The sequence below is a fragment of the Klebsiella sp. AqSCr genome (genome assembly GCF_008452795.1).
In the GTDB taxonomy this organism is placed as follows: Bacteria; Pseudomonadota; Gammaproteobacteria; order Enterobacterales; family Enterobacteriaceae; genus Klebsiella; species Klebsiella pneumoniae.
In genome coordinates this window covers 1510349-1568019 of sequence record NZ_MJDM01000005.1, presented here as the reverse complement: position 1 = coordinate 1568019, position 57671 = coordinate 1510349, and the positions used below count along the sequence as shown (strand labels likewise).

At 58.7% G+C, this 57671-nt stretch carries 50 protein-coding genes and 1 pseudogene (2 of these 51 running past the window's edge); 37 read left to right on the top strand and 14 right to left on the bottom strand.

Annotated features, from left to right (window positions below; all coding sequences use genetic code 11):
• A protein-coding gene (yfcG, locus tag BHE81_RS11560) for a GSH-dependent disulfide bond oxidoreductase (RefSeq protein WP_004174988.1) crosses the window boundary here: on the bottom strand, window positions 1-174 show its beginning. Its footprint begins 456 nt before the window's first position; 174 of the gene's 630 nt are visible here — the first part of the coding sequence; its start codon is at window positions 172-174; the stop codon falls past the left edge of the window.
• 180 nt (window positions 175-354) lie between these two features.
• Between yfcG and yfcF the strand changes: the two genes are divergently transcribed.
• The 3 genes from yfcF (at window position 355) to yfcD (ending at window position 2216) form a co-directional block, all read left to right on the top strand.
• Window positions 355-993 (top strand): glutathione transferase, encoded by a 639-nt coding sequence (gene yfcF / locus BHE81_RS11555; RefSeq protein WP_004174989.1) that lies wholly within the window; start codon window positions 355-357, stop codon window positions 991-993.
• A gap of 62 nt (window positions 994-1055) precedes the next feature.
• Complete coding sequence (gene yfcE, locus BHE81_RS11550; RefSeq protein WP_004174991.1) at window positions 1056-1607, top strand: phosphodiesterase; 552 nt, start codon at window positions 1056-1058, stop codon at window positions 1605-1607.
• A gap of 57 nt (window positions 1608-1664) precedes the next feature.
• Entirely contained in the window at window positions 1665-2216 is a 552-nt protein-coding gene (yfcD, locus tag BHE81_RS11545) for an NUDIX hydrolase YfcD (protein ID WP_002913197.1), read from the top strand.
• Window positions 2217-2308: 92 nt separating this feature from the next.
• Here yfcD and pta read toward each other — a convergent pair whose 3' ends face one another.
• Window positions 2309-4456, bottom strand: a complete 2148-nt coding sequence (gene pta, locus BHE81_RS11540; RefSeq protein WP_002913196.1) for a phosphate acetyltransferase — start codon at window positions 4454-4456, stop codon at window positions 2309-2311.
• 200 nt (window positions 4457-4656) lie between these two features.
• Window positions 4657-5859, bottom strand: coding sequence for an acetate kinase (gene ackA / locus BHE81_RS11535; protein ID WP_002913195.1), 1203 nt, complete (start codon window positions 5857-5859; stop codon window positions 4657-4659).
• Window positions 5860-6196: 337 nt separating this feature from the next.
• Here ackA and yfbV point away from each other — a divergent pair, with 337 nt between their 5' ends.
• The 4 genes from yfbV to BHE81_RS11515 all read left to right on the top strand — a co-directional run bounded on the left by yfbV (window position 6197) and on the right by BHE81_RS11515 (window position 9814).
• Window positions 6197-6652, top strand: coding sequence for a terminus macrodomain insulation protein YfbV (yfbV, locus tag BHE81_RS11530; protein ID WP_002913194.1), 456 nt, complete (start codon window positions 6197-6199; stop codon window positions 6650-6652).
• Between the two features lie 87 nt (window positions 6653-6739).
• Window positions 6740-7234, top strand: coding sequence for a YfbU family protein (locus BHE81_RS11525; protein ID WP_002913193.1), 495 nt, complete (start codon window positions 6740-6742; stop codon window positions 7232-7234).
• A gap of 11 nt (window positions 7235-7245) precedes the next feature.
• Entirely contained in the window at window positions 7246-7905 is a 660-nt protein-coding gene (locus tag BHE81_RS11520) for a sugar phosphatase (protein ID WP_004174996.1), read from the top strand.
• 76 nt (window positions 7906-7981) lie between these two features.
• Entirely contained in the window at window positions 7982-9814 is a 1833-nt protein-coding gene (locus BHE81_RS11515) for an SLC13 family permease (RefSeq protein ID WP_004149189.1), read from the top strand.
• A gap of 44 nt (window positions 9815-9858) precedes the next feature.
• Here BHE81_RS11515 and yfbR read toward each other — a convergent pair whose 3' ends face one another.
• Window positions 9859-10458 (bottom strand): 5'-deoxynucleotidase, encoded by a 600-nt coding sequence (gene yfbR, locus BHE81_RS11510; protein WP_002913188.1) that lies wholly within the window; start codon window positions 10456-10458, stop codon window positions 9859-9861.
• Between the two features lie 81 nt (window positions 10459-10539).
• Window positions 10540-11757 carry an alanine transaminase AlaA gene (alaA, locus tag BHE81_RS11505; protein WP_110246491.1) on the bottom strand — a complete coding sequence of 406 codons (1218 nt, stop codon included), beginning with the start codon at window positions 11755-11757 and terminating at the stop codon, window positions 10540-10542.
• Between the two features lie 872 nt (window positions 11758-12629).
• On the opposite strand from alaA, the gene BHE81_RS11500 reads away from it, so the two are divergent.
• The 14 genes from BHE81_RS11500 (at window position 12630) to nuoN (ending at window position 29232) form a co-directional block, all read left to right on the top strand.
• Window positions 12630-13556 (top strand): LysR family transcriptional regulator, encoded by a 927-nt coding sequence (locus tag BHE81_RS11500; RefSeq protein ID WP_023301697.1) that lies wholly within the window; start codon window positions 12630-12632, stop codon window positions 13554-13556.
• Window positions 13557-14207: 651 nt separating this feature from the next.
• On the top strand, window positions 14208-14654 hold the full coding sequence (gene nuoA, locus BHE81_RS11490) for an NADH-quinone oxidoreductase subunit NuoA (protein WP_002913181.1): 447 nt from the start codon (window positions 14208-14210) through the stop codon (window positions 14652-14654).
• 15 nt (window positions 14655-14669) lie between these two features.
• Complete coding sequence (nuoB, locus tag BHE81_RS11485; protein ID WP_002913178.1) at window positions 14670-15344, top strand: NADH-quinone oxidoreductase subunit NuoB; 675 nt, start codon at window positions 14670-14672, stop codon at window positions 15342-15344.
• An 86-nt stretch (window positions 15345-15430) separates the two neighbouring features.
• The gene (gene nuoC / locus BHE81_RS11480; RefSeq protein ID WP_002913162.1) at window positions 15431-17239 is read left to right on the top strand and encodes an NADH-quinone oxidoreductase subunit C/D; all 1809 of its coding nucleotides are present in this window, start codon (window positions 15431-15433) and stop codon (window positions 17237-17239) included.
• A 2-nt stretch (window positions 17240-17241) separates the two neighbouring features.
• Entirely contained in the window at window positions 17242-17742 is a 501-nt protein-coding gene (gene nuoE / locus BHE81_RS11475) for an NADH-quinone oxidoreductase subunit NuoE (RefSeq protein ID WP_002913160.1), read from the top strand.
• Window positions 17739-19076 carry an NADH-quinone oxidoreductase subunit NuoF gene (nuoF, locus tag BHE81_RS11470; RefSeq protein ID WP_002913158.1) on the top strand — a complete coding sequence of 446 codons (1338 nt, stop codon included), beginning with the start codon at window positions 17739-17741 and terminating at the stop codon, window positions 19074-19076. Before nuoE ends, nuoF begins: the two co-directional genes overlap by 4 nt.
• Window positions 19077-19108: 32 nt before the next feature.
• Complete coding sequence (nuoG, locus tag BHE81_RS11465) at window positions 19109-21835, top strand: NADH-quinone oxidoreductase subunit NuoG (RefSeq protein WP_023301698.1); 2727 nt, start codon at window positions 19109-19111, stop codon at window positions 21833-21835.
• Window positions 21832-22809: an NADH-quinone oxidoreductase subunit NuoH gene (nuoH, locus tag BHE81_RS11460; RefSeq protein WP_002913156.1), complete on the top strand. Its 978-nt coding sequence runs from the start codon at window positions 21832-21834 to the stop codon at window positions 22807-22809. The genes nuoG and nuoH overlap by 4 nt, the downstream gene beginning before the upstream one ends.
• Window positions 22810-22823: 14 nt before the next feature.
• On the top strand, window positions 22824-23366 hold the full coding sequence (gene nuoI / locus BHE81_RS11455; RefSeq protein ID WP_002913152.1) for an NADH-quinone oxidoreductase subunit NuoI: 543 nt from the start codon (window positions 22824-22826) through the stop codon (window positions 23364-23366).
• A gap of 11 nt (window positions 23367-23377) precedes the next feature.
• Window positions 23378-23932 (top strand): NADH-quinone oxidoreductase subunit J, encoded by a 555-nt coding sequence (nuoJ, locus tag BHE81_RS11450; RefSeq protein ID WP_002913150.1) that lies wholly within the window; start codon window positions 23378-23380, stop codon window positions 23930-23932.
• Window positions 23929-24231: an NADH-quinone oxidoreductase subunit NuoK gene (gene nuoK, locus BHE81_RS11445; protein ID WP_002913148.1), complete on the top strand. Its 303-nt coding sequence runs from the start codon at window positions 23929-23931 to the stop codon at window positions 24229-24231. The genes nuoJ and nuoK overlap by 4 nt, the downstream gene beginning before the upstream one ends.
• Entirely contained in the window at window positions 24228-26069 is a 1842-nt protein-coding gene (nuoL, locus tag BHE81_RS11440; RefSeq protein WP_004140895.1) for an NADH-quinone oxidoreductase subunit L, read from the top strand. The genes nuoK and nuoL overlap by 4 nt, the downstream gene beginning before the upstream one ends.
• Window positions 26070-26238: 169 nt before the next feature.
• A complete protein-coding gene (nuoM, locus tag BHE81_RS11435; protein ID WP_002913146.1) occupies window positions 26239-27768 on the top strand; it encodes an NADH-quinone oxidoreductase subunit M in 1530 nt (509 codons plus the stop codon).
• Window positions 27769-27774: 6 nt separating this feature from the next.
• Window positions 27775-29232, top strand: a complete 1458-nt coding sequence (gene nuoN / locus BHE81_RS11430) for an NADH-quinone oxidoreductase subunit NuoN (RefSeq protein WP_004151107.1) — start codon at window positions 27775-27777, stop codon at window positions 29230-29232.
• A 54-nt stretch (window positions 29233-29286) separates the two neighbouring features.
• Here nuoN and rnz read toward each other — a convergent pair whose 3' ends face one another.
• Window positions 29287-30207, bottom strand: coding sequence for a ribonuclease Z (gene rnz, locus BHE81_RS11425; protein ID WP_004214593.1), 921 nt, complete (start codon window positions 30205-30207; stop codon window positions 29287-29289).
• 57 nt (window positions 30208-30264) lie between these two features.
• Here rnz and BHE81_RS11420 point away from each other — a divergent pair, with 57 nt between their 5' ends.
• From BHE81_RS11420 to menE, 7 genes are all read left to right on the top strand, one after another.
• A complete protein-coding gene (locus BHE81_RS11420) occupies window positions 30265-30726 on the top strand; it encodes a GNAT family N-acetyltransferase (protein WP_004184987.1) in 462 nt (153 codons plus the stop codon).
• Between the two features lie 135 nt (window positions 30727-30861).
• Complete coding sequence (menF, locus tag BHE81_RS11415) at window positions 30862-32151, top strand: isochorismate synthase MenF (protein ID WP_004184985.1); 1290 nt, start codon at window positions 30862-30864, stop codon at window positions 32149-32151.
• Window positions 32152-32233: 82 nt separating this feature from the next.
• Window positions 32234-33904: a 2-succinyl-5-enolpyruvyl-6-hydroxy-3-cyclohexene-1-carboxylic-acid synthase gene (gene menD, locus BHE81_RS11410; RefSeq protein ID WP_023301699.1), complete on the top strand. Its 1671-nt coding sequence runs from the start codon at window positions 32234-32236 to the stop codon at window positions 33902-33904.
• Window positions 33901-34659 (top strand): 2-succinyl-6-hydroxy-2,4-cyclohexadiene-1-carboxylate synthase, encoded by a 759-nt coding sequence (gene menH, locus BHE81_RS11405; RefSeq protein ID WP_015958756.1) that lies wholly within the window; start codon window positions 33901-33903, stop codon window positions 34657-34659. Before menD ends, menH begins: the two co-directional genes overlap by 4 nt.
• Before the next feature lie 14 nt (window positions 34660-34673).
• The gene (gene menB, locus BHE81_RS11400) at window positions 34674-35531 is read left to right on the top strand and encodes a 1,4-dihydroxy-2-naphthoyl-CoA synthase (protein WP_110246494.1); all 858 of its coding nucleotides are present in this window, start codon (window positions 34674-34676) and stop codon (window positions 35529-35531) included.
• Window positions 35531-36496, top strand: a complete 966-nt coding sequence (menC, locus tag BHE81_RS11395; protein WP_015958755.1) for an o-succinylbenzoate synthase — start codon at window positions 35531-35533, stop codon at window positions 36494-36496. The genes menB and menC overlap by 1 nt, the downstream gene beginning before the upstream one ends.
• Window positions 36493-37869 (top strand): o-succinylbenzoate--CoA ligase, encoded by a 1377-nt coding sequence (gene menE / locus BHE81_RS11390; RefSeq protein ID WP_149888803.1) that lies wholly within the window; start codon window positions 36493-36495, stop codon window positions 37867-37869. Before menC ends, menE begins: the two co-directional genes overlap by 4 nt.
• A 55-nt stretch (window positions 37870-37924) precedes the next feature.
• On the opposite strand, the gene nudI is transcribed toward menE, so the two are convergent.
• Complete coding sequence (nudI, locus tag BHE81_RS11385) at window positions 37925-38350, bottom strand: nucleoside triphosphatase NudI (RefSeq protein ID WP_004184975.1); 426 nt, start codon at window positions 38348-38350, stop codon at window positions 37925-37927.
• 137 nt (window positions 38351-38487) lie between these two features.
• On the opposite strand from nudI, the gene BHE81_RS11380 reads away from it, so the two are divergent.
• The 7 genes from BHE81_RS11380 (at window position 38488) to yfaU (ending at window position 45901) form a co-directional block, all read left to right on the top strand.
• Window positions 38488-39429 carry an Rpn family recombination-promoting nuclease/putative transposase gene (locus BHE81_RS11380; RefSeq protein WP_004180717.1) on the top strand — a complete coding sequence of 314 codons (942 nt, stop codon included), beginning with the start codon at window positions 38488-38490 and terminating at the stop codon, window positions 39427-39429.
• A 274-nt stretch (window positions 39430-39703) separates the two neighbouring features.
• Window positions 39704-40246, top strand: coding sequence for a YfaZ family outer membrane protein (locus BHE81_RS11375; protein WP_002913070.1), 543 nt, complete (start codon window positions 39704-39706; stop codon window positions 40244-40246).
• A 102-nt stretch (window positions 40247-40348) separates the two neighbouring features.
• The gene (locus BHE81_RS11370) at window positions 40349-41545 is read left to right on the top strand and encodes a nicotinamide mononucleotide deamidase-related protein YfaY (protein ID WP_023301702.1); all 1197 of its coding nucleotides are present in this window, start codon (window positions 40349-40351) and stop codon (window positions 41543-41545) included.
• 204 nt (window positions 41546-41749) lie between these two features.
• The gene (locus BHE81_RS11365) at window positions 41750-42535 is read left to right on the top strand and encodes an IclR family transcriptional regulator (RefSeq protein WP_002913046.1); all 786 of its coding nucleotides are present in this window, start codon (window positions 41750-41752) and stop codon (window positions 42533-42535) included.
• A 10-nt stretch (window positions 42536-42545) separates the two neighbouring features.
• On the top strand, window positions 42546-43751 hold the full coding sequence (gene rhmD, locus BHE81_RS11360) for an L-rhamnonate dehydratase (protein ID WP_004175029.1): 1206 nt from the start codon (window positions 42546-42548) through the stop codon (window positions 43749-43751).
• Window positions 43752-43793: 42 nt separating this feature from the next.
• On the top strand, window positions 43794-45083 hold the full coding sequence (locus tag BHE81_RS11355) for an MFS transporter (RefSeq protein WP_002913045.1): 1290 nt from the start codon (window positions 43794-43796) through the stop codon (window positions 45081-45083).
• A 14-nt stretch (window positions 45084-45097) separates the two neighbouring features.
• The gene (yfaU, locus tag BHE81_RS11350; RefSeq protein ID WP_004899554.1) at window positions 45098-45901 is read left to right on the top strand and encodes a 2-keto-3-deoxy-L-rhamnonate aldolase; all 804 of its coding nucleotides are present in this window, start codon (window positions 45098-45100) and stop codon (window positions 45899-45901) included.
• Between the two features lie 21 nt (window positions 45902-45922).
• Here the strand turns inward: yfaU and glpC are convergent, their stop codons facing one another.
• The 3 genes from glpC to glpA are packed head-to-tail and all read right to left on the bottom strand — an operon-like array spanning window position 45923 to window position 49969.
• Complete coding sequence (glpC, locus tag BHE81_RS11345; protein ID WP_002913041.1) at window positions 45923-47101, bottom strand: anaerobic glycerol-3-phosphate dehydrogenase subunit GlpC; 1179 nt, start codon at window positions 47099-47101, stop codon at window positions 45923-45925.
• On the bottom strand, window positions 47098-48357 hold the full coding sequence (glpB, locus tag BHE81_RS11340; protein ID WP_023342671.1) for a glycerol-3-phosphate dehydrogenase subunit GlpB: 1260 nt from the start codon (window positions 48355-48357) through the stop codon (window positions 47098-47100). Before glpB ends, glpC begins: the two co-directional genes overlap by 4 nt.
• Window positions 48347-49969 carry an anaerobic glycerol-3-phosphate dehydrogenase subunit A gene (gene glpA / locus BHE81_RS11335; RefSeq protein ID WP_004214634.1) on the bottom strand — a complete coding sequence of 541 codons (1623 nt, stop codon included), beginning with the start codon at window positions 49967-49969 and terminating at the stop codon, window positions 48347-48349. Before glpA ends, glpB begins: the two co-directional genes overlap by 11 nt.
• Before the next feature lie 271 nt (window positions 49970-50240).
• Between glpA and glpT the strand changes: the two are divergent.
• Window positions 50241-51587: pseudogene (gene glpT, locus BHE81_RS11330) on the top strand (glycerol-3-phosphate transporter).
• 9 nt (window positions 51588-51596) lie between these two features.
• Window positions 51597-52667 (top strand): glycerophosphodiester phosphodiesterase, encoded by a 1071-nt coding sequence (gene glpQ / locus BHE81_RS11325; RefSeq protein WP_014907172.1) that lies wholly within the window; start codon window positions 51597-51599, stop codon window positions 52665-52667.
• A 463-nt stretch (window positions 52668-53130) separates the two neighbouring features.
• Here glpQ and yfaE read toward each other — a convergent pair whose 3' ends face one another.
• The 4 genes from yfaE to ubiG all read right to left on the bottom strand — a co-directional run.
• On the bottom strand, window positions 53131-53385 hold the full coding sequence (yfaE, locus tag BHE81_RS11320) for a class I ribonucleotide reductase maintenance protein YfaE (RefSeq protein WP_004140836.1): 255 nt from the start codon (window positions 53383-53385) through the stop codon (window positions 53131-53133).
• The gene (gene nrdB / locus BHE81_RS11315; RefSeq protein ID WP_004140835.1) at window positions 53385-54515 is read right to left on the bottom strand and encodes a class Ia ribonucleoside-diphosphate reductase subunit beta; all 1131 of its coding nucleotides are present in this window, start codon (window positions 54513-54515) and stop codon (window positions 53385-53387) included. Before nrdB ends, yfaE begins: the two co-directional genes overlap by 1 nt.
• Before the next feature lie 101 nt (window positions 54516-54616).
• Window positions 54617-56902 (bottom strand): class 1a ribonucleoside-diphosphate reductase subunit alpha, encoded by a 2286-nt coding sequence (gene nrdA / locus BHE81_RS11310; protein WP_002913016.1) that lies wholly within the window; start codon window positions 56900-56902, stop codon window positions 54617-54619.
• Between the two features lie 343 nt (window positions 56903-57245).
• On the bottom strand, window positions 57246-57671 hold the 3' portion of the coding sequence (gene ubiG, locus BHE81_RS11305) for a bifunctional 2-polyprenyl-6-hydroxyphenol methylase/3-demethylubiquinol 3-O-methyltransferase UbiG (protein ID WP_002913014.1). 303 nt of this gene lie beyond the right edge of the window; only the last 426 of its 729 coding nucleotides appear in the window; its start codon lies off the right edge, out of view; its stop codon occupies window positions 57246-57248.

Genomic DNA, 57671 nt, shown 5'->3' with positions numbered 1-57671 from the left:
GTGGTCGACGATAGCCGGAACTTTATTATTCGGCGAAATCGCCAGAAACTGCGGATGAAATTGTTCCCCTTTGCCGATATCGACCCGAATTAGCCGATAGGCTAGCTCCGCCTCTTCGAGGAACAGGGTGATTTTGTGGCCGTTTGGGGTGGGTGCATAGTAAAGATCGATCATAATATTTCCCGCCGTCGTGGGTCGCAAACTGTTCGAGTATAGGTGAAGCTGCGCCACCCGGGAGAAATTCCGCAAGCGACCCGGCAGCCAGGCGACAAGTCGTCCGCGCTCGAGCAGTGACATCGCCTGTAAGACAGGCTATGTTGGCTTATTGTCCTGTCTACCACCCTTGAGGAAGCTATGAGCCAGCCTGTCATTACCCTGTGGTCCGATGCCGATTTTTTCTCACCGTACGTGATGTCTGTCTATGTCGCTCTGCAGGAAAAAAGCCTGCCTTTTACCCTTAAAACCGTCGACCTGAACCGCGGCGAACATCTGCAGGCGGGCTGGACAGGCTATGCCGCCACCCGTCGCGTACCGCTGCTGGAGGTTGATGATTTCGCGCTAAGTGAGTCTTCGGCGATTACTGAGTATCTGGATGAGCGTTTCGCGCCGCCGGAGTGGGAGCGCATCTACCCGCATGATCTGCAAAAACGAGCCCGCGCCCGGCAGATCCAGGCCTGGCTGCGCAGCGATCTGATGCCAATTCGTGAAGAGCGATCCACCGCCGTGGTGTTTGACGGGGCGAAAATGCCGGACCTCAGCGAGGCCGGCAGGCAATCTGCGGAAAAGCTGTTTGCCACCGCCACCACGCTACTGGCCCACGGCGGGAAAAATTTATTTGGCGAATGGTCTATTGCCGACGCAGACCTGGCGCTGATGCTCAATCGCCTGGTTCTCAATGGCGATAAGGTACCGGAGGCGCTGGCTGATTATGCGTCTTTCCAGTGGCAGCGGGCCTCAATCCAGCGTTACGTGGCGCTTTCCGCCAAACGCTGAGGCTGATAACCCGCCGCGCTTCCGCTATCATAGAGGCATCGTAACCAGTGGAGATGGAACCTATGAAGCTGATGTTTGCCTCCGATATTCATGGTTCGCTGCCCGCCACGGAACGCGTGCTTGAACGGTTCGCGCAAAGCGGCGCCAGGTGGCTGATCATACTCGGCGATGTGCTCAATCACGGTCCGCGTAACGCGCTGCCTGAGGGGTATGCGCCGGGTGAGGTGGCGGAGCGGTTGAACAGCGTGGCGGAACGCATTGTTGCCGTTCGCGGCAACTGCGACAGCGAAGTGGATCAGATGCTGCTTCGTTTTCCAATGACCGCGCCCTGGCAGCAGGTGCTTAGCGAACGCTATCGCCTGTTTCTGACCCACGGGCATCTCTATAGTCCGGATAATCTGCCGCCGCTGGCCGCTGGCGATGTCCTGGCATATGGCCATACTCATATACCGGTCGCGGAAAAACGCGGCGCAATTTACCTCTTTAATCCCGGCTCAGTGAGTATCCCGAAAGGGGGATATTCCGCCAGCTATGGGCTGCTGGATCAGGGGCGGCTGCAGGTTTTAGCACTCAATGATAATCAGGTTATTGCAGAGGTTGCAATTTACCCGTAATTTAGCCCTCAATCATAAAGACGCGCCGCGAGAGCGCATTTAAAGTAAGGTTTCCTGATGGCGGAACAGAATCATTTGGCAAGCACAGAATGGGTCGATATTGTTAATGAAAACAATGAGGTGATAGCTCAGTCCAGCCGCGAGCAAATGCGCGCGCAGTGCCTGCGCCACCGGGCGACCTATATCGTCGTTCATGACGGAATGGGGAAAATTCTGGTGCAGCGACGCACCGAGACAAAAGACTTTCATCCGGGCATGCTGGATGCCACCGCTGGCGGCGTCGTGCAGGCTGATGAGCAGCTGCTGGAATCGGCCCGTCGCGAGGCGGAAGAGGAGTTAGGCATCGCCGGGGTGCCGTTTGCCGATCACGGCCAGTTTTATTACGAAGACAAATTCTGCCGCGTCTGGGGAAGTCTGTTTAGCTGCGTCTCCCACGGGCCGTTCGCCCTGCAGGAAGAAGAGGTCAGCGAGGTGTGCTGGTTAACGCCGGAAGAGATCACCGCCCGCTGCGATGAGTTCACGCCGGACTCCCTGAAAGCGCTGGCGCTGTGGATGACCCGCAACGCCGGTAATGAGTATGATGATGCGGAAGAGAGCGAGCGCGAATAAAGATCGCAAACGCGCGACAGCAATCGTCGCTCGCCTCCTGACGACAAAAAGGCAGCCATTCGGCTGCCTTTTGCTTTGACCACAGCGGCAGATTACTTCTGCTGCTGAGCCGATTGGATCGCGGTCAGTGCGATGGTATAGACGATATCGTCTACCAGCGCGCCACGGGACAGGTCGTTGACCGGCTTGCGCATACCCTGCAGCATCGGCCCGATGGAGATCAGGTCGGCAGAGCGCTGTACCGCTTTGTACGTGGTGTTACCGGTGTTCAGATCCGGGAAGATGAACACGGTCGCGCGGCCAGCTACCGGTGAGTTCGGCGCTTTGGACTTCGCTACGTCAGCCATCACCGCGGCGTCATACTGCAGCGGGCCGTCGATCATCAGGTCAGGACGTTTTTCCTGGGCCAGACGGGTCGCTTCGCGGACTTTCTCGACATCGCTACCCGCGCCGGAGGTACCGGTGGAGTAGGAGAGCATCGCCACGCGCGGCTCGATGCCGAAGGCAATCGCGGATTCAGCGGACTGAATAGCGATTTCCGCCAGCTGCTCGGCGGTCGGGTCCGGGTTGATCGCGCAGTCGCCGTAAACGTAAACCTGTTCCGGCAGCAGCATGAAGAACACGGAGGAGACCAGCGAGCTGCCCGGCGCGGTTTTGATCAGCTGCAGCGGCGGACGAATGGTGTTGGCAGTGGTGTGAACCGCGCCGGATACCAGACCGTCGACTTCGTCCTGTTCCAGCATCAGGGTGCCGAGAACCACGTTGTCTTCCAGCTGCTCACGCGCGACCGCTTCGGTCATGCCTTTGTTCTTACGCAGTTCGACCAGGCGACCCACATAGCTTTCGCGAACCACTTCCGGATCGACGATTTCAATGCCGGCGCCAAGCTCAACGCCCTGGGCCGCGGCTACGCGGTTGATCTCATCCGGGTTACCCAGCAGGACGCAGGTGGCGATCCCGCGTTCAGCGCAAATCGCCGCCGCTTTCACGGTACGCGGTTCGTCGCCTTCCGGCAGAACGACACGTTTGCCGGCTTTGCGCGCCAGCTCGGTCAGCTGGTAGCGGAAGGCTGGCGGAGAGAGACGGCGGCTGCGCTCGGATGTCGCGGTCAGCGATTCGATCCAGTCGGCGTTGATGTAGTTGGCCACGTATTCCTGAACTTTCTCGATACGCTCGTGATCGTCAACAGGTACTTCGAGGTTAAAGCTCTGCAGGCTCAGGGAGGTCTGCCAGGTGTTGGTGTTGACCATGAATACCGGCAGGCCGGTCGCGAAAGCGCGTTCACACAGCTTGCTGATGCGCGCGTCCATTTCATAGCCGCCGGTCAGCAGAATGGCGCCGATTTCCACGCCGTTCATTGCCGCCAGGCAGGCCGCAACCAGCACGTCAGGACGGTCTGCGGAGGTAACCAGCAGAGAACCAGGGCGGAAGTGTTCCAGCATGTGCGGGATGCTGCGCGCGCAGAAAGTCACGGATTTCACGCGGCGGGTATTGATATCGCCTTCGTTAATGATGGTCGCATTCAGATGGTGAGCCATGTCGATCGCGCGGGTCGCGATCAGATCGAAGCTCCATGGCACTGCGCCCAGCACCGGCAGCGTACTGCCTTTCTGCAGCTGAGCCGGGTCAATCTTCACGATTTTTGCTTTCGACGAGTCGTCGAAAATTTCCGACAGGTCAGGACGGGTACGGCCCTGATCGTCGACAGGGGCATTCAGTTTGTTGACGATAACGCCGGTGATGCTGGTATTTTTGGCGCCGCCAAAGCTGTTACGGGTCAGTTCGATACGCTCGTTCAGCTGTTCTGGCGTGTCGGTGCCCTGAGACATCACGAAGACGATTTCAGCGTTCAGCGTTTTGGCGATTTCAAAGTTCAGCGCCTGGGCGAACTGATGCTTACGGGTCGGTACCAGGCCTTCCACCAGCACCACTTCCGCGTCCTGAGTATTCGCGTGGTAGTTGGCAATGATCTCTTCCATCAGCACATCTTTCTGATTGCTGGAGAGCAGAGACTCAACATGGCTCATCTTCAGCGGTTCAGCGGCGGTGGTGGTGGAGGAGCTGGCGCGAACGATGGTGGTGGTCTGGTCTGGGGCATCGCCACCGGAACGCGGCTGGGCGATAGGTTTAAAGACGCTCAGACGAACGCCTTTGCGTTCCATAGCGCGGATCACACCGAGGCTGACGCTGGTCAGACCTACGCTGGTACCGGTAGGAATTAACATGATAGTACGGGACACGGTATATCCTCTTTCGTTACCGCCAGTATCAGGCGGGATACAAAACAGCACCGCCAGCTATCCGTCATATTTCAAGTTGCACGTGCGTTGGCTCTACTTGCTCACCCCGGTGGCGTACGCGCTGTACGCGGCCGGGGTTTTGCTGTGTCGCCGCCTTCCTGCAGCTCGAATTATTGCGGGTCAGGGCTGGCGATGTGGAATTATGCGGTCAGACGGCTGGCGTCTTGCGCGATGACCAGCTCTTCGTTGGTCGGGATAACCACGGCAGGACGGGTGCCTTCTTTGTTGATGAAGCCAGACTTGCCGAAGCGGGCAGCAAGGTTACGCTCATGGTCAACTTCAAAGCCCAGTACGCCCAGTTTACCCAGCGACAGCTCACGCACCATCGCGGCGTTTTCACCGATACCACCGGTGAAAATAACGGCGTCAAGACGGCCGTCCATCAGCGCGGTGTAGGAACCGATGTATTTCGCCAGGCGGTGGCAGTAAACGTCCATCGCGCGTTTAGCGTCGGCTTTTTCCTGATAGTTGTCTTCCACGTAGCGGCAGTCGCTGGTGACTTCGGTCAGACCCAGCAGGCCGGACTCTTTGGTCAGCATTTTGTTGATCGCGTCAACGCTCATGCCCAGGGTGTCGTGCAGATGGAAGATGATGGCCGGATCGATGTCACCGGAGCGGGTACCCATCACCAGGCCTTCCAGCGGGGTCAGACCCATGGAGGTGTCAACGCATTTACCGTTACGGATAGCGGAAACAGAACCACCGTTGCCGAGGTGGCAGGTGATGATGTTCAGCTCTTCCACCGGCTTGTTGAGGATCTTAGCGGCTTCCTGAGTCACGTAGAAGTGGCTGGTGCCGTGCGCGCCGTAACGACGAACGCCGTGCTCTTTGTACAGGCTGTACGGCAGGGCGTAGAGATAGGATTCTTCCGGCATGGTCTGATGGAACGCCGTATCGAATACAGCCACGTTTTTGTCTTTCAGGTGCGGGAAGGATTTCAGCGCTTCAGCGATGCCGATCAGGTGTGCCGGGTTGTGCAGCGGTGCGAAAGACGCGGCGTCTTTAATACCCTGAATTACGGACTCGTCGATCACCACGGAGCTGGTGTATTTTTCACCGCCGTGTACGATACGGTGGCCGATTGCGGTCAGCTGAGCAGACAGTTCTGGTTTTTGTGCCAGAATAGTGTTAACGATAAAGTTCAGCGCTTCACTGTGCGCGGCGCCCGCGCCTAACTCGGCTTCTTGTTTGCTGCCGTCCATTTTCCATTTGATACGGGCTTCCGGCAGGTGGAAGCATTCCGCTAAACCGGACAGATATTCGTCGCCGTTCACGGCGTCAAGGATAGCAAATTTCAGAGAGGAGCTACCGCAGTTCAGAACCAGTACTAACTTACTCGACATGGAAGTACCTTTTTATGATACGTGGCTAAAAAAACGTCAGTGTGTCATTAGCGTAGCGCAGGATGACCTCGACATTTATGATTAACATCATGCCTTGTTCTGTTTTCGGGCACGATGAGAGAAGTACATTTGATTTTATGCCATTTTGCATAATTTTCAGCCAATGGCAGAATATGCGATAATTTGACTAGCCTGGCAAAGAGTCTAACCGCCCTTTCAGGCGGGCACAGGATACCTGATTGCGGCATCCTTTGCCAAAATCTTTTGAACGATGTCATGCATAGTTGGTGTTTTGCACGAATTTTTTAAGTTTTATATGTAAAGTTGAGGTAAAGCCATGTCGACCCCTGAGAAACGCCCCGTTAGCTTCTTTAGCTTGTTCAACCGCGGGCAGCATTACGCAAAGACCTGGCCTCTCGACAAGCGCCTCGCACCGGTGTTTATTGAAAACCGCATTATTCGTGCCACCCGCTATGCCATCCGCATCATGCCGCCAATCGCCATTTTTACCCTCTGCTGGCAGATAGCTCTTGGCGGCCAGCTGGGCCCCGCCGTCGCTACCGCGCTGTTTGCGCTGAGCCTGCCGATGCAGGGACTCTGGTGGTTGGGTAAGCGTTCGGTGACGCCGCTGCCGCCCTCCATTCTTAACTGGTTCTATGAAGTGCGCGGTAAACTGCAGGAGGCGGGGCAGGCGCTGGCACCGGTCGAAGGCAAGCCCGATTATCAGGCGCTGGCTGACACGCTTAAGCGCGCCTTCAAACAACTGGATAAAACTTTCCTTGATGATTTGTAATTCACTACGGAAAACGCATATAAAAGAAGGCGCATGATTTATGCGCCTTCTTTATTTCACGCCCTACCGTGCTACAGGAGTCACAACATGGAAATGACCAATGCGCAGCGTCTGATTTTATCCAATCAGTACAAAATGATGACGATGCTCGACCCGGATAATGCGGAACGCTACCGTCGTCTGCAAACCATCATAGAGCGAGGGTATGGGCTACAGATGCGTGAACTGGACCGCGAGTTTGGCCAGTTGACGGAAGAAACCTGCCGTACCGTTATTGATATCATGGAGATGTACCACGCGCTGCACGTCTCCTGGACCAACCTGAAAGACGCGGCGGGTATCGATGAACGCCGGGTCACCTTCCTCGGATTTGATGCCGCCACCGAAGCGCGTTATCTCGGCTATGTGCGTTTTATGGTCAACGTTGAAGGCCGCTACAGCCATTTTGACGCCGGTACCCATGGCTTTAACTCGCAGACTCCGATGTGGGAGAAATATCAGCGGATGCTGAGCGTCTGGCACGCTTGCCCGCGCCAGTATCATCTGAGCAGTAATGAAATTAATCAAATTATCAACGCCTGAGGGAGGTGCCCGTGCAGTGTAAAGGTTTCCTGTTCGATTTAGACGGGACGCTGGTGGATTCCTTGCCGGTGGTGGAGCGTTCATGGTGCAAGTGGGGGGATCGTTTCGCCATTGACCATGATGAAATTCTCAGTTTTATTCACGGCAAGCAGGCCATTACCTCCATTCGCCATTTTATGCCGGGGCGCAGCGAGGAGGATATCCAGGCCGAATTTCGCTACCTCGAGCAGATAGAAGCCACTGATATTGAGGGTATCGTCGCGCTGCCGGGGGCATTAGCCCTGCTGAATACGCTCAATGAGGCCGGGATCCCGTGGGCGATTGTCACCTCCGGCTCGATTCCGGTTGCCCACGCGCGTCACCGCGCGGCGGGCCTGCCGATGCCTGAGGTGTTCGTCACCGCCGAGCAGGTGAAACACGGCAAACCGGCGCCGGACGCCTATCTGCTGGGCGCCGAGCGGCTGGGTCTGCCTGCCGGGGAGTGCGCGGTGGTGGAAGATGCGCCGGCGGGGCTCCTCTCCGGACTGGCGGCCGGCTGTCGCACTATCGCGGTCAACGTGCCCGCCGATGCCCCTCGCCTGGATGAAGCCGACCTCGTGCTGAGCAGCCTGGAAGATCTGGTGGTTGAACGCCAGACTGACGGCGTGGTAAATGTGCGTCTTAAAGCGTAAACCCATGATTTCGCCCCGCGTCGTCGGGGCTTTTTTATGCCACTATGTCGACTCCCACTTGTGACAAGGAAACGTTGTGAACGGTGAATTGATTTGGGTTTTATCCCTCCTGGCCATCGCGGTTGTGCTGTTTGCTACCGGCAAGGTGCGCATGGATGCTATCGCCCTGATGGTCATTGTCGCCTTTGTCCTCAGCGGAACGCTGACGTTAAATGAAGCTTTTTCCGGATTCAGCGATCCTAACGTGATCCTGATTGCCGCCCTGTTTATTATCGGCGATGGCCTGGTGCGCACCGGAGTCGCCACCAAAATGGGGGCATGGCTGGTGAGCGTGGCGGGGAACAGCGAAACCAAAATGCTGATCTACCTGATGCTCACCGTCGCCGGTCTGGGCGCGTTTATGAGCTCCACCGGGGTGGTCGCCATTTTCATCCCGGTGGTACTTAGCGTCTCGGCGCGGATGAATACCTCGCCATCGCGGCTGATGATGCCGCTGAGCTTCGCCGGGCTTATCAGCGGGATGATGACCCTGGTGGCGACGCCGCCCAACCTGGTGGTCAACAGTGAATTGCTGCGCGAGGGACTGCACGGCTTCAGCTTTTTCAGCGTCACGCCGATTGGCCTGGTGGTGCTGATCCTGGGCATCGTCTATATGCTGGCGGTGCGCTTTATGCTGAAGACGGATAATGGCGACTCCGCACGCGATGGGCGAAAAAGAAGCACCTTCCGCGATTTGATCCGCGAGTATCACCTCACCGGCCGCGCTCGCCGGCTGGCCATCCGCCCGGGTTCGCCGATGATCGGTCAGCGGCTGGATGATTTAAAGCTGCGTGAGCGCTACTGCGCCAACGTGATCGGCGTTGAACGCTGGCGGCGGTTCCGCCGGGTAATTGTCAACGTCAACGGGGTATCGGAATTTCGCGCCCGCGACGTCCTGCTGATCGATATGTCCGCCTCCGATGTCGATTTACGCCAGTTCTGCGGCGAGCAAATGCTTGAGCCGATGGTATTGCGCGGCGAGTATTTTGCCGATCAGGCGCTGGATGTGGGGATGGCGGAGGTGGCGCTGATCCCGGATTCAGAGATGATTGGCAAAACGGTGCGTGAGATAGCCTTCCGCACCCGGTTTGGTCTCAATATCGTCGGCATGAAGCGCGATGGCAAAGCGATGGATGGTTCGGTGGTCGATGAGCCGCTGCAGCTCGGCGATATCCTGCTGGTGGTCGGCAACTGGCGGCAAATTGCCCTGCTGGCGAAGCGCGGCCGGGATTTCGTGGTACTCAATATGCCGGTTGAGGTCGATGACGCTTCGCCGGCCCACAGCCAGGCTCCGCATGCGATTTTCTGCCTGGTGCTGATGGTAGCCCTGATGCTCACCGATGAAATTCCCAACCCGATTGCCGCGATTATCGCCTGTCTGCTGATGGGCAAATTCCGCTGCATCAATGCCGAAAGCGCCTACAAGGCGATCCACTGGCCGAGCATTATTTTGATTGTTGGGATGATGCCGTTTGCCCTGGCGCTGCAAAAAACCGGCGGGGTGGATCTGGTGGTGAAGGGACTGATGGATGTCGCCGGAGGCGAGGGGCCTTATCTGATGCTCGGCTGCCTGTTCATGATGTGCGCGGCGATTGGGCTGTTTATCTCAAACACCGCCACGGCGGTGCTGATGGCGCCTATTGCCTTAGCGGCGGCGAAGTCAATGGGCGTCTCTCCCTATCCTTTTGCCATGGTGGTGGCGATGGCGGCTTCGGCGGCGTTTATGACCCCGGTCTCCTCGCCGGTTAACACCCTGGTGCTTGGCCCGGGCAAGTACTCATTTAGCGATTTTGTCAAAATAGGCGTGCCCTTTACCATACTGGTGATGGTGGTCTGCGTCCTGCTGATCCCGGTACTGTTTCCGTTTTAAGATATTCTGGCCGGGTAGAGCACAACCGCCGCCCGGCCAGAACCTTACAGCGGCGAATCCTGGCTAATTTCGTCCAGCGACAGCTGGAAGCTTGGGACGAACACTTGCATAAAGTAATCCATCTCCGCGCTGCGCCGCGATGCCAGGGTCTTTTCCAGCCGACCTTTGGCCAGCAGAAATTCGTTATTGCCTGCAGACAGCTCTTCGAGGCACTTCAGGTAAGCGCAGAGGGCGTCAGCCTGTTTAACGATCGACTGCTCTTCCTCACTGTAGTGATGCTCATCAATCAGCGGCTCGAAAATATCGCGCAGCTCGTCAGGGACCATATCCACCAGCTTTTGCTGAGCAATTTTCTCAATCGCCTTATATTCCTGGGCAATCTGCGAATTGAAATATTTCACCGGAGTAGGGAGGTCGCCAGTTAGTACTTCCGAGGCATCATGGTACATCGCCAGCAGGGCGATACGCTCGGCGTTGACCTGGCCGCCAAATTTGCGGTTTTTAATCGCCGCCAGCGCGTGGGCGACCATCGCCACCTGCAGGCTGTGTTCGGAGACATTTTCGGTGCGCACGTTGCGCATCAGCGGCCAGCGGTTAATCAGTTTCAGGCGGGAGAGGTGGGCAAAGAAATGACTCTGACTCATAGGGACCCTTAATCAGTGACAACATCGGGTTCCATTGTGCGCAGGGATCGCCGCCGGATGCAAATGCCGGCGGCGGCGCGATTAAAGCTGATGGTAGCCGGAGAGGAAGCGGCCAAAGCGGGAGATAGCCATCTCCAGGTCGTCTTCGCGCGGCAGGGTCACGATGCGTACGTGATCCGGCCACGGCCAGTTAAAGGCGGTGCCCTGCACCAGCAGGACTTTCTCCTGCAGCAGGAAGTCGAGCACCATTTTCTGGTCGTCATGAATATTGAAGCGTTTGGCGTCGATTTTCGGGAACATATACAGCGCGCCTTTTGGCTTCACGCAGGAGACGCCCGGAATATCGTTGATAAGCTCCCAGGCGCGGTTGCGTTGTTCATACAGGCGTCCGCCGGGGATGATGAATTCGCTGATGCTCTGATAGCCGCCCAGCGCCGTCTGGATAGCATGCTGGGCCGGCACGTTGGCGCAAAGACGCATTGAAGCCAGCATCTCCAGCCCTTCGATATAGCCCTTCGCGTGTTTTTTCGGGCCATTCAACACCATCCAGCCCTGACGGAAGCCGGCAACGCGGTAGGTTTTCGACAATCCGTTAAAGGTCACCGTCAGCAGGTCCGGCGCCAGGGCGGCAATAGAGTGATGCTGGGCTTCGTCGTAGAGGATCTTGTCGTAAATTTCATCGGCGAAAATGATCAGATTATGCTGACGAGCGATCTCCACGATCTCCTGCAGCAATTCTTTGGAATAGACCGCGCCGGTGGGGTTGTTAGGGTTAATGATCACGATCCCGCGGGTGCGCGGTGTGATTTTTGCGCGGATGTCGTCCAGATCCGGAAACCAGTCAGAGGATTCGTCACACAGATAGTGCACCGCTTTGCCGCTGGAAAGCGACACCGCCGCCGTCCACAGCGGGTAGTCCGGGGCGGGAACCAGCATCTCATCGCCGCTGTTTAACAGCGCCTGCATCGCCTGCACAATCAGCTCGGACACGCCGTTGCCGATATAGATGTCTTCCACCGTGACATCGCGCATACCCCGGGCCTGGTAATGCTGCATGATAGCTTTACGCGCCGAGTACAATCCTTTCGAATCGCAGTAACCCTGGGCGGTAGGCAAATTGCGGATGACGTCGACGAGGATCTCGTCAGGGGCCTCGAAGCCGAATGGCGCCGGGTTGCCGATGTTCAGTTTCAGAACCTTATTGCCTTCTTCTTCAAGACGTTTGGCTTCTATCAGAACCGGGCCGCGGATGTCATAACAGACGTTCTCTAACTTGCTGGATTTTTCGATGGGGGACATGAATCTTGACCTTTTAGCTGTTATCGCCACTCCCTGCCGTGGAAGTCAGCACGGAACAATGTACTCCCCCTCCCCGCTGTTTTGAAGGCTTTGCAGGAGAAGATTTTGCTAACGCCGGATTTTAAGTGCAATTGATTTATCTACCGATTGCGGATTTGGTCTGTAGCTTATGCCTTTTTATGTCTATTTTTTGGTCTTAAATATAGATTTAATAGCGATTTTGCCATCATTTATCTCGTTTGTTTGCCCGGTAATATGGGGAGGGAGAAGGGGGAGTCGCTAAAAAACGCTATCCTGCATACAAGCGCGATTGGCTTGTAATTTTGATGTTAAATAATTTTAATAAAAAACAGCGTGCGACCACATTATTATTATTTTTAGCGGGTAATAATCTGAGGTTTGTTAATTAATATAAAATGTTGAAAAAAATTTAAAATTGTCTCAGTTAATCCTTATTAAGGCTTATAAAAAGGAGGGGGATAGGTTAGAATATCACCGTTAATATCCGTGTTAACCGCCAAGAACTGCGGTTGCATTGAGAATTAATATATTGTTATTACAGGATTTTATTGTTCCTTTTCTGCCGGAAAGCTACGCCAGAAGAGCGATTTTCTCAGCATCACTGACCGGGTTCCCGCGGCGACGTATGGCGCCTGGCTGGTCGTGGTAATAAATAATAATGAGAAATACGAACAATATATTACTCCGCAGTTCTGCGCATTTGCCCAGACGAGTACTTTGGCATGTAATAACGTTCGTCCAGTTGTTTATCCGCCGTCAGACGGTGAGCACGAGGCTCAGGGAATAGCCGGAAACCTGGCGTAAAGCATCAACAAGGCAGGTCAGCGTTAGCCACCTGTAAGTGAAGAAAGATGATTAATACAACTCGTCCCATACTCAACCTCGATCTCGATCTGCTGCGTACCTTTGTCGCGGTCGCTGATTTGAACACTTTTGCCGCCGCCGCCGCCGCAGTGTGTCGTACTCAGTCCGCGGTCAGTCAGCAAATGCAACGCCTGGAACAGCTGGTGGGCAAAGAGCTTTTCGCCCGCCACGGCCGCAATAAGCTGCTGACCGAGCAGGGGATCCAGCTGCTGGGCTATGCCCGCAAAATTCTCCGTTTTAACGATGAAGCCTGTATGTCGCTGATGTATGGCAGCCTGCAGGGGGCTCTGAGCATCGGCGCGTCAGAAGAAACGGCTGACACCATCCTGCCGTTTTTGTTAAACCGCATCGGCTGTTTCTATCCCAGAATGACGTTGGAGATCAAAGTTCACCCCCATGCCGCCATCATGGAGATGCTGGCCGAGGGGCTGGTCGATCTGGCGTTGACCACCCATCAGCCTCCCGGCTTTACCTCTTTCACCCTGAGAACATCACCTACTCTCTGGTATTGTGCAGCGGAATATGTGCTGGCGAAGGGGGAATCTATCCCCCTGATCCTGCTCGAAGAGCCAAGTCCATTCCGCCAGGATATTATCGCCGCGCTGGAAACTGCTCGCATCAGTTGGCATCTGGCCCACGGAGCTTCCTCGCTATCGGGCGTGAAAGCGGCGGTGAAGGCCGGGCTGGGCGTGACGGCACGCCCGGTCGAAATGATGAGCCCGGATCTACGCGTGGCTGGCATCAGTGAGGGGTTACCGGCGTTGCCGGACACCCGGTACGTCGTCAGCTGCAATCCGCGGACGGTGAGCGAACTGCCGCAGGCGATTTTTCAGTCTCTGAGCCAGGAGATCCATCCCTGGGAAACGGGCACAGCACTTACTCCGGAAGAGGGAGGGAATACCTTGGTTTTGTAAGGGTATTCTTGCTAACAAAGATCACAAAAACTGGTAACAGAATGTAAGTGCCCAAAAAGAGCCTCAGGAGTTGGTTTCCCGCCTGGCGGCTCTTTTTTTTGCACTCTTATTGATGTTTTGAATCTTTTTTGTATTTCTTTGCAGAAAAATCAGCGTATTGGCGTGACAAGGCGCTCAGCTTGTCGACTTTTCCCTGCACTTTCAACACTTCCTGCTAATGTTAAAAAAACGGATGGATTGTTGCCGATTTCCTGGGGTAATTAACAAAACCGTGTCGCAGATCAAGAAAATACCCCTCTTTGGGGGGAGGAATCGAGGCTAAATCCTGTCAAAATAGAAGGGATTTTTGATTTACGACGGAAACGGACACGATTCAACAACACTAAAACCGAACAGTATGCAAGGTTATTTCGCAGAAAAGGGCATTTAATGTTAATGAAAAGATTCCAATGTAAATTAATGTTATGAAAACTTTTGTTAAAGTTGACAAAAGGTTAAAGAAAGGGGTAAAAAGCCACGGCATCTGGGCTTCTCACATCGACCAGGGACGCTTTTTTGCACGGTTATTTTTTATTCCTCCCGTGAAACGCTGTGGCGTTCATCTGCCAGTAAGAGCAGAGGGTTTTGGCGCTACACTTTTTTGGTTAAGCAATGCGTATGTCAACATCCACTGAAGTCATCGCTCATCATTGGGCATTCGCTATATTTCTCATCATCGCTATCGGCCTGTGCTGCCTCATGCTCGTCGGCGGCTGGTACCTTGGCGGTCGCGCGCGCGCGCGTAGTAAAAACACGCCGTTTGAATCGGGGATCGACTCCGTCGGTTCGGCCCGCTTACGTCTTTCTGCGAAGTTTTATCTGGTTGCCATGTTCTTCGTTATCTTCGACGTGGAAGCCCTGTATCTCTACGCATGGTCGACCTCTATCCGCGAGAGCGGCTGGGTCGGCTTTGTGGAAGCCGCAATTTTCATTTTAGTGCTACTGGCTGGTCTGGTTTATCTCGTTCGCATCGGCGCACTGGACTGGACGCCTGCGCGTTCCCGTCGCACGCTGGTTAACCCGGAAACAGACAGTCCCACTAACCGTCATATGCAGTAAAAGCGAGGCAATAAGATGGATTATACGCTCACCCGCATAGATCCTAACGGTGAGAACGACCGTTACCCCCTGCAGAAACAGGAGATCGTTACCGATCCTCTGGAGCAGGAAGTCAATAAAAGCGTGTATATGGGGAAACTCGAACACGCGCTGCATGACATGGTGAACTGGGGCCGTAAGAACTCAATTTGGCCGTACAACTTCGGCCTTTCTTGCTGTTATGTGGAAATGGTGACGTCATTCACTGCGGTGCATGACGTTGCGCGTTTTGGGGCAGAAGTTCTGCGCGCCTCTCCGCGTCAGGCGGACCTGATGGTGGTCGCGGGAACCTGCTTTACCAAAATGGCGCCGGTTATTCAGCGTCTCTACGATCAGATGCTGGAGCCGAAGTGGGTGATCTCCATGGGCGCCTGCGCCAACTCAGGCGGGATGTACGACATCTATTCCGTCGTCCAGGGCGTGGATAAATTCATTCCGGTCGATGTGTACATCCCGGGCTGCCCGCCGCGTCCGGAGGCCTATATGCAGGCGCTGATGCTGCTGCAGGAGTCCATTGGTAAAGAACGTCGTCCGCTCTCATGGGTGGTTGGCGATCAGGGCGTTTATCGCGCCAATATGCAGTCGGAACGCGAGCGTAAACGCGGCGAACGTATTGCAGTGACCAATCTGCGGACGCCGGACGAGATTTAATTTGCGCCTGCGGGCGGGAGAACCACTTCGCAAATCAATCTACAACAGCGCGAAGTCTCGCCGGCAGTCACCACGGACCTTTTGCAATGGTGAACAATATGACCGATTTAACCGCGCATGACGCCGCACCAGCCTGGCAAACCCGCGATCACCTTGATGACCCGGTGATTGGCGAACTGCGCAACCGCTTTGGGCCGGATGCCTTTACCGTTCAGCCAACCCGTACCGGCGTACCGGTGGTATGGGTGAAGCGTGAACAGCTGCTGGAGGTGGGTGATTTCCTGAAGAAATTGCCGAAGCCTTACGTGATGCTGTTTGACCTGCACGGCATGGACGAACGTCTGCGCACGCACCGCGATGGCCTGCCCGCCGCGGATTTTTCCGTTTTCTATCACCTGATCTCCATCGATCGCAACCGCGACATCATGCTCAAGGTGGCGCTGTCGGAAAACGATCTGCATCTGCCGACCTTCACCAAACTGTTCCCCAACGCCAACTGGTATGAGCGTGAAACCTGGGAAATGTTTGGCATTACCTTCGATGGTCACCCGAACCTGCGTCGCATCATGATGCCGCCGACCTGGGAAGGTCACCCGCTGCGTAAAGATTATCCGGCGCGTGCCACCGAGTTCGACCCGTTTGAGCTGACCAAAGCCAAACAGGATCTGGAGATGGAGGCGCTGACCTTTAAACCGGAAGAGTGGGGCATGAAGCGCGGCACCGACAACGAGGACTTCATGTTCCTCAACCTCGGTCCGAACCATCCATCGGCGCATGGTGCGTTCCGCATTATTCTGCAACTGGACGGCGAAGAGATCGTCGACTGCGTACCGGATATCGGTTATCACCACCGCGGCGCCGAGAAGATGGGCGAGCGTCAGTCCTGGCACAGCTACATCCCGTATACCGACCGTATTGAATATCTCGGCGGCTGCGTCAACGAGATGCCGTACGTGCTGGCGGTGGAAAAACTGGCTGGGATCACCGTACCGGATCGCGTGAACGTGATCCGCGTGATGCTCTCCGAGCTGTTCCGCATCAACAGCCACCTGCTGTATATCTCGACCTTTATTCAGGACGTCGGCGCGATGACGCCGGTCTTCTTCGCCTTTACCGATCGGCAGAAAATTTACGATCTGGTGGAAGCGATTACCGGGTTCCGTATGCACCCGGCGTGGTTCCGCATCGGCGGCGTCGCGCACGATCTGCCGCGTGGCTGGGATCGCCTGCTGCGTGAGTTCCTCGAGTGGATGCCGAAGCGTCTGGACTCCTATGAGAAGGCCGCCCTGCGCAACACCATTCTGAAAGGCCGTTCCGTCGGCGTGGCAGCCTATACCGCCAAAGAGGCGCTGGAGTGGGGCACCACCGGCGCAGGCCTGCGCGCCACCGGTATCGACTTCGACGTGCGTAAATGGCGTCCTTACTCTGGCTATGAAAACTTCGACTTCGAAGTCCCGACCGGGGGGGGCGTCTCAGACTGCTACACCCGCGTGATGCTGAAAGTAGAAGAGCTGCGCCAGAGTCTGCGCATTCTTCAGCAGTGCCTCGATAACATGCCGGAAGGCCCGTTCAAAGCGGATCACCCGCTGACCACGCCGCCGCCGAAAGAGCGCACGCTGCAGCATATCGAAACCCTGATCACCCACTTCCTGCAGGTATCGTGGGGCCCGGTGATGCCGGCCAACGAATCTTTCCAGATGATTGAGGCGACCAAAGGGATCAACAGTTACTACCTGACCAGCGACGGCAGCACCATGAGCTACCGTACCCGCGTGCGTACGCCGAGCTTTGCGCACCTGCAGCAGATCCCGTCGGCGATCCGCGGCAGCCTGGTATCCGACCTGATCGTCTATCTGGGTAGTATCGATTTTGTTATGTCAGACGTGGACCGCTAATTATGCACGAGAATCAACAACCACAAACCGAGGCTTTTGAGCTGAGTGCGGCAGAGCGTGAGGCTATTGAGCACGAGAAGCACCACTACGAAGACCCGCGTGCGGCGTCCATCGAAGCGCTGAAAATCGTTCAGAAACAGCGCGGCTGGGTGCCGGATGGCGCGATCTACGCCATCGCCGATGTGCTGGGGATCCCGGCCAGCGACGTGGAAGGCGTGGCGACGTTCTACAGCCAGATTTTCCGCCAGCCGGTTGGCCGTCACGTGATCCGCTACTGCGACAGCGTGGTATGCCACATCACCGGCTATCAGGGTATTCAGGCCGCCATTGAGAAGAAACTGAATATCAAGCCGGGGCAGACCACCTTTGATGGCCGCTTTACCCTGCTGCCGACCTGCTGCCTGGGTAACTGCGACAAGGGACCGACCATGATGATTGATGAGGATACTCACAGCCATCTGACGCCGGAGGCAATTCCTGACCTGCTGGAGCAGTACAAATGAAAACCGTAATTCGTACTGCGGAAACGCATCCGCTCACCTGGCGCCTGCGCGACGACAAGCAGCCGGTGTGGCTGGACGAGTATCGCAGTAAAAATGGCTATGAAGGGGCGCGTAAAGCCCTGACCGGGATGGCCCCGGATGAGATTGTCACGGCGGTAAAAGACGCTGGCCTGAAAGGGCGCGGCGGCGCGGGCTTCTCCACTGGTCTGAAGTGGAGCCTGATGCCGAAAGACGAATCCATGAACATCCGTTACCTGCTGTGTAACGCCGATGAAATGGAGCCGGGCACCTATAAAGACCGCCTGCTGATGGAGCAGCTGCCGCACCTGCTGGTGGAAGGCATGCTGATCTCCGCGTTTGCGCTGAAAGCGTACCGCGGCTACATCTTCCTGCGCGGGGAATATATTGAAGCGGCCCAGCATCTGCGTCGCGCGATTGCTGAAGCCACCGAAGCGGGTCTGTTGGGGAAAAACATCCTCGGCACCGGGTTTGACTTCGAGCTGTTCGTGCACACCGGGGCAGGGCGCTATATCTGCGGCGAAGAGACGGCGCTGATCAACTCCCTGGAAGGCCGCCGCGCCAACCCGCGATCCAAGCCGCCGTTCCCGGCGAGCTCCGGCGTCTGGGGCAAGCCGACCTGCGTCAACAACGTAGAAACCCTGTGCAACGTGCCAGCGATCCTCGCCAACGGCGTCGAGTGGTACCAGAACATTTCCACCAGCAAAGATGCTGGCACCAAGCTGATGGGCTTCTCCGGCCGGGTAAAGAATCCGGGCGTCTGGGAGCTGCCGTTCGGCACCACTGCCCGCGAGATCCTCGAAGATTACGCCGGCGGTATGCGCGATGGCCTGAAGTTTAAAGCCTGGCAACCGGGCGGAGCAGGGACCGACTTCCTCACCGAAGCGCACCTCGATCTGCCGATGGAATTCGAAAGCATTGGTAAAGCGGGCAGCCGTCTGGGCACCTCGCTGGCGATGGCCGTTGACCACGAGATCAACATGGTCTCGCTGGTGCGCAACCTTGAAGAGTTCTTTGCCCGCGAGTCCTGCGGCTGGTGTACGCCGTGCCGCGATGGTCTGCCGTGGAGCGTGAAGATCCTGCGCGCCCTGGAGCGCGGCGAAGGCCAGCCTGGCGATATCGAAACCCTTGAGCAACTGTGTCGATTCCTGGGCCCGGGTAAAACCTTCTGCGCGCACGCGCCGGGCGCGGTCGAGCCGCTACAGAGCGCGATTAAATATTTCCGCGAAGAATTCGAGGCTGGCATTAAGCAGCAGTTCAGCAATACCCATGCAATCAACGGGATTCAGCCGAACCTGCTTAAGACGCGCTGGTAATCTAAAGGTTTTTTATTTTTGGAAGCACGCAAATGGCTACGATTCATGTAGACGGCAAAGAATACGAGGTCAACGGGGCGGACAACCTGCTAGAGGCTTGTCTCTCTCTTGGTCTTGATATTCCCTACTTTTGCTGGCACCCGGCGCTAGGGAGCGTCGGTGCTTGCCGCCAGTGTGCGGTGAAGCAATATCAGAACGCGGAAGACACGCGTGGTCGCCTGGTGATGTCCTGTATGACTCCGGCATCCGACGGCACCTTTATTTCTATCGACGACAGCGAAGCGAAGCAGTTCCGCGAAAGCGTGGTGGAGTGGTTGATGACTAACCACCCGCACGACTGCCCGGTCTGCGAAGAGGGCGGCAACTGCCACCTGCAGGATATGACGGTGATGACCGGTCATAGCTTCCGCCGCTATCGTTTCACCAAGCGTACCCACCGCAATCAGGATCTGGGGCCGTTTATTTCGCACGAAATGAACCGCTGCATCGCCTGCTACCGCTGCGTGCGCTACTACAAAGATTATGCCGACGGCACCGATCTGGGCGTCTATGGCGCGCACGACAACGTCTACTTCGGCCGCCCGGAAGATGGCACCCTGGAGAGCGAGTTCTCCGGCAACCTGGTGGAAGTCTGCCCAACCGGCGTCTTCACCGACAAAACCCACTCCGAGCGCTATAACCGTAAGTGGGACATGCAGTTTGCGCCGAGCATCTGCCAGCAGTGTTCCATCGGCTGTAACATCAGCCCGGGCGAACGCTATGGCGAGTTGCGTCGTATCGAAAACCGCTATAACGGTACCGTGAACCGCTACTTCCTCTGCGACCGCGGTCGTTTCGGCTATGGCTACGTGAACCTGAAAGACCGTCCGCGTCAGCCGGTACAGCGCCGCGGCGACGATCTGATCACCCTTAACGCCGAGCAGGCGATGCAGGGGGCGGCGGATATCCTGCGCCAGTCGAAGAAAGTGATCGGCATCGGCTCCCCGCGCGCCAGCATTGAAAGCAACTTCGCGCTGCGCGAGCTGGTGGGCGCCGACAACTTCTATACCGGCATCGCCAAAGGCGAACAAGCGCGCCTGCAGATGATGCTGAAAGTGCTGCGCGAGGGCGGGATCCACACGCCAAGCCTGCGCGATATCGAATCCTACGATGCGGTACTGGTGCTGGGCGAAGACATTACCCAGACCGGCGCGCGCGTGGCCCTGGCGGTACGCCAGGCAGTGAAAGGGAAAGCACGCGAAATGGCGGCGGCGCAGAAAGTGGCCGACTGGCAGATCGCCGCGATCCTCAACATCGGCCAGCGCGCCAAGCACCCGCTATTCGTCACCAACGTCGATGACACCCGCCTGGATGACATCGCGGCGTGGACCTACCGCGCGCCGGTAGAAGATCAGGCGCGTCTCGGCTTTGCTATTGCCCATGCGCTGGACGACAGCGCGCCGGCGGTTGACGGCCTGAGCCAGGACCTGCAGAGTAAAGTCGACGTTATCGTTCAGGCGCTGGCCGGGGCGAAAAAACCGCTGATCATCTCCGGGACCAACGCCGGCAGCATGGAGATCATCCAGGCCGCCGCTAACGTGGCGAAAGCTCTGAAAGGCCGCGGCGCCGATGTCGGGGTGACCATGGTCGCCCGGGCGGTTAACAGCGTCGGACTGGGCATGATCGGCGGCGGCTCGCTTGAAGAGGCGCTGGACGAACTGGAAAGCGGCGCCGCAGACGCGGTTATCGTGCTGGAAAACGACCTTCACCGTCATGCCTCCGCCGCGCGCGTTGACGCTGCGCTGGCGAAAGCGCCGCTGGTGATGGTGGTGGATCATCAGCGCACCGCGATTATGGACAAAGCGCACCTGGTGCTCTCCGCGGCAAGCTTTGCGGAAAGCGACGGTACCGTGGTGAACAACGAAGGTCGCGCCCAGCGTTTCTTCCAGGTTTACGATCCGGCTTACTACGACGCGAAAACCGTAATGCTGGAAAGCTGGCGCTGGCTGCATTCGCTGCACAGCACCGTCAACAACCGTCAGGTTGACTGGACTCAGCTGGACCACGTCATTGATGCGGCGATTGCCGCGCTGCCGCAGCTGGCGGGCATTAAAGACGCCGCGCCGGATGCGACCTTCCGCATTCGCGGCCAGAAGCTGGCGCGTGAACCGCACCGCTACAGCGGCCGCACGGCGATGCGCGCTAACATCAGCGTGCACGAGCCGCGTCAGCCGCAGGATAAAGACACGATGTTCGCCTTCTCCATGGAAGGGAACAACCAGCCGTCCGCCCCGCGTTCGCAGATCCCGTTCGCCTGGGCGCCGGGCTGGAACTCCCCGCAGGCATGGAACAAGTTCCAGGATGAAGTGGGCGGGAAACTGCGCCACGGCGATCCGGGCGTTCGTCTGTTTGAAGCGTCCGCCAGCGGACTGGAGTACTTCACGGCGGTGCCGGCCAGCTTCCAGGCGGAAGAGGGCAAATGGCGAATTGCGCCGTACTACCATCTGTTCGGCAGCGATGAGCTGTCTCAGCGCGCGCCGGTGTTCCAGAGCCGGATGCCTGAGCCGTACATCAAGCTGAACCCGGCGGATGCCGCGAAGCTTGGCGTCAACCCAGGCGCAATGCTCTCCTTTAGCGTGGAAGGCCAGACCCTGCGTCTGCCGCTGGTTATCTCTGAAGGCCTGACCGCGGGACAGGTTGGCTTACCGATGGGCATGCCGGGCATTGCGCCGGTGCTGACCGGATCGCGTATTGATTCACTGCAGGAGGCGAAAGCATGAGCTGGTTAACGCCGGATCTTATCGACATTCTGTTAAGCATCCTGAAGGCCGTGGTCATTCTGCTGGTGGTTGTCACCTGCGGCGCGTTCATGAGCTTCGGCGAGCGTCGTCTGCTCGGCTTGTTCCAGAACCGCTACGGACCTAACCGCGTCGGCTGGGGCGGTTCGCTGCAGCTGGTCGCCGACATGATCAAGATGTTCTTTAAAGAGGACTGGATCCCGCGCTTCTCCGATCGCGTGATCTTTACTCTGGCGCCGGTTATCGCCTTTACCTCGCTGCTGCTGGCCTTCGCTATCGTGCCGGTTAGCCCGACGTGGGTGGTGGCCGACCTGAACATCGGCATCCTCTTCTTCCTGATGATGGCAGGCCTGGCGGTCTACGCGGTGCTGTTCGCCGGTTGGTCGAGCAATAACAAATACTCGCTGCTGGGGGCGATGCGTGCTTCCGCGCAGACCCTGAGCTACGAAGTGTTTCTCGGTCTCTCCCTGATGGGCGTGGTGGCGCAGGCGGGGTCATTCAATATGACCGATATCGTTAACAACCAGGCGCATCTGTGGAACGTTATCCCGCAGTTCTTCGGCTTCGTGACTTTCGCCATCGCCGGCGTGGCGGTGTGTCACCGTCACCCGTTCGACCAGCCGGAAGCGGAGCAGGAACTGGCCGATGGTTACCACATTGAATATTCCGGCATGAAATTCGGTCTGTTCTTCGTCGGGGAATACATCGGTATCGTCACCGTTTCAGCGCTGATCGTCACGCTGTTCTTCGGCGGCTGGAATGGCCCGTGGTTACCTCCTTTCATCTGGTTCGCGCTGAAAACCGCGTTCTTCATGATGATGTTCATTTTGATCCGCGCATCATTACCGCGTCCGCGCTATGACCAGGTAATGTCCTTTGGCTGGAAGGTATGCCTGCCGTTAACGCTGGTCAACTTGTTGGTAACGGCGGCTGTCATTCTCTGGCAGGCGCAATAAGGGGTGAATTGAACATGACCTTAAAAGAATTATTGGTGGGGTTCGGCACCCAGGTCCGTAGTATCTGGATGATTGGCCTGCATGCCTTCGCCAAACGTGAAACCCGGATGTATCCGGAAGAGCCGGTCTACCTGCCGCCGCGCTATCGCGGCCGCATCGTGCTGACCCGCGATCCGGACGGTGCAGAGCGCTGCGTCGCCTGTAACCTGTGTGCGGTAGCCTGCCCGGTGGGCTGTATCTCGCTGCAGAAAGCAGAGACGGTAGACGGCCGCTGGTATCCGGAGTTCTTCCGCATCAACTTCTCACGCTGCATCTTCTGCGGCCTGTGCGAAGAAGCGTGCCCGACCACGGCGATCCAGTTGACCCCGGACTTCGAGCTGGGTGAATACAAGCGTCAGGATCTGGTGTACGAAAAAGAGGATCTGCTGATTTCCGGTCCGGGCAAATACCCGGAATATAACTTCTACCGGATGGCGGGTATGGCAATCGACGGCAAAGATAAGGGCGAAGCGGAAAATGAAGCTAAGCCAATCGACGTCAAGAGCCTGTTACCGTAAGGAGAGGGGCAATGGAATTCGCTTTTTATATCTGTGGCCTGATAGCCATCCTCGCAACCTTGCGGGTCGTCACCCACACCAATCCGGTGCATGCGCTGCTGTACCTGATTATTTCGCTGCTGGCGATTGCCGGGGTGTTCTTCTCGCTGGGCGCGTACTTCGCCGGAGCGCTGGAAATCATTGTCTACGCCGGGGCCATTATGGTGCTGTTCGTCTTCGTGGTGATGATGCTCAACCTGGGCGGCACCGAGATCGAACAGGAGCGCAAGTGGCTGCAGCCGGGGATCTGGATTGGCCCGGCCATCCTCTCCGCGGTGCTGCTGGTGGTTATCGTTTACGCCATCCTGGGCATTAACGACCAGGGTATCGACGGTGCGGCGATTAACGCCAAAGAAGTGGGCATTGCGCTGTTTGGGCCGTACGTCCTGGCGGTGGAGCTGGCCTCCATGCTGCTGCTGGCGGGCCTGGTGGTTGCCTTCCACATTGGCCGCGAAGAGCGCGCCGGCGAGGTGCTGAGCAACCGTCTGAACGACAGCGACAAACGAAAAACGGAGGAACACGCATGATCCCCTTAACACATGGACTGATCCTCGCGGCCATCCTGTTTGTGCTTGGTCTGACGGGGCTGGTGATCCGCCGCAATCTGCTGTTTATGTTGATTAGCCTGGAAATCATGATTAACGCCGCCGCGCTGGCCTTTGTGGTGGCGGGTAGCTACTGGGGTCAGGCAGATGGTCAGATAATGTATATCCTCGCCATCAGCCTCGCGGCTGCGGAAGCGAGTATCGGCCTGGCGCTGCTGCTGCAGCTCCATCGTCGCCGCCAGAACCTGAACATCGATTCAGTAAGTGAGTTGCGTGGATGAACATGCTTGCCTTAACCATTCTTTTGCCATTGATTGGCTTTGTGCTGCTGGCCTTCTCCCGCGGGCGCTGGTCGGAAAATCTTTCCGCCACCGTTGGCATGGGCTCGGTAGGCCTGGCGGCGCTGGTCACCGCGTACGTTGGCGTCGACTTTTTCGCTAACGGCAAACAGGCGGTCAGCGTGCCGCTGTGGACCTGGATGTCGGTCGGTGATTTCAACATCGGCTTCAACCTGGTGTTGGACGGCCTGTCGCTGACCATGCTCTCCGTAGTTACCGGCGTTGGCTTCCTGATCCACATGTTCGCCTCCTGGTACATGCGCGGTGAAGAGGGATATTCCCGCTTCTTCGCCTATACCAACCTGTTTATCGCCAGCATGGTGGTTCTGGTACTGGCCGATAACCTGCTGCTGATGTACCTCGGTTGGGAAGGCGTGGGCCTCTGTTCTTACCTGCTGATCGGTTTCTACTACACCGATCCGAAGAACGGCGCCGCAGCGATGAAAGCGTTTGTGGTGACCCGCGTCGGCGACGTGTTCCTCGCCTTCGCGCTGTTCATTCTTTATAACGAACTGGGCACCCTGAACTTCCGCGAAATGGTGGAGCTGGCGCCGCAGCACTTCGCTAACGGCAGCACCACGCTGCAGTGGGCGACGCTGATGCTGCTTGGCGGCGCGGTCGGTAAATCCGCCCAGCTGCCGCTGCAAACGTGGCTTGCCGATGCGATGGCGGGTCCGACGCCGGTCTCTGCGCTGATCCACGCCGCGACCATGGTCACCGCGGGCGTCTATCTGATCGCCCGTACCCACGGCCTGTTCCTGATGACGCCGGAAGTGCTGCATCTGGTCGGTATCGTCGGGGCGGTCACCCTGGTATTGGCGGGCTTCGCCGCGCTGGTGCAGACCGATATCAAACGCGTTCTCGCCTACTCTACCATGAGCCAGATTGGCTACATGTTCCTCGCGCTGGGCGTGCAGGCATGGGACGCGGCGATTTTCCACCTGATGACTCACGCGTTCTTTAAAGCGCTGCTGTTCCTGTCGTCTGGTTCGGTCATTCTGGCCTGCCATCACGAACAGAACATCTTCAAGATGGGCGGCCTGCGCAAATCGATTCCGCTGGTATACGTCTGCTTCCTGGTGGGGGGCGCGGCGCTGTCCGCACTGCCGCTTATCACCGCAGGCTTCTTCAGTAAGGATGAGATTCTGGCAGGCGCGATGGCCAATGGCCATATCAATCTGATGGTGGCAGGCCTGGTCGGCGCCTTTATGACCTCGCTGTACACCTTCCGGATGATTTTCATCGTATTCCACGGTAAAGAGCAAATTCACGCGCACGCAGGGAAGGGGATTACCCATCATCTGCCGCTGATTGTGCTGCTGGTACTATCCACCTTCGTTGGCGCGCTGATTGTGCCGCCGCTGGAAGGCGTACTGCCGCAGACCACTGAGCTCGCCCACGGTAGCGTGATGACGCTGGAGATTGCCTCCGGGATCATCGCCATTGCCGGGATTCTGATCGCCGCATGGCTGTGGCTGGGCAAACGCACGCTGGTGACCTCCATCGCCAACAGTGCGCCTGGCCGCTTCTTCGGTACCTGGTGGTTCCATGCCTGGGGCTTCGACTGGTTATACGACAAGGTGTTCGTAAAACCATTCCTCGGTATTGCCTGGCTGCTGAAACGCGATCCGCTGAACTCGTTGATGAATATCCCGGCGATCCTTTCCCGCTTCGCAGGCAAAGGCCTGCTGGTGAGCGAGAACGGTTATCTGCGCTGGTATGTGGCTTCAATGAGCATCGGCGCGGTGGTGGTGCTGGCGCTGCTGATGGTATTGCGTTGATTTGATCGCGCGGTTTTGCCCGGTGGCGCTTCGCTTACCGGGCCTACGAGACCGTAGGTCGGGTAAGCGAAGCGCCACCCGACACAACAAACCGCACTCAAACGTGAATGTAGTCGAATTCGTTGAAAATCGGTCCTGAACGGGACTTTAACAAGGAATAAAAATCGCCATGTTACTACCCTGGCTAATATTAATTCCCTTTATCGGCGGCTTCCTGTGCTGGCAGACCGAACGCTTTGGCGTGAAAGTGCCGCGCTGGATCGCGCTGATTACCATGGGACTGACGCTGGTGCTTGGCCTGCAGCTGTGGATGCAGGGCGGCTATTCTCTGACGCAATCCGCGGGTATTCCGCAATGGCAGTCGGAATTCGTGCTGCCGTGGATCCCACGCTTCGGCATTAGCATCCATCTGGCGATCGACGGCCTGTCGCTGCTGATGGTGGTGCTGACCGGTCTCCTCGGCGTGCTGGCGGTGCTCTGTTCGTGGCGTGAAATCGAAAAATACCAGGGCTTCTTCCACCTCAACCTGATGTGGATCCTGGGCGGCGTTATCGGCGTGTTCCTCGCCATCGACATGTTCCTGTTCTTCTTCTTCTGGGAAATGATGTTGGTGCCGATGTACTTCCTGATCGCGCTGTGGGGCCACAAAGCCTCGGACGGTAAAACGCGTATCACAGCGGCCACCAAGTTCTTCATCTATACCCAGGCGAGCGGTCTGGTGATGCTGATTGCCATTCTGGCGCTGGCCTTCGTCCACTTCAACGCCACCGGCGTGTGGACCTTCAACTATGAAGATCTGCTGAAAACCCCGATGTCTCACGGCGTGGAATACCTGCTGATGCTCGGCTTCTTCATCGCCTTCGCGGTGAAAATGCCGGTGGTGCCGCTGCACGGCTGGCTGCCGGACGCTCACTCCCAGGCGCCGACCGCCGGCTCTGTCGACCTCGCGGGGATCCTGCTGAAAACCGCCGCCTACGGCCTGCTGCGCTTTGCGCTGCCGCTGTTCCCGAATGCCTCCGCCGAGTTTGCGCCCATCGCCATGTGGCTGGGCGTGATCGGTATCTTCTACGGCGCGTGGATGGCCTTCGCCCAGACCGATATTAAACGCCTGATCGCCTACACCTCCGTGTCCCACATGGGCTTCGTGCTGATTGCTATCTACACCGGCAGCCAGCTGGCCTATCAGGGAGCGGTGATCCAGATGATTGCTCACGGTCTGTCCGCGGCGGGTCTGTTTATTCTCTGCGGCCAGCTGTACGAACGTCTGCATACCCGCGATATGCGCCAAATGGGCGGTCTGTGGAGCAAAATTAAATGGCTGCCGGCGATGTCGATGTTCTTCGCGGTCGCCACTCTGGGGATGCCGGGCACCGGTAACTTCGTCGGCGAATTTATGATCCTGTTCGGCAGCTATAAAGTGGTGCCGACGATCACCGTCATCTCCACCTTTGGTCTGGTATTCGCGTCCGTTTACTCGCTGTCGATGTTACATCGCGCTTACTTCGGTAAAGCGAAGAGCGAAGTGGCGGCGAAAGAGTTGCCGGGGATGTCCCTGCGTGAACTGTCTATCATCCTGCTGCTGGTGGTGCTGCTGGTGCTGTTGGGCTTCTTCCCGCAGCCGATCCTCGACACCTCGCATGCTGCGATGAGCAACATTCAGCAGTGGTTTGTTAATTCTGTTTCTACTACAAGGCCGTAATTCGCCATGACAATAACTCCACAACAACTGATCGCACTGCTACCGCTGCTGATCGTCGGCTTGACGGTGGTGGTTGTGATGCTCTCCATTGCGTGGCGACGCAATCATTTTCTCAATGCCACGCTGTCGGTTCTTGGACTTAACGCCGCGCTGGTCTCGCTCTGGTTCGTCGGCCAGAACGGGGCGATGGACGTCACGCCGCTGATCCGCGTTGACGGCTACGCCATGCTTTACACCGGTCTGGTGCTGCTGGCGAGCCTCGCGACCTGTACTTTCGCCTACCCGTGGCTTGAGGGTTACAAGGACAACAAAGAAGAGTTCTACCTGCTGGTGCTGATCGCCGCCCTGGGCGGCATTCTGCTGGCCGGTGCGAATCATCTGGCGGCGCTGTTCCTCGGTATTGAGCTGATTTCGCTGCCGCTGTTCGGCCTGGTTGGTTACGCCTTCCGCCAGAAGCGTTCGCTGGAAGCGAGCATCAAATACACCATCCTCTCCGCGGCAGCTTCGTCCTTCCTGCTGTTCGGTATGGCGCTGGTGTATGCGAACTCCGGCAATCTGTCCTTCCTCGCGCTGGGCAAAAGCCTGGCGGACAACATGCTGCACGAGCCGCTGCTGCTGGCGGGCCTCGGTCTGATGATCGTCGGTCTTGGCTTTAAACTGTCGCTGGTGCCGTTCCACCTGTGGACGCCGGACGTTTACCAGGGGGCGCCTGCGCCGGTCTCCACCTTCCTGGCGACCGCCAGCAAGATCGCTATCTTCGGCGTAGTGATGCGTCTGTTCCTGTACATGCCGGTGGGCAACAGCGAAGCGGTACGTGTGGTGCTGGGCCTGATCGCCTTCGCCTCTATCATCTTCGGTAACCTGATGGCGCTGAGCCAGACCAACATTAAGCGCCTGCTCGGTTACTCTTCCATCTCCCATCTCGGCTATCTGCTGGTGGCGCTGATTGCCCTGCAGAGCGGTGAAATGTCGATGGAAGCCGTGGGCGTTTACCTGGCCGGTTACCTGTTCAGCAGCCTCGGCGCGTTCGGCGTGGTCAGCCTGATGTCCAGCCCGTACCGCGGCCCGGATGCTGACTCGCTGTTCTCCTACCGCGGCCTGTTCTGGCACCGTCCGATCCTGTCGGCTGTGATGACGGTGATGATGCTCTCCCTGGCCGGTATCCCGATGACCCTCGGCTTTATCGGTAAGTTCTACGTGCTGGCCGTCGGTGTGCATGCGCATCTGTGGTGGCTGGTTGCCGCGGTGGTTGTCGGCTCGGCGATCGGTCTCTACTACTACCTGCGCGTGGCCGTCAGCCTGTATCTGAGCGCGCCGGAGCAGCTGAATCGCGATGCGCCGTCAAACTGGCAGTACAGCGCCGGCGGTATCGTGGTGCTGATCTCCGCGCTGCTGGTGCTGGTGCTCGGTATCTGGCCGCAGCCGCTGATTAGCATCGTGCAGCTGGCGACGCCGCTGATGTAAGTTGATTGACTCAATAAAAAACCGCCGGGATGGCGGTTTTTTTATGCCCGGATTTTACGCCATCTTGTAGACCATAAAGTCTTCCGCCAGCAGCGTGTTAGGGAAAATCTCCCGGCATTCCGCCAGCATACGCAGACAGCCTTCGGCATCGTAGCGCGAGCTAAAGTGGGTGGCGATCAGCGTACCGACCCCCGCTTCTTTGGCAAGCGCCGCGGTCTGCTGACTGGAAGAGTGGCCGCGGCTATTGGCTTTCTCCGCCATCGCCTGCTCAAGGGTGGTTTCGTGGACCATTACATCCGCCCCGCGAGCCATCTCCAGCGCCTGCGGGCAGGGGGCGGTATCGCCGAAGATGGCCAGCGTTTTACCCGGGGTCGCAGGTCCCAGATAGCGGCTGCCGTCGATGACCCGGCCATCTGCCAGCTCGACGCGCTGTCCGCGCTTGAGTTGATGGAACAGCGGCCCGGGAGGTACGCCATCGGCAATCAGCTGGGCGGCGTCGAGGGTGCCGGGCTTGTCATGCTGCGCAATGCGATACCCATAGCACTCCACCGGATGGCTGAGCGGATACGCGGTGACCCGATAGCCCTCTTCGTCGAACACCAGACCAGGGCCGACTTCGATGATGGTGAGCGGATAGTCGGTCCACGAACCGCTCAGGCGCAGCGCGGTCTCAACAAACTCTTTGAGTCCTTTTGGCCCGTAGAGGGTGAGGGGCAGAGAGTTTCCCTGCATCGAGCGGCTGCACAGCAGACCGGGCAGGCCGAACAGGTGGTCGCCGTGCAGATGGGTAATAAAAATCTTATTCAGTTTGCCGGGATGGTAGGGCGTGTGAAGAAACTGATGCTGGGTCCCTTCGCCGCAGTCAAACAACCACATTTCGGCGCGGGTCGGCTGTTGCAAATTCAGTATTATCGACGTCATATTACGCGTGCGGGTCGGCACCCCGGCGGATGTCCCCAAAAAAGTTAATTCCATCGTCCAGTGTCCTCAGGGCGAGTCGCAAAGTATCAGTATATCAATAAGGAGCAGCAGATGATGACCTGGCAGGATCTCCACCATAGTGAACTCACCGTTCCCCAGCTGTATGCGCTGCTGAAATTGCGCAGTGAAGTCTTTGTCGTAGAGCAGCAGTGCGTCTATCAGGATGTCGACGGCGATGATTTGGTTGGTGAAAATCGCCATCTGCTCGGCTGGCGCGATGGCGAACTGGTGGCCTACGCGCGGATCCTCAAAAGCGAAGAGGAGTTTGCGCCGGTGGTGATTGGCCGGGTCATCGTCAGCCCCGCCGCCCGCGGTGCGAAGCTCGGCTATCAGCTGATGGAGCAGGCGCTGGCCAGCTGTCAGCAGCACTGGCCGCAAAAGGCGATTTACCTCGGGGCGCAGGCGCACCTGCAATCCTTTTACGCCCACTTTGGTTTTACGCCGGTGACCGAGGTCTATGATGAGGATGGCATCCCCCACATTGGCATGGCGCGAGAAAAGCGCGCTGTCTGACTCCTCTGCACCCTCGTCCACACGCAGCTCTGGCCCGGCGAGCGGGTAAGATAAAACCCGCTCCCTCATCATGGGTACTGCTATTCCGCCGTCGAACCCCTTATAATGTGGGGTTTTACAACCGTGGAGGTTTGCGTGCTGTCTGTTTCCACTGCGCTGGCCCGTTTGCAAGACGGCCTGGGCGAGTCTTTTCCAGACTCGCCCGGCACGCGAATTATCGATGTTGCCTTTCCGCTGAATGATGCCTTCGATCCGCTACTATGGTGCGGCCAGCAGGCGCAATGGCCGCAGTTTTACTGGCAGCAGCGCAATGGCGATGAGGAACTGGCGACGCTGGGGGCGGTAAAAACCTTTACCTCGCTCGACGCGGCGAACCGCTTTTTACGCCAGGCCGGCCGGCAGGATCTGCGTATCTGCGGCCTGAATGCGTTTGAACCGCAGCAGGGCAGCCTGGCGCTGCCGCGTCTGGAGTGGCGCCGGTGCGGCGGCAGGGCCGTGCTGCGGCTGGTGCTGCATAGTGATATCTCCCTGCGTGAGGATGCCGCGACGGCCCGCGCGTTTCTCGCCAGCCTGACAACCACTCAGGCGACTCCCGGCGCCATACCGCCGTTGCTGAGCGAGCGCCACTCATCCGACTATCCTCAATGGCAGGCAATGATTGCGCGGGCGACTAAGGCGATCAGCGCCGGTGAAATGGATAAAGTAGTGCTGGCGCGGGCAACCGACCTGCAGTTTGCCGCCCCGCTGGACGCCGTGAGCATCATGGCGGCTAGCCGGCGCAGCAATCTTAACTGTTTTCATTTCCTGATGGCGTTCAATGCCCGGCAGGCATTTTTCGGCTCCACGCCGGAACGGCTGTGGCGCCGGCGCGGCGCGCTGCTGCGCACCGAAGCGCTGGCGGGGACCGTCGCGAACCATCAGGAAGACGCGAAGGCGCAGCAACTGGCCGACTGGTTGATGAAAGACGACAAAAACCAGCGGGAAAACATGCTGGTGGTAGAGGATATCTGCCAGCGCCTGCAGAGTGAGGCCTCGACGCTGGACGTCCTGCCGCCGCAGGTGGTGAGGCTGCGTAAGGTACAGCATCTACGACGCTGCATCTGGACCGAGCTGGCGGCGCCTGACGACAGCCGCTGTCTGCTGCAGCTGCAGCCCACCGCCGCGGTGGCCGGCCTGCCGCGCCGGGCGGCGCTGGCGTTCATTCAGCGCCATGAACCGTTTTCCCGCGAATGGTACGCCGGGTCCGCCGGGTATCTGTCACTGGCGCAAAGCGAGTTTTGCGTGGCGCTGCGTTCGGCGAAAGTGGACCACGACACCCTGCGGCTGTATGCCGGGGCGGGGATCGTCAGCGGCTCTGATGCACAGCAGGAGTGGCAGGAGATTGACAACAAAGCGGCCGGGCTGCGCTCGCTGCTGTGTCCATAAAGCTTGAATGACGATGCATATCAAAACGACGTCACTTTGCCTTATCTATACTTAGCATCAATATTTGATACCGGACAATTTCATGTCAGTAAGCGCATTTAACCGACGCTGGGCGGCGGTGATCCTGGAAGCTTTAACGCGCCATGGCGTGCAGCATATCTGCATCGCGCCGGGCTCGCGCTCGACACCCTTAACCCTGGCGGCGGCGGAAAACCGCGCCTTTATCCATCATACCCATTTCGACGAACGCGGCCTCGGCCACCTGGCGCTCGGACTGGCGAAGGCCAGCCGGCAGCCGGTGGCGGTGATAGTCACCTCCGGGACCGCCACCGCGAACCTCTATCCGGCGCTGATTGAGGCAGGGCTCACCGGTGAAAAGCTGATCCTGTTGACCGCCGACCGTCCGCCGGAGCTGATCGACTGCGGCGCGAACCAGGCTATCCGCCAGCCGGGGATGTTTGCCTCCCATCCTGCGCAGACGATTTCTTTGCCGCGTCCCTCGCAGGATATTCCTGCCCGCTGGCTGGTCTCAACCATCGACCAGGCGCTGGGGGCGCTGCACGCCGGCGGGGTGCATATTAACTGTCCGTTCGCTGAACCGCTGTATGGTGATATGGATGAGACCGGCGTGGAGTGGCAGCAGCAGCTCGGCAACTGGTGGCAGAGCGACAAACCCTGGCTGCGCCAGGCGCTGCAGTTAGAGAGCGAGAAGCAGCGCGACTGGTTCTTCTGGCGACAAAAACGCGGCGTCGTCGTGGCGGGCAGAATGAGCGCCGCGGAAGGGAAAAAGGTCGCTGAGTGGGCGCAGATCCTCGGCTGGCCGCTGATCGGCGATGTCCTGTCGCAGACCGGGCAGCCGCTGCCGTGCGCCGACCTGTGGCTGGGCAACGGCAAAGCGGTCAGCGAGCTGGCGCAGGCGCAGATCGTCGTGCAACTCGGCAGCAGCCTGACCGGCAAACGCGTGCTCCAGTGGCAGGCGACCTGCGAGCCGGATGAATACTGGCTGGTGGATAATCTGCCCGGTCGCCTCGACCCGGCGCAGCACCGCGGTCGCCGTCTGCTCTCAAGCGTTGAGCGCTGGCTCGAATTACATCCGGCGGAGAAACGCCAGCCGTGGGCGACGGTGATCCCTCAGCTTGCCGGGCAGGCGTGGCAGGCTGCGGTCGCCAGCAACGAGCCTTTTGGCGAAGCGCAGCTGGCGCAGCGTATTCGGGGCTATCTGCCGGAGCAGGGCCAATTGTTTGTTGGCAACAGCCTGGTGGTGCGCCTGATCGACGCCCTGGCGCAGCTACCGGCAGGGTATCCGGTCTACAGCAACCGCGGCGCCAGCGGCATCGATGGCCTGATCGCCACTGCGGCCGGCGTGCAGCGCGCCAGCGCCCGACCGACGCTGGCCATCGTTGGCGATCTCTCCGCGCTCTACGATCTCAACTCGCTGGCCCTGCTGCGCCAGGCGTCGGCGCCGCTGGTGCTGATCGTGGTGAATAACAACGGCGGGCAGATTTTTTCTATGCTGCCGACGCCGCAGGACGAACGCCGTCAGTTCTATTTAATGCCGCAGGACGTGGATTTCAGCCACGCGGCGGCGATGTTCGGCCTGGCCTATCATCGCCCTGATGACTGGCCGTCGCTGGATGAGGCGCTGGCCGGCGCCTGGCGCAGGGCGGGGGCGACGGTGATTGAGCTGGCGGTCAATGAGACCGACGGCGCGCAGACCCTTCAGCAGCTGCTGGCGCAGGTAAGTCGCCTGTGATCCTCAGCGCTGCTGTCGACAACGGCCAGCCGGGCTATCCCTGGCTGGTGTTTCTGCACGGTTTTTCCGGCGACCGCAACGAGTGGCGGAAAGTGGGCGACGCCTTTCCCGCCTGGCCGCGGCTGTACCTCGATCTGCCGGGGCACGGCGGCTCCGCGGATATCGCGGTGCAGGACTTTGCCGGGGTCAATACTCTGCTGCAGTCTACGCTTAATAGTTACAACATACATAAGTATTGGCTGATCGGCTACTCGCTGGGCGGCCGGGTGGCAATGAACTTCGCCAGCCAGCCGCGCGCAGGCATGCGCGGGCTGATCGTTGAAGGCGGCCATCCGGGCCTGCAGGATGCAGAGGCGCGGCAGGCGCGGCGCAGCAATGACAGCGCCTGGGCGGAACGTTTTCGCCGCGAGCCGCTTGAGCAGGTCTTTGCCGACTGGTATCAGCAGCCGGTCTTCGCTTCGCTGAATGCCGCGCAGCGTGAGTCATTGGTCGCCTTACGCAGCCGGAACAACGGCGCGACGCTGGCGGCGATGCTGCAGGCAACCTCCCTTGCCGCGCAGGCCGATCTGCGCGCGTCTCTGCAGGCGCGCGATTTTCCTTTTCACTACCTGTGCGGCGAGCGCGACGCGAAGTTTCGCGCCATCGCGCAGACGCTCGCGGCGGATCTCCATCTTATTCACCATGCCGGACACAACGCGCACCGGGACAACCCGGCGGCGGTGATTGCCTGTCTGGCGCAGATTCTGGCAAGTTAACTGAAGGACATTCTATGATCTCTCTTGATGAAGCAATGCTCTACGCCCCCGTTGAATGGCACGATTGCTCCGAAGGCTATACCGATATTCGCTATCACAAATCGACTGACGGGATTGCCAAAATCACCATTAATCGTCCGCAGGTGCGCAACGCCTTCCGCCCGCTGACCGTCAAAGAGATGATCCAGGCGCTGGCGGATGCCCGGTATGACGACAATATCGGCGTCATCGTGCTGACCGGTGAAGGTGAGAAAGCCTTCTGCGCCGGCGGCGACCAGAAAGTCCGCGGCGACTACGGCGGCTATCAGGACGACTCCGGCGTTCATCATCTTAACGTGCTCGACTTCCAGCGTCAGATCCGCACCTGCCCGAAACCGGTGGTCGCGATGGTGGCCGGCTACTCTATCGGCGGCGGTCACGTGCTGCAGATGATGTGCGATCTGACTATCGCGGCGGAAAACGCCATCTTCGGCCAGACCGGGCCAAAAGTCGGCTCATTCGACGGCGGCTGGGGCGCCTCCTATATGGCGCGGATCGTCGGGCAGAAAAAAGCGCGCGAAATCTGGTTCCTGTGCCGCCAGTATGACGCTCAGCAGGCGCTGGACATGGGGCTGGTGAATACCGTGGTACCGCTGGCGGATCTGGAAAAAGAGACCGTGCGCTGGTGTCGTGAAATGCTGCAGAACAGCCCGATGGCCTTGCGCTGCCTGAAAGCGGCGCTGAACGCCGACTGCGACGGCCAGGCTGGTCTGCAGGAGCTGGCGGGCAACGCCACCATGCTGTTCTATATGACGGAAGAGGGGCAGGAAGGCCGCAATGCCTTCAACCAGAAACGTCAGCCGGACTTCAGCAAATTTAAACGGAATCCATAATGCGCGTTTCGCAGGTTTACCGCTGGCAGATACCGATGGACGCGGGCGTGGTGCTGCGCGAGCGGCGGTTAAAAACCCGCGACGGGCTGTTCATCCGCCTGCAGGAGGGGGAACGCGAAGGCTGGGGCGAAATTTCTCCCCTGCCGGGATTCAGTGTCGAGACGCTGGAAGAGGCGCAAATGGCGCTGTTAGCGTGGGCACAGGCCTGGCGCGACGGCGCCGAGCCGCCGCTTCCCACGCAGCCCTCCGTCGCGTTTGGCATCAGCTGCGCGCAGGCGGAGCTTGGCGGCGAACTACCGCAGGCCGCGGATTATCGCGCGGCGCCGCTCTGCTCCGGCGATCCGGATGAGCTATTCGCCAGACTGGCGGCGATGCCCGGCGAGAAGGTCGCTAAGGTCAAAGTTGGCCTCTGGGAGGCGGTCCGCGACGGTATGGTGGTCAATCTGCTGCTGGAGGCGATCCCCGACCTGCAGCTGCGGCTCGATGCCAACCGCGCCTGGACGCCGCTCAAAGCGCAACAGTTCGCCAAATACGTTAATCCGGCGTACCGCCAGCGCATTGCTTTTCTTGAAGAACCTTGCAAAACGCGGGAGGATTCTCGGGCCTTTAGCCGCGAGACAGGGATCGCTATCGCCTGGGATGAAAGCCTGCGCGAGGCGGATTTCCGCTTTGTCGCCGAGCCGGGCGTACGTGCGGTGGTGATCAAACCGACGCTAACCGGCAGTTTGCAGAAGGTGCAGCAACAGGTCGCCGCGGCGCATGCGCTGGGGTTGAGCGTAGTGATCAGCTCGTCGATCGAGTCCAGCCTCGGCTTGACCCAGCTGGCGCGGATTGCCGCCTGGCTGACGCCGCAGACTATTCCTGGGCTGGATACGCTGTCGCTGATGGGCGCCCAGCTGGTACGGCCGTGGCCCGAAAGTGCGCTGCCGGTGCTCAACATTGATGCGCTGGAGCCGCTGCTGTGACCTTTAACGACTGGCCCTGGCGGCATTGGCGTCAGCGGCGCGGAGAGGCCCTCGCCTTACGTCTGAATAACCAGCCGCTGACCTGGCGGGAGCTATGCGCGCGGGTTGACGCGCTGGCGTCTGGTTTTGCCGCGCAGGGCGTAATGGAAGGGCAGGGCGTGGCGCTCCGGGCCTATAACCAGCCGGAAACTCTGCTGGCATGGCTGGCGCTGCTACAGTGCGGGGCGCGGGTGCTGCCGCTGAATCCGCAGCTGCCAGCGGTGTTGCTGCAGGCGTTGTTACCCGCGTTAACCATGCAGCATCAGCTGGTGCTGAATGGCGATGTGTTGCCGGGGAATTTACCGATGTTAACCCTGCAGTTGGTCGAGGGCGAGCATGCTGCTTGCTGGCATGGCGATCGGTTGGTGTCGATGACGTTGACCTCCGGTTCAACCGGCCTGCCGAAAGCGGCGGTACATAGCGCCAACGCCCATCTGGCCAGCGCGGCTGGCGTGCTGGCGCTGATGCCGTTTGCCGCAGGAGATGACTGGCTGCTGTCGCTGCCGTTGTTCCATGTCTCCGGTCAGGGGATCGTCTGGCGCTGGCTGCTGGCCGGCGCGCGACTCACGGTACGTGACAAACAGCCGCTGGCGCAGATGCTGCACGGCTGTACCCATGCTTCGCTGGTGCCGACTCAGCTATGGCGCCTGCTGAATGATGATGCTGCGGTTTCCCTCAAGGCGGTGCTGCTCGGCGGCGCGTCGATCCCGGTCGAATTGACTGAACGGGCGCGAAAGCAGGGCATACGCAGCTTCTGCGGCTATGGCCTCACCGAATTCGCCTCCACCGTGTGTGCCAAAGAGGCCGACGGCGCTGCGGATGTTGGCGAAGCGCTGCCGGGGCGAGAGGTGAAAATTGTCGCCGGCGAGATCTGGCTGCGGGCGTCGAGTATGGCCGCAGGCTACTGGCGGGATGGTCAATTGTTGTCATTAACCAACAATGAAGGCTGGTTTGCGACGCGCGATCGCGGAGCATTGCATAACGGTTGGCTGACGATTGTTGGGCGAATGGATAACCTCTTTTTTAGCGGTGGAGAAGGTATTCAACCGGAAGAGGTCGAGCGTGTGATACTCGCCCATCCACAGGTACAGCAGGTGTTTATCGTGCCGCTGGATGATGCGGAATATGGCCAGCGCCCGGTAGCGGTGGTGGAATGCGATGACGGCTGCGAGTTGAGCGCGCTGGCGGCATGGAGCGCTGAGCGGTTAGCGCGTTTTCAGCAGCCGGTGCGTTGGCTGCGGTTGCCGGAAACGTTAAAAAACGGCGGGATTAAGATTTCGCGCCGGGCGCTGTGCGAGTGGGTCAGGCAGCAGACGCATGCGACCGTATCGTAGCCACCCGCATTATCCCGCGGCATAACGCCGGGTGGGTTGAACGCGGTATGCTGGACTAAAGTAGCCCTTTCAGGCTGAGAGTAACGCGGGTGGCGGCATTAAGATCGTAGTTTTTGAGATCTTCGGCTTTGACCCAGGCGTAATCGTCAAACTCCTCGTTGATCGTCACATCGCGATTGGCGCTCACGCAGTCGAAGATGAGATAGATCATGTAGATCGTTTCCTGATGCCCGTCGGGGTAGGTTTTGACGCGGGTATCGTCGCGAAAGCACCATGGCGCGATATGGGTAAGGATGAGTTTTTCGCCGAGCTCTTCGCGTATTTCCCGCCGCAGCGCCTCTTCAATACGTTCCCCTGGCTCCACGCCGCCGCCGGATAAGGCCCATTGCCCGGGAAAAACCCCGCGGTCGGCGGCCATTTTGCAAAGCAGATAATGGCCTTCATTCTCGATCAGCGGGCAAACAATCGTCCTGTGGCGCATGGGTTTTCTCCTGCAGAGGGATGGGGCGGTATGCTGGTGAAATAGTTTGCGAGCCGCCTCGGTAAACTGCAAGCGAAATACAGTTCAGGTCTTGTTGAGTGCTACGTTAAGCGAAAATGATTGTATGGAGCACCGCCATGGAAAGGGCGACGAATTCCCCCCACGATGCTGTATTTAAACACCTGCTGTCGCATCGGGCGACGGCCAGGGATTTTCTGGACATTCACCTTCCCGCACCGCTGCGCGCGTTATGTAATCTGAACACGCTGCGGCTGGAGTCCGGGAGCTTTATTGACGACGAACTGCGGGCGAGTCATTCCGATATCCTTTACTCGCTGCAAACGCAGGCAGGGGAGGGCTATATCTATCTGTTGATAGAGCACCAAAGCTCGGCGGACCGCCATATGGCATTTCGCCTGATGCGCTATGCGATAGCCGCGATGCAGCGTCATCTGGATAAAGGGCATACGCAGCTGCCGCTGGTGATCCCGCTGCTGTTTTATCATGGTCGCGTTTCTCCCTGGCCTTACCCGATGTGCTGGCTGGCAGGCTTTGCCGATCCGGACATCGCGCGGCGGATCTATGGTGAAGATTTTCCCTTAATTGATATCACTAGCACCCCGGACGATGAAATCATGCGCCATCGGCGCGTGGCGATGCTGGAGCTGCTACAGAAGCATATTCGCCAGCGGGATTTGATGGACCTGCATGAGCAGCTGGTCAGGCTCCTGGCGCTGGGATACACTAGCCGCAGGCAGCTTAAGACGCTGTTGCACTATTTATTACAGGCAGGAAACGCCGCCGATCCGGTTGCTTTTTTGCGCCATCTTGCGCAAAACGTTCCCCGGCGGCCGCATAAGGAGACGCTAATGAATATTGCCCAGTTTCTGGAACAACGCGGCCATCAGCAAGGATTAAAGCAAGGTCTTGAACAAGGTCTACAGCAAGGTATCGAGCAAGGTGAGCAGCAGACCGCGGAGCGTATCGCCCGGGCGATGCTTGCTAACGGACTCGACCTGTCGCTGGTGGCGAAACTGACCGGCCTCGCCCCGGAATGTCTGGCCCGGCTGCAGCATTAATTATTCCCTTATCCACCCGCGCCGCGCCGATCGTGCGGCGCCAGCTCTCTGTTTTCGTCAATGTGTCAGCGTTAATCATAATAAACATGAATATTACTGGCGTTGGATAGGCTGTTCGTGGTTCTGGCAACGCTCGATGCCGTAAAAATACGCAACTGGTTACACTCTTGTGAAAATTCATTTCGCCAGGTCATTGATTCCTGATGGGTGCGCAGTAGAATTTTCAGGTTTTTTCGGGACTTCTTTGATTTTAATTTTCTGGATAGAGTAAATAATGAAAAAAAGCATTTTTATGGCGCTGGCGGGCGTGATGATGGTTTCTTCGGCGGCCCATGCGATTAGCGTTACCGGTGAAGCCGGCGAGCATTACACCAACCTTGGCGTCGGCTTCGGCACCGAGTCCACCGGCCTGGCCGTTTCGGGTAACTGGCTGCACAGCGATAACGACGGCGACGCCGCGGGTTTAGGCCTGGGACTCAATATTCCGCTGGGGCCGTTCCTCGCGACCGTGGGTGGTAAAGGTATTTACACCAATCCGAAACAGGGCGATGAAGGTTATGCGGCCGCGGTCGGCGGCGGCCTGCAGTGGAAAATCGGCGACAGCTTCCGTCTGTACGGCGATTATTACTACTCTCCGGATTCGCTCTCCAGCGGCATTGATAGCTACCAGGAAGCCAACGTCGGCGCCAGCTGGACCATTATGCGTCCGCTTAGCATCCAGGCCGGCTACCGTTACCTGAACCTGGCGGGCAAAGATGGCAACCGCGATAACACCATCGCCGACGGCCCATACATCGGCGCCAGCGCCAGCTTCTAATCTCTTCCGGCGCGGCATCTTCTTGCTGCGCCAGATTTTCCTCCTCGTCAGCATCCCGCTTTGCGTTATAGTATTTCTCACCTGGCAGGCAAGGAGTGAGCAATGTTGAATGTGGAAATGCTGTCCACCGGCGATGAAGTGTTGCATGGTCAAATCGTTGATACCAATGCGGCATGGCTGGCGGATTTCTTTTTTAATCAGGGTTTACCGTTAACGCGCCGCAATACCGTTGGCGACAATCTCGATGCGCTGGTGGCGATTCTGCGCGAACGCAGCGAACAGGCGGATGTGCTGATCGTCAACGGCGGCCTTGGCCCAACCAGCGACGACCTGAGCGCGCTGGCCGCCGCCACTGCGAAAGGCGAAGGGCTTATTTTGCATCCGGAGTGGCTGGAAACCATGACCCGCTTTTTTGCCGAGCGCGGCAGGCCGATGGCGGAAAGCAACCGTAAGCAGGCGGAAATCCCGGCCAGCGCTGAGATGATCAACAACCCGGTCGGTACGGCCTGTGGCTTTGCCATCCAGCTCAACCGCTGCCTGATGTTTTTCACTCCCGGGGTCCCCTCTGAATTTAAGGTGATGGTCGAGCAGGAAATTTTACCGCGCCTGCGCCAGCGCTTTACGCTGCCGGACCCGCCGGTATGCCTGCGTATGACCACCTTTGGCCGCTCGGAGAGCGAGCTGGCGCAAAGTCTTAATCCGCTGACGCTGCCTCCGGGCGTGGTGATGGGTTACCGCTCGTCGATGCCGATCATTGAACTCAAGCTAACCGGACCGGCCAACCAGCGCGACGCCATGCTGGCCCTGTGGCCGGAGGTGCGTAAGGTGGCTGGCGACAGCCTGATTTTCGAAGGCACGGAAGGGTTACCGGCGCAGATCGCCCGCTGTCTGCAGGAGCGGCAGCTGAGCCTGACGCTCAGCGAGCAGTTTACCAGCGGCCTGCTGGCGCTCCAGCTGTCCCGCGCCGGCGCGCCGCTGCTGGCCAGCGAAGTCGTTCCGGCGCAGGAGGAGACGCTGGCGCAGGCGGCCCGCTGGGCGGCCGAGCGGCGCATAAACCATTTTGCCGGCCTGGCTCTGGCGGTGAGCGGTCAGGAAAACGATCATCTTAACGTGGCCCTGGCCACCCCGGACGGCACCTTCGCACTGCGGGTGAAGTTTAGCGCCACCCGCCACAGCCTGGCGGTACGCCAGGAAGTCTGCGCTATGATGGCGTTAAACATGCTGCGTCGCTGGCTGAATGGCCAACCGCTGGCCAGCGAACATGGCTGGATTAACGTGGTGGATTCCCTCTCGCTGTAAGTCATTCCCCCCGGCGCACCGTATCCTCGGGGCGCCGGTCGTCCAACCTGTTGTACTCTTCTGAAAAAATTCTGTGCGTTAAGTCGCAATTTTCTGCTGCGAACGGTCCAGTATACGGGAAAACGATTGCCCCGCGATGTCGCTCACACTTTACCGCCCGGACAATCGCAACACTGATTCCAGTATTCAGGATTGGAGTCCAGTATGTTGGAATCAACGAAAGTCCCGGCGCTGACCCGCGCGATTGAGATCCTCAATTTAATTGGCCGCATCGGCCCCTGCAGCGCGGCGACGATAATAGCGGAGCTGGGGATCCCGAAAAGCACGGTGTATCTGCTGCTGGGCGAGCTGAAAAAGCAGCGCTTCATCAGTATGGATAATCAGGATAACTACTGCCTGTGGACCAAGCTGGTGGAGCTGGCCGGGCAGGCGCTGAGCAAAATGGACCTGCGCGAGCTGGCGCGGCCGCGCCTCACCCGGCTGATGGATGAGTGCGGCCTGCTTTGTCACTTGGGCATTATCGATCAGGGTAACGCCTACTACATTCTGAAAATTGAGTCTCCCGCCACCATCAGCGTGCGCTCGCATGAGGGTAAGAGCCTGTCTCTTTACCGCTCCGGGATCGGCAAATGTTTGCTGGCCTGGCAGCCCGCCAGCGTTCAGGCGTCGATTATCGAAGACCTACAGTGGGAGCGGGCCACGCCAACGACCATCACCGATGCTCAACAGCTGCGGGAAGAGCTGGGGCGGATCCGCGCCCGGGGCTGGAGCTTTGATAATGGCGAGGACTATCCGGATGTGCGCTGCGTGGCTGCCCCGGTATTTAACGCCAATAACGACCTGACCGCCGCCATCTCGGTGGTGGGTACCCGTCTGCAAATCAATGAAGACAATCGCGATTACCTGGCTGGTAAGGCGATTGCCTGCGCGAAAGATATTTCACGTCTGCTGGGGTGGAAAAGCCCCTTCGAACAACTCGCCTCATCATAAGGAGAACATCATGACCCTACCGAAAATTAAACACGTCCGCGCCTGGTTCATCGGCGGCGCCACAGCAGAGCAGGGCGCCGGCGGCGGCGATTACCATGACCAGGGGGCTAACCACTGGATTGACGATCATATCGCCACCCCGATGAGCAAATATAAACAGTATGAGCAGTCCCGGCAGTCGTTTGGCATCAACGTGCTGGGGACGCTGATTGTGGAAGTGGAAGCCGACAACGGACAGACCGGCTTTGCGGTGTCGACGGCCGGGGAGATGGGCTGCTTTATCGTCGAAAAACATCTCAACCGCTTTATCGAAGGCAAATGCGTCAGCGATATCAAACTGATCCATGACCAGATGCTTAATGCCACCCTTTACTACGCGGGATCCGGCGGCCTGGTGATGAATACCATCTCCTGTGTCGACCTGGCGCTGTGGGACCTGTTCGGGAAAGTGGTTGGCCTGCCGGTCTACAAACTGTTGGGTGGGGCGGTGCGCGACGAAATCCAGTTCTATGCCACCGGCGCACGTCCGGACCTGGCGCAGGAGATGGGCTTTATCGGCGGCAAAATGCCTACCCACTGGGGGCCGCACGATGGCGACGCCGGGATCCGCAAAGACGTCGCCATGGTGGCGGATATGCGCGAAAAATGCGGCCCGGATTTCTGGTTAATGCTGGACTGCTGGATGAGCCAGGACGTTAACTATGCCACCAAACTTGCCCATGCCTGCGCCCCTTATAACCTCAAGTGGATCGAAGAGTGTCTGCCGCCGCAGCAGTATGAAGGCTATCGCGAGCTGAAGCGCCAGGCGCCGGCCGGGATGATGGTGACCAGCGGCGAGCACCACGGCACGCTGCAGTCCTTCCGCACCCTGTCGGAAACCGGCATCGATATTATGCAGCCCGACGTCGGCTGGTGCGGCGGCTTAACCACCCTGGTGGAGATCGCGGCCATCGCCAAAGCGCGTGGGCAGCTGGTAGTGCCCCACGGCTCGTCGGTTTACTCACATCATGCGGTGATCACCTTCACCAACACGCCGTTCAGTGAGTTTCTGATGACCAGTCCGGACTGCGCCACGCTGCGCCCGCAGTTCGACCCGATCCTGCTCGGCGAGCCGGTGCCGGAGAGAGGGCGCATTCATAAATCGGTCCTGGATAAACCCGGCTTTGGCGTCGAGCTCAATCGCGACTGCAACCTGAAGCGTCCTTATCAACACTGATTGCGTCGGGCCGCCCGGCGGCCCGCGCCTGAGGATATTATGATGAGCAACACTCTGCTGGAGAGCGTGGTGAAGAAAAACCGCGCCCGCTTAATCCCCTTTATGCTGGCGCTGTACGTGCTGGCGTTTCTTGACCGTTCTAATATCGGTTTCGCCAAAGAGACCTACCAGCTGGATACCGGACTCAGCAATGAGGCCTACGCGCTGGGGGCCGGTATCTTCTTTGTGGTCTATGCCTTCCTCGGGGTGCCGGCCAATCTGCTGATGCGCAAATTTGGCGCCAGGCGATGGATCGGCTGCACCACGCTGCTGTGGGGCGTGCTGTCGGCGGCGATGGCGTGGGCGGATACGGAAGCGAAATTCCTGCTGGTACGTACCCTGCTGGGCGCGGCGGAGGCGGGCTTCTTTCCCGGAATGATCTACCTCACTTCACAGTGGTTTCCCCAGCAAAACCGCGCCAGCATTATGGGGCTGTTTTATATGGGCGCGCCGCTGGCCCTGACGCTGGGATCGCCTTTATCCGGTGCGCTGCTGGAGATGCATGGATTTATGGGCCATCCCGGCTGGTTCTGGATGTTTGTCATTGAAGGCCTGCTCGCCGTCGCCGCGGGAGCGTTCACCTTCTTCTGGCTGGACGATTCGCCACAGCATGCCCGCTTCCTGAGCGCAGCGGAGAAACAGGCGCTGATAAGCGAGCTGGCGCGCGAGGAGGAGAAAAAGATTGCCTCGCGCCTGTCCGATGCGCTGCGTAACGGGCGGGTCTGGCAGCTGGCGCTGATTTATCTGACCATTCAGGTGGCGGTCTATGGTCTGATTTTCTTCCTGCCCACCCAGGTTGCTGCGCTGCTGGGCACCAAAGTCGGCTTCGTTGCCTCGGTGGTGACGGCCATCCCGTGGGTGGCGGCGCTGTTTGGCACCTGGCTTATCCCTCGCTACTCCGATCGCACCGGCGAGCGACGCAATATTGCCGCCCTGACGCTGCTGGCGGCGGCGGTCGGGATTGCAGTGTCCGGACTGGTGGCGCCGGTGCTGGCTATCATCGCGCTGTGCGTGGCGGCGGTCGGGGTGATCGCCGTGCAGCCGGTCTTCTGGACGATGCCGACGCAGCTGCTGTCCGGCACGGCGCTGGCCGCAGGGATTGGCTTTGTTAACCTGTTTGGCGCCATCGGTGGTTTTCTGGCGCCGATCGTGCGCGTGCAGGCCGAAACGTTGTTCGCCAGCAGCGCCGCCGGACTGTTAACCCTGGCCGGCGTCGCCATTGTCGGGGTGGTCATTATCTTTTCATTGAGCCTTACCCGCGCGGTACCCCAGCGCGGCAGCGTACAGCATTGAATAAAGGAATCGCTATGAACGCACTGTTATCTAACCCCTTCAAACGGGGATTATTACGCGGTGAGACGCAAATCGGCCTGTGGCTGAGCTCCACCTCATCCTACATGGCGGAGATCGCTGCGACGTCGGGATACGACTGGCTGCTGATCGACGGCGAGCATGCCCCGAACACCATTCAGGACCTTTATCATCAGCTGCAGGCGATTGCCCCCTATGCCAGCCAGCCGGTCATTCGCCCGGTCGAGGGCAACCGCAGCCTGATAAAACAGGTGCTGGATATTGGCGCCAGAACCTTGCTGGTGCCGATGGTCGATACCGCCGAGCAGGCTCGGGAGGTGGTCTCAGCGACCCGTTATCCCCCCATCGGGAGCCGCGGCGTTGGCGCCGGCGTGGCGAGAGCGGCGCGCTGGGGAAGGGTGGAGAATTATATGGCGGAGGCGAATGACGAACTTTGTCTGCTGATTCAGGTCGAGAGCCGAACCGCGCTGGAGAACCTGGACGCTATTCTCGAGGTGGACGGCATTGACGGGGTGTTCATCGGTCCGGCGGATCTCTCCGCCTCGCTGGGCTACCCGGACGATGCCGGTCACCCTGACGTGCAGCGGGTGATCGAGCAGAGCATCCGGCGCATTCGCGCGGCGGGGAAAGCGGCCGGATTTCTGGCGGTTGACCCGGCGATGGCGGAAAAATGTCTTGCCTGGGGGGCCAACTTTGTCGCCGTCGGGGTGGATACCATGCTGTATACCCAGGCGCTGGACCGCCGGCTGGCGATGTTTAAATCTGACAGCGCCCAGCCGCAAGAGAAAACGAGCTATTGACGGCACAGGCTGGCGCTGGGCTCAGACGAGCGCCTGCGCCAGCACCGTCAGCGGATGCTCGCAGCGTTTGCTGGTGGACATCTCAATCTGCCATTTGCAGGTCTCGCAGTCGGTGACGACGAGGTCGGCCCCGCTCTCCTCAATCTGACGGAACAGCGGGGCGCCGATAGCCTGGGATACCGCGTAATTCTCAGTTTTAAACCCGTAGGTGCCTGCGATGCCGCAGCACTGGGAATCCAGCACCTCCAGCTGCAGGCCGGGGATCAGCCGCAGCAGCTCGAGGGTATACAGCGACCAGCCCATCTTTTCCATATGACACGGGGTGTGATAGACCACTTTCAGCGGCAGCGGGCGCAGCGGTAGCGTCCTGCCGGCAGCCAGCTGTTTCCAGATCCAGCGGGTGGCAAGCTCGACCCGATCGCGAAGATCGCTGTTATCGACATCGAGGAGATGGGGGTATTCATCACGTAGCGTAAAGGCGCAGGTCGAGGAGGTGGCAATGATCGGTAGCGTGTTTTCCCGCATCGCGGCGACGTTGCTCTGCGCCTGCTTACGCGCCTTGTCGAAAAAACCGTTGGCGATCAGCGGTACGCCGCAGCATTTTTCTTTTGATAACAACTGCACCCCGGTACCCAGCGCGTTGACGACGCGAATGAGATCTTTACCCAACTGTGGATGGTTATAGTTGACGTAGCAGCCGTGAAAGAAAGCCACCTGTTCGCTGTATTGCTTCTGACGGGCGGCGAGCTGGCGGTAAGCGCGGCGGAAGGTGCCGAAACCATATTTCGGCAGCGTACGCCGGTGATCGATGTTGAGCGTCGCGTCGAGCAGACGGCGCACCGGTTTTAAGCCGGTGGCGGCGTTGACCAGGGGGGCAAAGGGGGTGGAAAGGGTACCCATCAGGTCGGTATGGCTGAGGATGGCGTCGCGCAGGGTCGGCTTTTGCTGGCCGTACTGTGCCCGGGCGCGTTGAATGATATCGCCAATTTTCACATCCGACGGGCAGGCGACCTCGCAGCGCTTGCAGTTAATGCAGTACTTCAGCGCCTCGTCGTACAGCGCGCCATCCTTCAGACGCAGGCGTTCGCCGTCCGGCCCCGCTTGTTTCGGGCCGGGATAGCGCGGATTGACCCGACTTACCGGGCAGGTGGTGGTACAGACCGTGCACTTAATGCAGCTTTCAAAACGGGTATCGTTCATGGCCGGCCTCCGGCAAGGGCGTGGATCTGTCTGGCGGCGTGCAGCGCGGTAACGGCGCAGACGCCGCTGCCACAGCCGAGCTGAATGGCATCGAACCCGCCGAGCAATGAGCCGATGGCGAACAGATTATGGAACGGCTGCCCGCCCAGCAGGGGGCGCAGCAGGGCATCGGTTTTCACGCCGAAGCGCTGCCATGGTTGTGAGGCGAAGAAATCGCGCTGGTACCAGCTTTCCCGTGGCAGGGTCTGGTGAAGGTCGAGGCCGAGGATCGGCTCGCGCACGCTATCGCGAGTGGCGACAAGACCGTTGCTGAAAAAGCTGCCGCTGGCCAGCACGGTAAAGCGCGGACGCAGCGCAATATCGCCGTGATTTCGCGTCCAGACCGCCTCGACGGCGTTCTGTCGATGGCTGATTTTCACCACCTCATCGCCTGCGAGCCAGGCGCCGCCCTCGCGAATGAACTGGCGTTGCAGCTGAGAATGCAAACGCATCCCGGGAACCGAAGGCGGCAGCGTCGGCAGCAGACGCAGCGGGCAGGGTAGACGCGCCTGCAGCCAGTGGTACAGGCGATCGTCGGCGAGGCCAAAACAGGCGGGCATGATCAGCAGGTCATACTGCTGCGCCAGCGGTAGCAGCGCTGCATGCAGGGCCGGCCACATATTCTCATCATCCAGGACGCGGGCGATATTGGCGGCGCGAAACTCGGTCGGGTTGTCACGCAGCACATCCAGCAGCGGTAACTCGATTTCCACCGCCGCGGCGGTAACTCCGTGTTGACCGAGCGCGGCGGCGGCGAGATGCGGCTGAAAATCAGCAAAGCCGCTGATCCCCACCAGACAGGCGCCCTGCGACGGCAGGGGCGCGACAGGCACCTCAAGGGGCGACAGCCATGCCGGGCGCAACGTCCCCAGCGGCGTTACCCGCCGGTGCGGCCGGCGCGCATCGCCCTGCATCACCGCGCCGCAGGCGGCCAGCAGGGCTTCGGTCTGTGTCGCGTATTCGAGCACCGCCTCGGCGCCGAGACGGGAATAAGGGTGTTCAGGAAGCTGTTCAGCGAGTTGCTGCAGACCTTGTGCGACGTCAGTGACGTTATCGCCGTTGGGCAGCGCCGAGAGCAGGTCTAACGACGCGGAGGAAAAATGCAGCGCGCTCTGCCCGCGGCTGATGATGACGCTGCGCAGGCCGTGCTGATTCAGGGCCAGCCCGCACAGCAGGCCGGCGAGCCCGCCGCCGATAATCGCGCAATCAAACTTCATCCCGGTGCTCCTGTGGCAATCCGCACAGGCCGAGGTAGACCCAGCGGGTGAATTCGCTTTCGCGCAGCGCATCGCCCCAGGCGATGGGCTGCACGCCCTTCCAGCGTTCATTGAGAAATTCCGAGAGCTGGGTTAACGACTGCGCGGGCGTGGTGACGTTAAAGCGCTGCAGCAGTCCGGCAGCGCGGCAGGCGCAGAGTTCCCCCTGACAGGTCCCCATGCCAATCCGGGTGCGGCGGCGCAGGTCGAGCAGGGTGTTGACCGCCAGGTTTTCCACCGCGTATTTCACTTCACCGGCAGTGACGGCTTCACATTCGCAGACCAGGCTACGGTGCTGGCGGCTGTCGCCAAGCCAGGACGGGGTGCGATCGCCGTGACGGTAGACGGCCGAGCCGCGCAGCGGGGTGGGGAGGGAGATAATCTTTTGCAGGGTACTTTCCGTTGGCTCCTGTGAACCGGGCAGCGGGGCTTCGGCCGTGGTACAGGGGGTGGTGTTTCCCAGCTTACGACAGACGGCGTCGGTGGCCCACTCGGCCATCAGGCGATAGGTCATCAGCTTGCCGCCGGTGATAGTAATGAAGCCTTCCATACCGTCACGCTGGGCATGGTCGAGCAGGACGATGCCGCGGCTGACGCCGCGCCCGCTGGGATCGTTATCGCTGGCCACCAGCGGGCGGACGCCGGAGTAGGCGCGGAGGATCCGGGTGCGGCCCATGACCGGCGCCAGCTTTTCCCCTTCGCGCAGTAGGGTATCGACCTCCGCCGCTGTTACCCGGTTGTCGTCAATTTCGTCATAAGGGATATGCATTGAGGTAGTGCCGATCAGCGAGATGGTATCGCCGGGCACCAGAATATCGGCGTCGGCCGGCTTACGGCAGCGGTTGATCACCAGGTTGTTAATCCGATGATCGAGGATCAGCAGCGATCCCTTCGCCGGGAACATGGTGATGCGCAGGTCGGCATATTCCGCAATACGCTGCCCCCAGATCCCGGCGGCGTTAACCACCATCCCGGCGTACAGAGTGCGGGCCTGGTGAAGTTGGCGGTCGTATACCTGGACGCCGCAGACGCGATCGCCCCGGCGCAGCAGGCCTGTTACTTCGCAGCCGGTAAGGATCTGCGCGCCGTGTTCGCGGGCGTCGAGCATATTGGCCGCGGTGAGGCGAAACGGGTCGATGGTACCGTCCGGGACCTGCACCGCGCCCAGCAGCGTCGGGTTGACGGCGGGCTCCCGGCGCAGCGCTTCCTGCGGCGAGAGCGGCGTGGCCTCTATGCCAGCCTGCTGACAGGCGTCGATAAAGGTTTGCTGCCATGCCAGGTCATCTTCAGGCAGGGTGATAAACAGCCCATTGGTCGGTTCAATACAGTGGCGGGCGATGCGGCGCAGGATGCGGTTCTCACTGATGCATTCGCGGGCGGATTCGTTGTCGGTCACCGCGTAGCGGGCGCCGCTGTGCAGCAGTCCATGATTCCGGCCGGTCGCCCCGGTGGCGATATCATGGCGCTCAATGAGCAGCGTTCGTAATCCGCGCCGGGCGCAGTCGCGGGCGATACCGGCGCCGGTTGCTCCGCCGCCGATGATAATGACCTCGCTATCAAGACGTCCCGTCATCTTCAGCTCCTCTGCTTTCGTTTTACGCCATTTAGCCACAATTAGTAAGGTTATTGTTTGATTTCGAGCATATTCGCGCGTTATTTGAGCGTGTTATGTGATTTCGTGCTCACATTGGAACGTTTTGTCATATTTCTGTAACAAATTGTGCGATGTTTCACAGTATCAACTCTACGTATTGCCTACCATCGCGACCATATTTGAAGTTGGTGATTAATCTGGGATTTTGTCGTGACGTCAGTAGAAAACAGCAAGGGCCACGGAGGCTGATATGTTAAGTATTTTTAAACCCGCCGCGCATAAAGCGCGTTTGCCAGCAGCGGAGATTGACCCGCTATATCGCCGATTACGCTGGCAGATTTTTATTGGCATCTTTTTTGGTTATGCCGCCTACTATTTGGTTCGTAAGAACTTTGCCCTGGCGATGCCTTATCTTATCGAGCAGGGGTTCTCTCGTGGCGACCTCGGCTTCGCCCTTTCCGGTATCTCCATCGCCTATGGATTTTCGAAATTCATCATGGGATCGGTCTCTGACCGCTCGAATTCGCGCATTTTCCTGCCGGCTGGCTTGATCCTCGCCGCGCTGGTGATGCTGGTGATGGGCTTCGTGCCGTGGGCGACGTCCAGCATCATGATAATGTTCGTGCTGCTGTTCCTCTGCGGCTGGTTCCAGGGGATGGGCTGGCCGCCGTGCGGCCGGACCATGGTGCACTGGTGGTCGCAGAAAGAGCGCGGCGGGATTGTCTCGGTGTGGAACTGCGCGCATAACGTCGGCGGCGGCATTCCGCCGCTGCTGTTCCTGTTAGGGATGGCGTGGTTTAACGACTGGCACGCGGCGCTGTATATGCCGGCATTCGGCGCCATTCTGCTGGCGATTTTCGCCTTCGCAATGATGCGCGACACCCCGCAGTCCTGCGGTCTGCCGCCGATTGAAGAATATAAAAACGACTACCCGGACGATTACAGCGAAAAGCACGAAGAAGAGCTGACGGCGAAGCAGATCTTTATGCAGTACATTCTGCCGAACAAGCTGCTGTAGTACATCGCTATCGCTAACGTCTTCGTTTATCTGCTGCGCTACGGCATTCTCGACTGGTCGCCGACCTACCTGAAAGAAGTTAAACACTTCGCGCTGGATAAATCCTCCTGGGCCTATTTCCTGTACGAGTACGCGGGGATCCCGGGCACGCTGCTGTGCGGTTGGATGTCGGACAAAGTGTTTAAAGGCAACCGCGGCGCCACCGGCGTGTTCTTTATGACCCTGGTGACCATCGCCACTGTCGTTTACTGGCTGAACCCGCCGGGTAATCCGGGCGTCGATATGGCCTGTATGATCATCATTGGCTTCCTGATCTACGGCCCGGTGATGCTGATTGGTCTGCATGCCCTCGAGCTGGCGCCGAAAAAAGCCGCCGGGACCGCCGCGGGCTTCACCGGCCTGTTCGGCTATCTTGGCGGTTCCGTGGCCGCGAGCGCTATCGTCGGCTACACCGTCGATTTCTTCGGCTGGGACGGCGGCTTTATGGTGATGATCGGCGGCAGCGTGCTGGCGGTTATCCTGCTGGTTATCGTGATGCTCGGTGAACGTCGCCATCACCAACAGCTGAAACAAGCCTAAGGAGCGGCGATGAAAATGAAACTTACCGCGCTGATGAGCGGAATGATTCTGTCCAGTTCGGCGCTGTGCTTCAGCGCGACAGCGGCTGATAAAATGGTCATCGCCCACCGCGGCGCCAGCGGGTATCTGCCGGAACATACCCTGCCGGCGAAAGCGATGGCTTACGCTCAGGGGGCGGATTACCTTGAGCAAGACCTGGTGATGACCAAAGACGACCGGCTGGTGGTGTTACACGACCACTATCTCGATCGGGTGACTGACGTTGCGCAGCGTTTCCCGCAGCGGGCGCGTAAAGATGGCCGTTTCTACGCCATTGACTTTACCCTGGACGAGATTAAGTCGCTGAAGTTCACCGAAGGTTTTGAGCCGAAAAATGGTAAGAACGTGCAAACCTATCCCGGGCGATTCCCGATGGGCAAATCCGATTTCCGTATTCATACCTTTGAAGAGGAGATTGAGTTTGTCCAGGGGCTGAACCATTCCACCGGCAAAAACATCGGTATCTACCCGGAAATCAAAGCGCCGTGGTTCCACCACCAGGAAGGCAAAGATATTGCCGCCAGCACATTGAAGGTGCTGAAGGAATATGGCTATACCAGCAAGCAGGATAAGGTTTATCTGCAGTGCTTTGACGCCAACGAGCTCAAACGCATTAAAAATGAGCTGGAGCCGAAGATGGGGATGGATCTCAATCTGGTGCAGCTCATCGCCTATACCGACTGGAATGAAACCCAGCAGAAACAGGCCGATGGTAAGTGGGTGAACTACAGCTATGACTGGATGTTCAAGCCAGGGGCGATGGCGCAGATTGCGCAGTACGCGGACGGCATCGGCCCGGATTACCATATGCTGGTAGCGGAAGGCTCGAAGCCGGGGGCGGTGAAGCTGACGGCGATGGTGAAAGAGGCGCATGCCAGCCATCTGCAGGTGCATCCGTACACCGTGCGCGCGGATCAGTTGCCGGAGTACGCGACTAACGTTAATCAGCTCTATGACGTGCTGTATAACCAGGCGGGCGTCGACGGCTTATTTACCGATTTCCCGGATAAAGCGGTGCAGTTCCTGGACGCGAAACACTAAAAAGCCGGGTGGCGGCTACGCCTTACCCGGCGTACGAACTGCGGTTTTGTTGACACTGTTCTCGGCGTGCAACGATTTCGACCCGGGAATAACGTTTGTTCTATGTTATTTCCTGGAAGATTGCGCTCCCGATATTTCTTCTGCGTTATGCCTTTCATAGCGCAGGGAGCGCACAGGGGGAGGCCAGTCGCCGCCTCCCCCTGTACCCCCGGGCTCCGGCCAGCAAAATCGCCGCTGCGCGGTCCCTTCGACTTATCCCTGCAGGCTTCGGGTCGGGCCGAGGTAGCGTCCATGCAAAACACGGCCCTCAGCCCGCATCCATGCGGGCTGCCCCGGCCTTCCGGGAACGTCTCAGCGATTTTGAGGCCGTCAACACCGGCAGTTTCAGCAGCCCAGGGCGGCAGTGCGTAAACGGCCGGTCCTGGAACAGTAGGTCAGGTAAGCGTAGCGCCACCTGACAAGACTACATCTCGATCTCAATATCGCCTTTCGCCCGGCAGCAGCAGGGCAAAATTTCTCCCGGCTGGATAAAGGCCAGCGGCTCGGTCAGCCAGTCAACCTGGCCGGAGACCAGACGCGTGCGGCAGGAGCCGCAGTAGCCTTCGCGGCACTGATATTCGACGTTGATATTATGCGACTCCAGCGCCGCCAGCAGGGAAGGGTGTTCATCCTGACACTCAAGGCGAGTGTCAGAGATTTTCAGGAAGATCCGCTTCATTACAGCTGGAAGTTACTCAGATCGTCGGCATCGACTTCAGAATCGATCTGGCCGACGAGATAAGAACTGACTTCCACTTCCTGCGGCGCCACCTGAACGTTGTCGGAGACCAGCCAGGTGTTGATCCATGGGATCGGGTTGGAACGGGTCTGGAACGGCAGATCGAGGCCCACCGCCTGCATGCGGATATTGGTGATGTACTCGACGTACTGGCAGAGAATATCTTTATTCAGGCCGATCATCGAGCCGTCGCGGAACAGGTAGTCCGCCCACTCTTTCTCCTGCTGCGCCGCCAGCACGAACAGGTCATAGCACTCCTGCTTGCACTCTTCGGCGATTTCCGCCATTTCCGGATCGTCGCTGCCGGAGCGCAGCAGGTTCAGCATATGCTGGGTGCCGGTCAGGTGCAGCGCTTCATCGCGGGCGATCAGGCGGATAATTTTGGCGTTGCCTTCCATCAGTTTGCGTTCGGCAAAGGCGAAGGAGCAGGCGAAGCTGACGTAGAAGCGGATCGCTTCCAGGGCATTAACGCTCATCAGGCACAGATAGAGTTTCTTTTTCAGCTCGCGCAGATTCACGGTCACGGTCTTGCCGTTGACGGTGTGGGTGCCTTCGCCCAGCAGATGCCAGTAGCTGGTCATCTCGATCAGCGAATCGTAATAGTGAGAGATGCCTTCCGCACGTTTCTGGATCTGCTCGTTGGTGACGATGTCGTCGAACACGGTCGCCGGGTCGTTGACGATGTTGCGGATGATGTGAGTGTACGAACGCGAGTGAATGGTCTCGGAGAAGGCCCAGGTTTCTACCCAGGTCTCCAGCTCCGGGATGGAGATCAGCGGCAGCAGCGCCACATTCGGGCTACGGCCCTGGATGGAGTCGAGCAGCGTCTGGTACTTCAGGTTGCTGATGAAAATATGTTTTTCGTGTTCCGGTAGCGCCTGGTAGTCGATGCGATCGCGGGAAACGTCAACCTCTTCCGGGCGCCAGAAGAAGGAGAGCTGCTTTTCAATCAGCTTTTCAAAGATGTCGTATTTTTGCTGATCGTAGCGGGCCACGTTAACCGGCTGGCCAAAAAACATAGGTTCCAGCAGCTGATCGTTTTTCGTCTGTGAAAAAGTGGTGTATGCCATTGAAGTGAGTCCTGTTGAACTGTATTGCCCGGCGGGAATGGGTTGGCCGGGCCTACACAAACGTAGGCCGGGTAAGCGTAGCGTTACCCGGCAAAAATACCTTAGATCTTACAAGCGCCGCTTTCGCAGCCGTCGTCCTGGATGGACGGGGCCAGGTCATCCTGGGCGTCTTCAGCGCCATCACGGGTGTTGTGATAGTACAGCGTTTTGACGCCGAATTTATAGGCGTTGAGCAGGTCTTTGAGCAACTGCTGCATCGGCACTTTTCCGGACGGGAAGCGCGTCGGATCGTAGTTAGTGTTGGCAGAGATCGACTGGTCGATAAACTTCTGCATGATACCCACCAGCTGCAGATAACCGTCGTTGTTCGGCATCTCCCACAGCAGCTCGTAGGCGTTCTGCAGGTTTTCGTAATCCGGCACCACCTGGCGCAGGATACCGTCCTTGGACGCTTTGATACTCACGTGGCCGCGCGGCGGCTCAATGCCGTTGGTGGCGTTGGAGATCTGCGACGAGGTCTCGGACGGCATCAGCGCGGAGAGCGTGGAGTTGCGCAGGCCGTGGGTTTTAATGGATTCGCGCAATGCTTCCCAGTCGTAGTGCAGGGGTTCGCTGACGATGCCGTCCAGATCTTTCTTATAGGTATCGATCGGCAGGATGCCCTGCGCATAGGTGGTTTCGTTGAACCACGGGCAGGCGCCTTGCTCGATAGCCAGCTCGTTAGAGGCCTTCAGCAGATAGTACTGAATCGCTTCGAACGTTTTGTGCGTCAGGTTGTTGGCGCTGCCGTCGGAGTAGCGTTTGCCATGCTTCGCCAGATAGTAAGCGAAGTTGATCACGCCGATACCCAGCGTACGACGCCCCATCGCACCGCGTTTAGCCGCCGGGATGGGGTAATCCTGATAGTCGAGCAGCGCATCCAGAGCACGCACCGCCAGCACCGCCAGCTCTTCCAGCTCGTCGAGGCTGTCGATAGCCCCGAGGTTGAAGGCCGACAGGGTGCACAGCGCGATTTCGCCGTTTTCGTCGTTGACATCTTCCAGCGGTTTGGTCGGCAGAGCAATCTCCAGGCACAGGTTAGACTGACGCACCGGGGCGACTACCGGATCGAACGGGCTGTGGGTGTTGCAGTGGTCGACGTTCTGGATATAGATGCGGCCGGTAGAGGCGCGCTCCTGCATCATCAGCGAGAACAGCTCAACGGCTTTAATACGCTGCTTACGAATGCTGTCGTCCTGCTCGTACTGGGTGTACAGGCGCTCAAACTCGTCCTGATCGGCGAAGAAGGCGTCATACAGGCCCGGGACGTCGGAAGGGCTGAACAGGGTAATATCGCCGCCCTTCAGCAGACGGGTGTACATCAGCTTGTTGATCTGTACCCCGTAGTCCATGTGACGAACGCGGTTGGCGTCGGTACCACGGTTGTTTTTCAGCACCAGCAGGCTTTCCACTTCCAGATGCCACATTGGGTAGAAGAGGGTTGCCGCGCCGCCGCGTACGCCGCCCTGCGAGCAGGATTTCACCGCGGTCTGGAAATGCTTGTAGAACGGAATGCAGCCGGTGTGGAAGGCTTCGCCGCCGCGGATCGGGCTGCCCAGCGCGCGAATGCGCCCGGCGTTGATGCCGATGCCGGCGCGCTGGGAAACGTATTTCACAATCGCGCTGGAGGTGGCGTTGATGGAATCCAGGCTGTCGCCGCACTCGATCAGCACGCAGGAGCTGAACTGACGGGTTGGGGTACGCACGCCGGACATGATCGGCGTCGGCAGCGAGATTTTAAAGGTGGACACCGCGTCGTAGAAACGCTTGATATAGTCCAGACGCGTTTCGCGCGGATAGTTCGAGAACAGGCAAGCGGCGACGAGAATATAGAGGAACTGCGCGCTCTCATAAATTTCGCCGGTGACGCGGTTTTGTACCAGATACTTGCCTTCCAGCTGCTTAACGGCTGCGTAGGAGAAGTTCATGTCGCGCCAGTGGTCGAGGAAACCGTCCATCTGCTGGAACTCTTCTTCCGTGTAGTCTTCCAGCAGATGATGATCGTATTTACCTTTCTCGACCATCTTCACCACGTGATCGTAGAGCGCCGGCGGCTCAAACTGACCGAAGGCTTTTTTACGCAAATGGAAAATCGCCAGACGCGCGGCGAGGTACTGGTAATCCGGCGCGTCGCGGGAGATCAGATCCGCAGCGGCTTTAATAATGGTTTCGTGGATGTCCGCGGTTTTGATGCCGTCATAGAACTGGATATGGGAGCGCAGCTCTACCTGGGAAATCGAAACGTTATTCAGTCCTTCTGCCGCCCAATCCAGTACGCGATGGATTTTGTCGAGATTGATGCGCTCGGTGGTCCCGTCGCGCTTTGTCACCAGCAGACTCTGATTCATGTGGATTTTACCTGTCCGTGAAAGAAAATATCCCCCGTTTATCCACAGAAGGCCGTTGTGACTAACTCTGTGGATAAATACTATATGTAGGGGGTTGTCGATAAAAGAAACGCTATATGGTGAGTATTTTAGTAAGGAATCTTTTGAGTACAAGGGTTGATTTTGACGTTAAATTGAGGTTGCGGAAGGGTAATAATCCGCAAGTCCACGTCGCATAAGGCCTGGAGAAGAAGTCAATAAAACAGAAAAAAAATGAAAATTTGATCGAGTGCTGATTTCTTCATCGGAAGAAATAATCACGCGGCTTGATGCCGCGCAATCATCATAAGCGGAGGTGCTGACCTCAGTCCTGTTTGGCGGTTGTATGCAACATATAGTTAACATCAACCCCCGGCGCTAACTTGAAGGTATTGGTCAGCGGATTGTAATGCAGACCGATGATATGCTGCTCTTTCAGAGTAGTCTGATCTACCCAGCCCAGCAGCTCGGCCGGCTTGATAAACTTCTTCACATCATGAGTGCCTTTGGGCACCATCTTCATGACATATTCCGCCCCGACTACCGCCATCAGCCAGGCCTTGCCGTTGCGGTTGATGGTGGAGAAGAAGACCTGGCCGCCGGGCTTCACTAACCGCGCGCAGGCGTGCACCACCGACTGCGGGTCGGGGACGTGCTCCAGCATCTCCATGCAGGTCACGACGTCATACTGCTGCGGGTGCTTCGCGGCATGTTCCTCAACTGTTTCCTGAACATAGTCTACCTGAATACC

What these genes read in the sequence shown, in the direction of transcription:
- nuoG (WP_023301698.1), top strand. Translation starts at nt 19,109, where the DNA reads ATGGCTACGATTCATGTAGACGGCAAAGAATACGAGGTCAACGGGGCG.
- BHE81_RS11370 (WP_023301702.1), top strand. Translation starts at nt 40,349, where the DNA reads ATGTTGAATGTGGAAATGCTGTCCACCGGCGATGAAGTGTTGCATGGT.
- BHE81_RS11375 (WP_002913070.1), top strand. Translation starts at nt 39,704, where the DNA reads ATGAAAAAAAGCATTTTTATGGCGCTGGCGGGCGTGATGATGGTTTCT.
- nuoH (WP_002913156.1), top strand. Translation starts at nt 21,832, where the DNA reads ATGAGCTGGTTAACGCCGGATCTTATCGACATTCTGTTAAGCATCCTG.
- nuoL (WP_004140895.1), top strand. Translation starts at nt 24,228, where the DNA reads ATGAACATGCTTGCCTTAACCATTCTTTTGCCATTGATTGGCTTTGTG.
- BHE81_RS11525 (WP_002913193.1), top strand. Translation starts at nt 6,740, where the DNA reads ATGGAAATGACCAATGCGCAGCGTCTGATTTTATCCAATCAGTACAAA.
- nrdB (WP_004140835.1), bottom strand. Translation starts at nt 54,515, where the DNA reads ATGGCATACACCACTTTTTCACAGACGAAAAACGATCAGCTGCTGGAA.
- yfbR (WP_002913188.1), bottom strand. Translation starts at nt 10,458, where the DNA reads ATGAGTCAGAGTCATTTCTTTGCCCACCTCTCCCGCCTGAAACTGATT.
- nuoA (WP_002913181.1), top strand. Translation starts at nt 14,208, where the DNA reads ATGCGTATGTCAACATCCACTGAAGTCATCGCTCATCATTGGGCATTC.
- nuoI (WP_002913152.1), top strand. Translation starts at nt 22,824, where the DNA reads ATGACCTTAAAAGAATTATTGGTGGGGTTCGGCACCCAGGTCCGTAGT.
- menB (WP_110246494.1), top strand. Translation starts at nt 34,674, where the DNA reads ATGATCTCTCTTGATGAAGCAATGCTCTACGCCCCCGTTGAATGGCAC.
- ackA (WP_002913195.1), bottom strand. Translation starts at nt 5,859, where the DNA reads ATGTCGAGTAAGTTAGTACTGGTTCTGAACTGCGGTAGCTCCTCTCTG.
- yfaE (WP_004140836.1), bottom strand. Translation starts at nt 53,385, where the DNA reads ATGAAGCGGATCTTCCTGAAAATCTCTGACACTCGCCTTGAGTGTCAG.
- BHE81_RS11420 (WP_004184987.1), top strand. Translation starts at nt 30,265, where the DNA reads ATGATGACCTGGCAGGATCTCCACCATAGTGAACTCACCGTTCCCCAG.
- yfcF (WP_004174989.1), top strand. Translation starts at nt 355, where the DNA reads ATGAGCCAGCCTGTCATTACCCTGTGGTCCGATGCCGATTTTTTCTCA.
- nuoC (WP_002913162.1), top strand. Translation starts at nt 15,431, where the DNA reads ATGGTGAACAATATGACCGATTTAACCGCGCATGACGCCGCACCAGCC.
- menC (WP_015958755.1), top strand. Translation starts at nt 35,531, where the DNA reads ATGCGCGTTTCGCAGGTTTACCGCTGGCAGATACCGATGGACGCGGGC.
- nuoM (WP_002913146.1), top strand. Translation starts at nt 26,239, where the DNA reads ATGTTACTACCCTGGCTAATATTAATTCCCTTTATCGGCGGCTTCCTG.
- yfaU (WP_004899554.1), top strand. Translation starts at nt 45,098, where the DNA reads ATGAACGCACTGTTATCTAACCCCTTCAAACGGGGATTATTACGCGGT.
- yfcD (WP_002913197.1), top strand. Translation starts at nt 1,665, where the DNA reads ATGGCGGAACAGAATCATTTGGCAAGCACAGAATGGGTCGATATTGTT.
- menD (WP_023301699.1), top strand. Translation starts at nt 32,234, where the DNA reads ATGTCAGTAAGCGCATTTAACCGACGCTGGGCGGCGGTGATCCTGGAA.
- nuoK (WP_002913148.1), top strand. Translation starts at nt 23,929, where the DNA reads ATGATCCCCTTAACACATGGACTGATCCTCGCGGCCATCCTGTTTGTG.
- nrdA (WP_002913016.1), bottom strand. Translation starts at nt 56,902, where the DNA reads ATGAATCAGAGTCTGCTGGTGACAAAGCGCGACGGGACCACCGAGCGC.
- nuoN (WP_004151107.1), top strand. Translation starts at nt 27,775, where the DNA reads ATGACAATAACTCCACAACAACTGATCGCACTGCTACCGCTGCTGATC.
- nudI (WP_004184975.1), bottom strand. Translation starts at nt 38,350, where the DNA reads ATGCGCCACAGGACGATTGTTTGCCCGCTGATCGAGAATGAAGGCCAT.
- alaA (WP_110246491.1), bottom strand. Translation starts at nt 11,757, where the DNA reads ATGTCCCCCATCGAAAAATCCAGCAAGTTAGAGAACGTCTGTTATGAC.
- nuoB (WP_002913178.1), top strand. Translation starts at nt 14,670, where the DNA reads ATGGATTATACGCTCACCCGCATAGATCCTAACGGTGAGAACGACCGT.
- glpB (WP_023342671.1), bottom strand. Translation starts at nt 48,357, where the DNA reads ATGAAGTTTGATTGCGCGATTATCGGCGGCGGGCTCGCCGGCCTGCTG.
- rnz (WP_004214593.1), bottom strand. Translation starts at nt 30,207, where the DNA reads ATGGAATTAACTTTTTTGGGGACATCCGCCGGGGTGCCGACCCGCACG.
- BHE81_RS11355 (WP_002913045.1), top strand. Translation starts at nt 43,794, where the DNA reads ATGAGCAACACTCTGCTGGAGAGCGTGGTGAAGAAAAACCGCGCCCGC.
- glpC (WP_002913041.1), bottom strand. Translation starts at nt 47,101, where the DNA reads ATGAACGATACCCGTTTTGAAAGCTGCATTAAGTGCACGGTCTGTACC.
- yfcE (WP_004174991.1), top strand. Translation starts at nt 1,056, where the DNA reads ATGAAGCTGATGTTTGCCTCCGATATTCATGGTTCGCTGCCCGCCACG.
- nuoE (WP_002913160.1), top strand. Translation starts at nt 17,242, where the DNA reads ATGCACGAGAATCAACAACCACAAACCGAGGCTTTTGAGCTGAGTGCG.
- rhmD (WP_004175029.1), top strand. Translation starts at nt 42,546, where the DNA reads ATGACCCTACCGAAAATTAAACACGTCCGCGCCTGGTTCATCGGCGGC.
- BHE81_RS11365 (WP_002913046.1), top strand. Translation starts at nt 41,750, where the DNA reads ATGTTGGAATCAACGAAAGTCCCGGCGCTGACCCGCGCGATTGAGATC.
- glpA (WP_004214634.1), bottom strand. Translation starts at nt 49,969, where the DNA reads ATGACGGGACGTCTTGATAGCGAGGTCATTATCATCGGCGGCGGAGCA.
- glpQ (WP_014907172.1), top strand. Translation starts at nt 51,597, where the DNA reads ATGAAAATGAAACTTACCGCGCTGATGAGCGGAATGATTCTGTCCAGT.
- nuoJ (WP_002913150.1), top strand. Translation starts at nt 23,378, where the DNA reads ATGGAATTCGCTTTTTATATCTGTGGCCTGATAGCCATCCTCGCAACC.
- yfbV (WP_002913194.1), top strand. Translation starts at nt 6,197, where the DNA reads ATGTCGACCCCTGAGAAACGCCCCGTTAGCTTCTTTAGCTTGTTCAAC.
- nuoF (WP_002913158.1), top strand. Translation starts at nt 17,739, where the DNA reads ATGAAAACCGTAATTCGTACTGCGGAAACGCATCCGCTCACCTGGCGC.
- BHE81_RS11500 (WP_023301697.1), top strand. Translation starts at nt 12,630, where the DNA reads ATGATTAATACAACTCGTCCCATACTCAACCTCGATCTCGATCTGCTG.
- BHE81_RS11380 (WP_004180717.1), top strand. Translation starts at nt 38,488, where the DNA reads ATGGAAAGGGCGACGAATTCCCCCCACGATGCTGTATTTAAACACCTG.